Annotated in this window: 45 protein-coding genes; 31 read left to right on the top strand and 14 right to left on the bottom strand. The window is 65.2% G+C overall.

The genetic code is table 11. The features are described from left to right. Positions 1–1170 precede the first annotated feature (1170 nt). Positions 1171–1752, bottom strand: a complete 582-nt coding sequence (locus tag ACFUN8_RS18500) for a hypothetical protein (protein ID WP_383638266.1) — start codon at positions 1750–1752, stop codon at positions 1171–1173. A 784-nt stretch (positions 1753–2536) separates the two neighbouring features. Between ACFUN8_RS18500 and ACFUN8_RS18505 the strand changes: the two genes are divergently transcribed. The 15 genes from ACFUN8_RS18505 to ACFUN8_RS18575 all read left to right on the top strand — a co-directional run bounded on the left by ACFUN8_RS18505 (position 2537) and on the right by ACFUN8_RS18575 (position 19471). Further along, positions 2537–3046: a hypothetical protein gene (locus ACFUN8_RS18505; protein WP_383638269.1), complete on the top strand. Its 510-nt coding sequence runs from the start codon at positions 2537–2539 to the stop codon at positions 3044–3046. Between the two features lie 324 nt (positions 3047–3370). Next, positions 3371–3706 (top strand): hypothetical protein, encoded by a 336-nt coding sequence (locus ACFUN8_RS18510; protein WP_383638272.1) that lies wholly within the window; start codon positions 3371–3373, stop codon positions 3704–3706. 194 nt (positions 3707–3900) lie between these two features. After that, positions 3901–5445, top strand: a complete 1545-nt coding sequence (locus ACFUN8_RS18515; protein WP_383638275.1) for a hypothetical protein — start codon at positions 3901–3903, stop codon at positions 5443–5445. A gap of 286 nt (positions 5446–5731) precedes the next feature. After that, the gene (locus ACFUN8_RS18520; protein ID WP_383638278.1) at positions 5732–7150 is read left to right on the top strand and encodes a hypothetical protein; all 1419 of its coding nucleotides are present in this window, start codon (positions 5732–5734) and stop codon (positions 7148–7150) included. Next, positions 7147–7713: a phage scaffolding protein gene (locus tag ACFUN8_RS18525; protein ID WP_383638281.1), complete on the top strand. Its 567-nt coding sequence runs from the start codon at positions 7147–7149 to the stop codon at positions 7711–7713. The genes ACFUN8_RS18520 and ACFUN8_RS18525 overlap by 4 nt, the downstream gene beginning before the upstream one ends. Positions 7714–7799: 86 nt before the next feature. Continuing rightward, on the top strand, positions 7800–8717 hold the full coding sequence (locus tag ACFUN8_RS18530; protein ID WP_383638284.1) for a phage major capsid protein: 918 nt from the start codon (positions 7800–7802) through the stop codon (positions 8715–8717). A gap of 80 nt (positions 8718–8797) precedes the next feature. After that, a complete protein-coding gene (locus tag ACFUN8_RS18535; RefSeq protein ID WP_383638287.1) occupies positions 8798–9211 on the top strand; it encodes a hypothetical protein in 414 nt (137 codons plus the stop codon). Positions 9212–10012: 801 nt separating this feature from the next. Further along, on the top strand, positions 10013–10480 hold the full coding sequence (locus ACFUN8_RS18540; protein ID WP_383638290.1) for a hypothetical protein: 468 nt from the start codon (positions 10013–10015) through the stop codon (positions 10478–10480). 17 nt (positions 10481–10497) lie between these two features. Continuing rightward, positions 10498–11070, top strand: a complete 573-nt coding sequence (locus ACFUN8_RS18545) for a hypothetical protein (RefSeq protein WP_383638293.1) — start codon at positions 10498–10500, stop codon at positions 11068–11070. A 27-nt stretch (positions 11071–11097) separates the two neighbouring features. After that, complete coding sequence (locus ACFUN8_RS18550) at positions 11098–11436, top strand: hypothetical protein (protein WP_383638296.1); 339 nt, start codon at positions 11098–11100, stop codon at positions 11434–11436. Positions 11437–11768: 332 nt separating this feature from the next. After that, the gene (locus ACFUN8_RS18555; RefSeq protein ID WP_383638299.1) at positions 11769–13853 is read left to right on the top strand and encodes a hypothetical protein; all 2085 of its coding nucleotides are present in this window, start codon (positions 11769–11771) and stop codon (positions 13851–13853) included. 2 nt (positions 13854–13855) lie between these two features. After that, on the top strand, positions 13856–15058 hold the full coding sequence (locus tag ACFUN8_RS18560) for a hypothetical protein (protein ID WP_383638302.1): 1203 nt from the start codon (positions 13856–13858) through the stop codon (positions 15056–15058). A gap of 27 nt (positions 15059–15085) precedes the next feature. After that, positions 15086–17974 (top strand): hypothetical protein, encoded by a 2889-nt coding sequence (locus ACFUN8_RS18565; RefSeq protein WP_383638305.1) that lies wholly within the window; start codon positions 15086–15088, stop codon positions 17972–17974. 22 nt (positions 17975–17996) lie between these two features. After that, on the top strand, positions 17997–18539 hold the full coding sequence (locus ACFUN8_RS18570; protein ID WP_383638308.1) for a hypothetical protein: 543 nt from the start codon (positions 17997–17999) through the stop codon (positions 18537–18539). Then, positions 18536–19471 (top strand): hypothetical protein, encoded by a 936-nt coding sequence (locus tag ACFUN8_RS18575; RefSeq protein ID WP_383638311.1) that lies wholly within the window; start codon positions 18536–18538, stop codon positions 19469–19471. Before ACFUN8_RS18570 ends, ACFUN8_RS18575 begins: the two co-directional genes overlap by 4 nt. 52 nt (positions 19472–19523) lie before the next feature. Here the strand turns inward: ACFUN8_RS18575 and ACFUN8_RS18580 are convergent, their stop codons facing one another. From ACFUN8_RS18580 to ACFUN8_RS18600, 5 genes are all read right to left on the bottom strand, one after another. Next, the gene (locus ACFUN8_RS18580; RefSeq protein WP_383638313.1) at positions 19524–19679 is read right to left on the bottom strand and encodes a DUF4094 domain-containing protein; all 156 of its coding nucleotides are present in this window, start codon (positions 19677–19679) and stop codon (positions 19524–19526) included. Positions 19680–19837: 158 nt separating this feature from the next. Continuing rightward, on the bottom strand, positions 19838–21148 hold the full coding sequence (locus ACFUN8_RS18585) for a DNA cytosine methyltransferase (RefSeq protein WP_383638316.1): 1311 nt from the start codon (positions 21146–21148) through the stop codon (positions 19838–19840). Then, positions 21145–21528 carry a hypothetical protein gene (locus ACFUN8_RS18590; RefSeq protein WP_383638319.1) on the bottom strand — a complete coding sequence of 128 codons (384 nt, stop codon included), beginning with the start codon at positions 21526–21528 and terminating at the stop codon, positions 21145–21147. Before ACFUN8_RS18590 ends, ACFUN8_RS18585 begins: the two co-directional genes overlap by 4 nt. A 232-nt stretch (positions 21529–21760) precedes the next feature. Next, positions 21761–21958, bottom strand: a complete 198-nt coding sequence (locus tag ACFUN8_RS18595) for a hypothetical protein (protein ID WP_383638322.1) — start codon at positions 21956–21958, stop codon at positions 21761–21763. A 416-nt stretch (positions 21959–22374) separates the two neighbouring features. Then, complete coding sequence (locus ACFUN8_RS18600; RefSeq protein ID WP_383638325.1) at positions 22375–22584, bottom strand: helix-turn-helix domain-containing protein; 210 nt, start codon at positions 22582–22584, stop codon at positions 22375–22377. A gap of 297 nt (positions 22585–22881) precedes the next feature. Between ACFUN8_RS18600 and ACFUN8_RS18605 the strand changes: the two genes are divergently transcribed. Next, complete coding sequence (locus ACFUN8_RS18605; protein WP_383638328.1) at positions 22882–24171, top strand: tyrosine-type recombinase/integrase; 1290 nt, start codon at positions 22882–22884, stop codon at positions 24169–24171. Positions 24172–24340: 169 nt separating this feature from the next. Here the strand turns inward: ACFUN8_RS18605 and ACFUN8_RS18610 are convergent, their stop codons facing one another. Further along, on the bottom strand, positions 24341–25246 hold the full coding sequence (locus ACFUN8_RS18610; RefSeq protein ID WP_383638381.1) for a 5'-3' exonuclease H3TH domain-containing protein: 906 nt from the start codon (positions 25244–25246) through the stop codon (positions 24341–24343). 348 nt (positions 25247–25594) lie between these two features. Here ACFUN8_RS18610 and ACFUN8_RS18615 point away from each other — a divergent pair, with 348 nt between their 5' ends. The 4 genes from ACFUN8_RS18615 to ACFUN8_RS18630 all read left to right on the top strand — a co-directional run bounded on the left by ACFUN8_RS18615 (position 25595) and on the right by ACFUN8_RS18630 (position 30848). Further along, a complete protein-coding gene (locus ACFUN8_RS18615; RefSeq protein WP_383638331.1) occupies positions 25595–26692 on the top strand; it encodes a glycine betaine/L-proline ABC transporter ATP-binding protein in 1098 nt (365 codons plus the stop codon). Continuing rightward, positions 26685–29306 carry an ABC transporter permease/substrate binding protein gene (locus tag ACFUN8_RS18620; RefSeq protein ID WP_383638334.1) on the top strand — a complete coding sequence of 874 codons (2622 nt, stop codon included), beginning with the start codon at positions 26685–26687 and terminating at the stop codon, positions 29304–29306. Before ACFUN8_RS18615 ends, ACFUN8_RS18620 begins: the two co-directional genes overlap by 8 nt. Positions 29307–29564: 258 nt before the next feature. Further along, the gene (locus tag ACFUN8_RS18625) at positions 29565–30116 is read left to right on the top strand and encodes a helix-turn-helix domain-containing protein (RefSeq protein WP_383638337.1); all 552 of its coding nucleotides are present in this window, start codon (positions 29565–29567) and stop codon (positions 30114–30116) included. A gap of 15 nt (positions 30117–30131) precedes the next feature. Continuing rightward, a complete protein-coding gene (locus tag ACFUN8_RS18630) occupies positions 30132–30848 on the top strand; it encodes a helical backbone metal receptor (RefSeq protein WP_383638340.1) in 717 nt (238 codons plus the stop codon). Here ACFUN8_RS18630 and ACFUN8_RS18635 read toward each other — a convergent pair. Continuing rightward, positions 30787–32016, bottom strand: a complete 1230-nt coding sequence (locus tag ACFUN8_RS18635) for a TDT family transporter (RefSeq protein ID WP_383638343.1) — start codon at positions 32014–32016, stop codon at positions 30787–30789. The two genes, ACFUN8_RS18630 and ACFUN8_RS18635, sit on opposite strands and share 62 nt — an antisense overlap. Positions 32017–32086: 70 nt before the next feature. On the opposite strand from ACFUN8_RS18635, the gene ACFUN8_RS18640 reads away from it, so the two are divergent. After that, positions 32087–33025, top strand: a complete 939-nt coding sequence (locus tag ACFUN8_RS18640; RefSeq protein WP_383638346.1) for a LysR family transcriptional regulator — start codon at positions 32087–32089, stop codon at positions 33023–33025. 623 nt (positions 33026–33648) lie between these two features. Here ACFUN8_RS18640 and ACFUN8_RS18645 read toward each other — a convergent pair. From ACFUN8_RS18645 to ACFUN8_RS18655, 3 genes are all read right to left on the bottom strand, one after another. After that, on the bottom strand, positions 33649–34356 hold the full coding sequence (locus tag ACFUN8_RS18645; protein WP_383638349.1) for a gamma-glutamyl-gamma-aminobutyrate hydrolase family protein: 708 nt from the start codon (positions 34354–34356) through the stop codon (positions 33649–33651). A gap of 92 nt (positions 34357–34448) precedes the next feature. Then, a complete protein-coding gene (gene eat, locus ACFUN8_RS18650; RefSeq protein ID WP_383638352.1) occupies positions 34449–35912 on the bottom strand; it encodes an ethanolamine permease in 1464 nt (487 codons plus the stop codon). Between the two features lie 222 nt (positions 35913–36134). Beyond that, entirely contained in the window at positions 36135–36872 is a 738-nt protein-coding gene (locus ACFUN8_RS18655; protein ID WP_383638384.1) for a FadR/GntR family transcriptional regulator, read from the bottom strand. A gap of 93 nt (positions 36873–36965) precedes the next feature. On the opposite strand from ACFUN8_RS18655, the gene ACFUN8_RS18660 reads away from it, so the two are divergent. Genes ACFUN8_RS18660 through ACFUN8_RS18675 form a run of 4 tightly spaced genes read left to right on the top strand, consistent with a single transcriptional unit; the run spans position 36966 to position 41487 of the window. After that, positions 36966–38336 carry a glutamine synthetase family protein gene (locus ACFUN8_RS18660; protein WP_383638355.1) on the top strand — a complete coding sequence of 457 codons (1371 nt, stop codon included), beginning with the start codon at positions 36966–36968 and terminating at the stop codon, positions 38334–38336. An 11-nt stretch (positions 38337–38347) separates the two neighbouring features. Further along, the gene (locus ACFUN8_RS18665) at positions 38348–39721 is read left to right on the top strand and encodes an aldehyde dehydrogenase family protein (RefSeq protein ID WP_383638358.1); all 1374 of its coding nucleotides are present in this window, start codon (positions 38348–38350) and stop codon (positions 39719–39721) included. 3 nt (positions 39722–39724) lie between these two features. Continuing rightward, the gene (locus ACFUN8_RS18670; RefSeq protein ID WP_383638361.1) at positions 39725–40528 is read left to right on the top strand and encodes a 3-oxoacyl-ACP reductase; all 804 of its coding nucleotides are present in this window, start codon (positions 39725–39727) and stop codon (positions 40526–40528) included. 29 nt (positions 40529–40557) lie between these two features. Further along, complete coding sequence (locus tag ACFUN8_RS18675; protein WP_383638365.1) at positions 40558–41487, top strand: DUF2510 domain-containing protein; 930 nt, start codon at positions 40558–40560, stop codon at positions 41485–41487. A 26-nt stretch (positions 41488–41513) separates the two neighbouring features. Here the strand turns inward: ACFUN8_RS18675 and ACFUN8_RS18680 are convergent, their stop codons facing one another. Further along, a complete protein-coding gene (locus ACFUN8_RS18680; RefSeq protein ID WP_383638368.1) occupies positions 41514–42716 on the bottom strand; it encodes an amino acid deaminase/aldolase in 1203 nt (400 codons plus the stop codon). Between the two features lie 880 nt (positions 42717–43596). Here ACFUN8_RS18680 and ACFUN8_RS18685 point away from each other — a divergent pair. Continuing rightward, on the top strand, positions 43597–44397 hold the full coding sequence (locus ACFUN8_RS18685; RefSeq protein WP_383638387.1) for a hypothetical protein: 801 nt from the start codon (positions 43597–43599) through the stop codon (positions 44395–44397). Next, positions 44394–45674 (top strand): type VII secretion-associated serine protease mycosin, encoded by a 1281-nt coding sequence (mycP, locus tag ACFUN8_RS18690; RefSeq protein WP_383638371.1) that lies wholly within the window; start codon positions 44394–44396, stop codon positions 45672–45674. Before ACFUN8_RS18685 ends, mycP begins: the two co-directional genes overlap by 4 nt. Here the strand turns inward: mycP and ACFUN8_RS18695 are convergent. Further along, entirely contained in the window at positions 45649–46359 is a 711-nt protein-coding gene (locus ACFUN8_RS18695; protein ID WP_383638374.1) for a serine hydrolase, read from the bottom strand. The genes mycP and ACFUN8_RS18695 overlap by 26 nt on opposite strands. A gap of 77 nt (positions 46360–46436) precedes the next feature. Between ACFUN8_RS18695 and ACFUN8_RS18700 the strand changes: the two genes are divergently transcribed. After that, positions 46437–47189, top strand: coding sequence for an SseB family protein (locus ACFUN8_RS18700; RefSeq protein ID WP_383638377.1), 753 nt, complete (start codon positions 46437–46439; stop codon positions 47187–47189). Positions 47190–47205: 16 nt separating this feature from the next. Here ACFUN8_RS18700 and ACFUN8_RS18705 read toward each other — a convergent pair whose 3' ends face one another. Then, a complete protein-coding gene (locus ACFUN8_RS18705) occupies positions 47206–47571 on the bottom strand; it encodes a DUF1844 domain-containing protein (protein WP_381931531.1) in 366 nt (121 codons plus the stop codon). A 405-nt stretch (positions 47572–47976) separates the two neighbouring features. On the opposite strand from ACFUN8_RS18705, the gene infC reads away from it, so the two are divergent. From infC to rplT, 3 genes are all read left to right on the top strand, one after another. Continuing rightward, a complete protein-coding gene (gene infC / locus ACFUN8_RS18710; protein ID WP_383638390.1) occupies positions 47977–48678 on the top strand; it encodes a translation initiation factor IF-3 in 702 nt (233 codons plus the stop codon). A 121-nt stretch (positions 48679–48799) separates the two neighbouring features. Further along, complete coding sequence (rpmI, locus tag ACFUN8_RS18715; RefSeq protein WP_354604684.1) at positions 48800–48994, top strand: 50S ribosomal protein L35; 195 nt, start codon at positions 48800–48802, stop codon at positions 48992–48994. 117 nt (positions 48995–49111) lie between these two features. Then, complete coding sequence (gene rplT, locus ACFUN8_RS18720; RefSeq protein ID WP_023542860.1) at positions 49112–49498, top strand: 50S ribosomal protein L20; 387 nt, start codon at positions 49112–49114, stop codon at positions 49496–49498. The last annotated feature ends 90 nt before the right edge of the window (positions 49499–49588 follow it).

Genomic DNA, 49588 nt, shown 5'->3' on the forward strand with positions numbered 1-49588 from the left:
TATATCACCCCCCCTCGGGGCGTGGGCAGCTACAGATTTTTATAAGAGACCGCGAAAAGGCGATACCTTGGTCGGGCGGCGAGCTGGTAGCACAGCTCGCCGCACGGATCGCGCGTCTGTCGCCTGATAGCTACTGGATCAGGTACACGACGGGCGCGATGATCACGAGAAGGATCAGGATGAATCTGACGGTCCGGTCTCCGTCGTCAATGGCTGACCGGACCGTCTTCCAGAATTCCTTCATGGGCTACTCCTCCTCTCTCTCGGGGCAGTGAGACATGTCTACCGCATCTCCATGACACCGCGATGCGCCCGACTGCGGTCGACTTGCGAGGACGACGCGGCGGTCAACCCCCTTGCTAGCCAACCGACTTGTGCCTGATTACCCGCCAAAGTGGCTGTGGCCTAGGCCCATGGCGCCGTAAAAGATCTTGAAAGATTCCCGTTCTCAACTGTCATGCCCATGTCTTATTCCACCGAGCTTGGAATAGCTCGGTGGAGCCCTGACGTGGCGGTTCACCTGCGTCGAACCTGCTGCTCAGCGTGGCCGAACGGCTCGGGTCCTGCGTGTCCTCGGGCTGCCGAACTTTCCGCCCGCGTGCAGCTTGGTCATGACGACCTCGCACGGATGCAACGACACCATGTGCACGTGAGCGACGTTGTAGGGATGCCGTCACCGCCCCATCGAACGTGCTTGTGAGTGAGGATCAGTCGTGCCCCTGCCCTTCCTGACGGCCGACCGTGCCCCTGACGTGCTGTGTCGCCCTCGATCTCGAAGCGGACACCCCTGGATGAGCTTGCGCAGGATGAGGGGGACGAAGAACTTGATCTGGCCGGTCTGCTCGGTGACGCAAGGCCAACGGCGCGGTGCCGCAGGAACTCGCGTCAGTCGTACGTCGGGCCGCTGATGGAGAAGGTCATCGAGTTGTGCTCGAAGGGCAGGTTGCCCGCGTGCATCTCCTGGTACGTGACAGCCGTCATCGACCACTACTGGTACGCATGCAGCGACCCGGTTCGGCAGCTCGGTGACCCTCTCGTCCAGCTAGTCATCCAGCGGGGGGCGCGGACCAGTCTGTCCGGAACGTCCTTGACGGTCAGTGGCTCGGGCGCCCGGACATGACGAAGCCCCACCTGTACCCCTTGAGGCGCGGTGGGGCTGATGGTGAGCTGTTAGCCGGCCGACGTGCTCTGCGCTCTCTTCCTCAGCCTGTCCAACTGCCTCTGGACCTTCTCCAGGTACTTCTCGATGTCGTTGATGTCCTCGGGCTGAGGGTCCTTCATCTTGAACACGAGATCCAGGTAGCTCCTGGCCCCGTTGATCGCCATGGGGACCCCGCGCAACGGCTCACAGGTCCCACGCTTCTCCGGTTGGTCGACGGGCGGGGCTTTGGGCTTGTACGTCTTCCCGTCCGCTCCCTGGATCTCAGGTGTGGTTCCGGACCACACCTGTAGGTCGAGCTGGACCGTGCGCGTGCTGCTGCCCGTGGCCGAGGCGATGGCGCGGACGCTCAGGCCCGACTCCCTGAGGCTGGCCACGACGTCCTGACGCTCATCTCGGGGGAGTCGTGGGCGCAAGCTCCCGAACTCGGTCCCGCAGTAGGCGTCCCAGGATTCGTAACCGAGGGCGAGCCACGCTCGGGACGTGTAAGCCTCCTGGATCATCGCCCAGAGGTCTTCGACGGCTGTTTTGATTCGCTCGGTGAGTTCCCGTGCCTCCTCTTCGGTGAAGACCGCTGTCTCTGCTGTGGTCACGTCGTTTCTCTTCTCGATAGGCGAAGTAAGCGCGCCAAGGGTCGGGGGCGGGACCGTGTAAGTCAAGAGCTTTCCGAGGGGAATGTAATAGGGGTGGGGGCAACAGATTCCGGGCTCAGGAGGTATCAGAAGGGTTTCTGAACCCCCTTGGGTCGAGATACCCCCGAAAAGCGGTGTTTCCGCAGGTCAGAGGGGTTATTGAACCCTAGCCTTCGCAAACCCCTTCACAAACCCTTGCGAAACCCTGCCTTCGCAAACCTCTTTTCGCAGGTCAGAGGGGTTTCGCGAGGGTTTCTAAACCGGGTTTGCGAAGGGTCTGGGGGACTATGAAATAGGCCCACCCTTACAAACCTCTTCTTAAGCTTGAGATACCTCGGTGAGTCGTTGTGCTCTGACTGCTGATGACTTCTTTCCGGGTGATGCCTGGATCCTTTACGGGGCGGACCTTGTAAAGCAGATGACGCAAGTCGGAAGCTCGGTCGATGAGACAATGATCTTCAAGGTCAGACAGGGCCGAAATACACCAAGCCCCGCGCGTGTAGGTCTGTCAAGCCCAATTTCAAATCTTTTTCAAGATTCTTTTCGGCCACTATTTCCGAAACGCCACTGGTCCGTCGTTTTTCCTCAAGATCATTTGCAGGTCCGGGGCGTTCCGAAGTACCAACAAGGTGCGTGCTACACGCATCCGGTTTGCTAATTCCGAACCGCTCCTAGTCCGCCGTTTAGCGTCCGTGGATTCCATGGCCAGCGGCCTATTACTCCTTTTATCTGGAAGGGAATTATTATGCCTCGAATCAAGAATGCGGAATTGCGAAAGGAAATGCAATTGCGCGCGTACACCATGAATCTCCGGGGTGCCACTCAGCGTGACATCGGTGCGGAACTCGGTGTGTCCGCTCCTACCGCCAAGGTTCTGATCAACGAGTACATCGACAACCTGTATGTGCCCGAGGCCGACAAGGCACGAGCGGCTGAACTGGACCGACTAGCCGGCCTGGATGCGATTGCCTACCTGATCCTCGATGAGAAGCACATCCAGGTGCAGCACGGGCACGCGGTCATGCTGGACGGACACACCCTCAAGGAAACTGGACCGGTCTTCAAAGCGCTTGACAGCATCCGTAAGAACTCGGAAGCCAGGCGCAAGCTCCTCGGGCTCGACAAGCCAAGTGAGAGCGTCCACACCGTGCGCACTGAGAACGCCTTTGATGAGACCTACCGTGGACTCGTTGAGGAGGTGGAGGCTCGCAACCGTGAGGAAGCTGCCCGACTCAGTGACGGAATCCTGGACTAGGTAAGCGGTCTTATCCCTCACGCACCGCTATCCCTTTACCGCAGCGAACAGACGGCCGTGGATATCCCACCCTCTGTACTCGGCGGACACGCGGCGTGATGGCGCATCCACTTTGCAGGGACTAAGTGTTGCCACCTACCGTGGGTAACTTCGCAGGTCAGAGGGGGTGCCTCGCTGCATCTCACGTGATTCTCACATGCCGGGCATCGGGCCTGGTCAGCCGGTACGGGCGGGTACCGGCTTTCTACTGAATAGAGCCATTCAGAGATATGCAATTCACCCGCCCCTTTCGATGGGGCCGACCTCCCCAGGAAGGGACAGCACATGGACCCCGTAGCAATCATGACCACAGCCGGCGTGATCGGCGCACTCATTGTCATTTGGAACTTTGTCAAGGCCGCGTACCGAGGTATCCGAAAGCTTGACGACATGCACGGAGAGGTGATGGAGCTACCCGCATTCAAGAAGGAGATGCGGGAGTTCAAGGCCGAGACTGATCACACGCTCGCCACCCTTCGCCCAAACGGAGGTGGCTCCATTCACGACAAGATCAACAAGACCACGACCTCGGTGACGGAAGTCAAGGCGATGTTGGAAGCGCACCTAGATGCAAAGCATTTACATAACCCCGTGCACAACGAACATGATGACAATGCGTGACCTGTAATTCGAAGGTGCATATTGGTATCGCGGATCGTATTGACAAATGGTTGTCAAGTAAAAACCGCGCTGAGTTTCATGATTTTTAACGGGGTATAGGCGTTTTGTATCCGCCAAAAATTTTTGAATCCCGAACTTCCACAGGAGGACTGCTGTGTTCAGCACACCCTTATTAGCCGGAAAGGCATAACCGCATGGCCAAGAACCCGATCTTGGAGGCGATCGAAAGCAGCATTGACCCTGACGCACTCCTCAACAGTCCCGAGTACAGGCGCGAACTCTGCCGCATGTCGCCCCTGCACTTCGCGTACGTCTACCTGCCACACCACATCTCGGACGCCAAGAGCGGAGTCATCTCGTTCTCTGAGGTCCACGCGGAGTGGGCAGAACTCGCGAAGCTCTGGGCTAAGGCGGGATCACGTGCGCCGGCTGAGGACCGACACGCGTTCATCGCACCGAGGAAGCTCGGGAAGAGCACATGGTGGTACCTGATCCTGCCTGTCTGGTGGGCCGCCTACGGCTACAGCAAGTTCACCGTGGCTTTCGCCAACGGGGCACAGCAGGCGGAGTTACACCTCAAGACGTTCCGCAACGAGCTGGACACCAACGAGCGTCTACGTGAGGACTTCCCCGAGCTGTGCCGTAAGAAGTACAACCCGCGCGGTACGTCCGAGGGCGACTCGCACGACATGCGTCACTGCGGGAATGGATTTGTCTTCATCGCTAAGGGGATTGACGCGGGCAGCCTCGGTATGAAGGTGGGCGCTCTCAGGCCGGACACGATCCTTCTGGACGACATCGAGCCCGACGAAGCCAACTACTCGCCCTACATGAAGGATCAGCGGCTCAAGACCGTGCAAGACGCTGTGCTGCCGCTGGACGACCGCGCACGCGTCGTGCTGTCCGGCACCACCACCATGTACGGCTCGATCGTCCACGACCTTGTGAGGCACGCTCAGGGGTTCGCTCAGGACTGGGTGACCGAAGAGAAGTTCAAAGTCCACCATCACAAGCCGTTCGTCCTGGACGCCGAGGGCAACGAGCGCTCGATCTGGCAGGACAACCCAAGCTTTGCGTGGGACGTCATGGACGCGAAGCGAGATCAGCGCGCGTTCAAGAAGAACTTTGAGAATGACCCTGCAACTGTGGATTCGGAGTATTGGAAGCCGTCCGACTTCACGCGTGGCGAATTCGCAGTTGGACGTACGGTCCTGTCCATCGACGGAGCGGTGACCGTGGGCAAGCGCTCCGACTACACGGGCGTTGCGATCGTGGGTTGTGCTGATGCCACCTTCCACGAAGACGGTTCGCCGGCTCACCCTCGCCGCTGTCTCGTGAAGTTCGCGCACCAGGTCAAGAAGCAGGGTGCCGAGCTACGTCAGTACGTGCTCGACCTGATCATGTTGTACCCGGAGATCACTCACGTTCTGGTGGAGACGAACCAGGGTGGCGACATGTGGAAGACAACGCTTCACGACCTCCCGCCACACATCAAGTTCGTGACCATTCACAACTCGGTGAAGAAGGAAGTCCGTGCGAGCGATCTCCTGAATCTCTACCAGGAGAAGCCGACCAGAGTCGTGCACACCGAACCGCACCACCTTCTTGAAACTCAGATGATCCAGTTCCCTGCCGCACCTCATGACGACATGTTGGACGCGACAGGAAACGCGGTACTCGCGTGGCTCAAGCCAACGAAGAGGATCAGGGCCGGAATTCAGGTTCAGTACCCCACCTGAGATGGCGCAAGTCGGAAAGCGTCGCGGCCTTATACTGATCATGTGTGTTAAGGAATGCTGTGAAACTTCCTCACCCGCAGTAGAACAGAATTGACCGGGCCATTCGGCCAATCTCTCAGCGCTCACCTCCTGGTGCGCTTGAGCTGCCCTCACGGTCAAGGCGTCCTGCGGGTGAGGAATCACCAGCCACACACCTCTCCAGGCATCCAAGGCAGTACCGCACCAAGCATGTCCAGTCGGACGAAATCGAAGGAGGTAACAAGCATCTGAGTAATAGGAGCAGTAAATGAGTGATGACTTACGGGACTTGAACTTTGCCTATGAGGCACTTGTCCAGGCGCGTCCGGGCTACAAGCTCGCAGAGGACTTCTACAACGGCATCGTTAAAGAGGTATATAGCTCACCTCAAGTAGCGGCTCTGCTTGAGAAGTTTGGCCTTTCGGACCTACCGCCGTTCAACCTTTCCCACATCCCCGTTGATGTTGTCGCAGACAAGCTGCGTATTAGTCAGGTCACCTCCGACGAGGTTGGTGTTGACCCTCTCCTTGACGAACTGTCCAAGTCGAACGAACTCAAGGAAGAACTCCCCAGTCTGCTACGCGACGCGTGCAAGTACGGGGACGCATACATGATGGTGTGGCCTCAGACCGACGAGGACGAGGCTATTACCGGGGTCACGATGCGCGCTCAGAGCCCGCTGACAACTCGCGTGTTCTACAGCGCCAAAGACCCGCTCATCAAGGCGTTCGCCATTCAGAGTTGGCAGGAGGGTCCCAAGGGGGCCGCTGTCATCCGTGCCGATCTCCACTACGCGGACCGCATCGTTCGGTACAGCCAGCCAGTCAAGACCACAGCAGGGTCCAAGGCCGCCAAGTGGACTCCGTTCACTGCGGACGGACAGCCGGCTGAGCTGACCAACCCGTTCGGCGAGGTGCCGTTCTTCCACTACAGGACCGGTCGCACGTACGGCATCCCGGAGCACATCAACGCGTACGGGCCACAGAGCGCGATCAACAAGCTGATCACCAGTCACTTGGCAACGGTCGACTTCCAGAGCTTCCCTCAGCGCTATGCGCTCCTGGATCCCAAGGCGGATCAGAGCGGTTCCGAGCGTGGGCCCCTGGACGACGATGACACCGAGGACGGCCCTGGTGCTGGCAGTGCTTCACAGAGCCAGCTAGCCGCTTCCCCTGCTGCTGTCTGGCAGCTCCGAGGAATGTCGTCCGTTGGCGAGTTCTCTGCGGCCGATGCTTCGAACTTCCTTGAGCCCATCGACCGCTACACCAAGCTGATGGCTCAGGCGACCGGTGTTCCGATGCACGCCTTTGATTCCACGGGTGACGCGATCTCGGGCACCAGTCGACGCGAGGCTGACGAACCTCTGTATGCGCGAGTTGAAGCGCTACAGGAGATGTTCGGTGCCACACACGAGCGAGCTATGGAGTTCGCCCTATCTGTTCTCGATGTAGAGGCCGAGGTCTCTGTTCACTGGGCGCCAATTCGAAAGCCCCGTGATCTGTCCCTTGAAGACTGGGCCGTCATCGAGAAGAAGCATCAGTTGGGATTCTCAATGGAATACCTGCTGACTGAGGCGGGATACACCCTCGCTCAGATCAAGAAGCTGATGCGTACGAACCAAGTAGGTGCAGATGCACCGACCATCACAGAATCCGCAGATGCGGAAACAGAAGGAGACACAGCATGACCACACCATTAGAGACCATTACTGAAGACGTCACACCAGAGACCCCAGAGCTTGCGGACACCTGGACAGCTCCCACAAAAGAAGAATGGGAACTGGTCCAGAGCAGGCTTACTGCGGCTAACGGTGAGGCAGCCTCGCGTAAGCGCTGGCTTCGTGATCTGGGTTATGACCCCAAGACAGGGGTGAAGCTGACAGGCACCGAGGCCGACGAGACCGCAGAGGTACAGCCGGCGCATGTCGACGCTGACGCTCTCGTGAAGTCTGCCGAGGCCAAGACAGCCGCTATCTACATCGCTCTCGCAGAGGCAGGCGTAGGCCCTAAGAGCCTCGCACGCGTCAGCAAGATGATTGACAAGGGTTCTCTCTCCATCGGAGAAAGCGGCATCGAGGGGCTTACCTCTCAGGTTGACGCTCTCAAGGAAGAGCTACCCGAGCTGTTCAAGAAGTCTCGCGTTACCCACGTACCGAACGCGAATGCCGTAGGTGCTGGCGATAAGCAGGCACCCGCAGAAGCCCCTAAGGACTGGCGCCAGAAGGCGACAGATCAAATCCTCGGGCGCTGACCCCAGAGCTTCACAACGAACGTAACAAGCATGCCGAGTCCAGGCGAGGAGGTTCTTTTCCATAACCTAGAAAGCGAGTAATAATCGTGGCTGCTAACGACCTATCTGCATGGATCCCAATTGAATGGGACTCCGACGTAATCCAGCGTGTACTCAAGGCATCTGCCGTTGAGGCCAACGCATCCCGTGTTTCTATGGGCACCTCTACTAAGCGTGTTCTCCGTGCCGGAGATTTCGACATCAATGTTGGAACCACTTACGTAGACGATGATTCCGACCTTGATTACGTAACCCTGACCGCTCGTCGTTTCATGGGTAAGACCGTGCTCGAAGAGGACGACCTACACGACGCTGAAAGCATCGTTGATGTTATCGGTCAGCGTGCTATGGACTACGCGGTTTCTTACGCATCCTTCCTGGACAATGCTTGCCTAGCCGTTACCGCTGCGGAGAACGGAACCACTGTTCCATTCACTTCCGCCTACCGTGCTGTACGTAGCAACGGCGCCGATGGCACTTCCACTTACGTAGCTGACGCTAACTACGTGAACTACAACGGTGCGGCTTCTGCTGCATATGACGACTTCTCCGATCTCCTGTCTCTTGTTGAAGGTGGAGAGTACTGGGATGAGACCAGCGCATACCTGATTGCTCACCCCAACTTCCGTGACGTAATGCGTCGTACCAAGGACACCAACGGAACTCCCGTATTCGTCCAGGGTATTGCCGGAACTCCGGACACTCTGTTCAACGTTCCGATCTTCTGGAGCCGTGGGGCTAGGACTTCTGCTGCAAACAGCAAGAACCCTGCCGGTAACCCGATCATGGTGTTCGTCGGCAGCGCCTCTGTTCTCAAGCTCGGTGTCCGTTCTGGTCCCGAGTCTCAGGTAACCCCCTCTGACGCTCAGAGCAATGGTGACCAGACAGCGCTCAAGCTTCGTAGCCGTCGTGGCTTCGCAGTGGGCAATGTCTTCGGTGTCAGCGTTCTGGAGAAGAGCGCGTAACCCCACCTTTCTCCTGGCCTCGGTGGCGGTGTCTCCCTGCCGAGGTCAGGACCCTCCCTCTTAACGAAAGGTGGTTAGCCATGGCTTGGACCACAGTTTCAGCAATCGCCACCTTGACCGGTAAGGACGTTTCCGAATTCGACCTGAGCTGCGCTCAGTTGATCGTGGAACTCTTCTCCGACGTGACCGAGGACGAGGCCGAGGCCAACTCGGTGTCCGCGAAGAACATGCGATACCTGTCTCAGGCGGTCATGTATCAAGCGATCTGGCTTTCCGAGAACGACGACGCACTAACCAATCACGACATCGACACGATGACTCAGGACGGTCTCCAGTTCGCCAACAATCACGCGAACGCTGGTGTTCTCGCCCCTCTCGCAAAGCGATGCATTGACCGACTCAAGTGGAACCGCAATCGCAACATCGTCGTGAGGCCGGCTAGCGGGATCCTCGGTGACGTTGTCGATGACGCGGGGGATTGGCAGGCGCTCTGATGATCTCTCGCGCCACAACCACCGTGACCGTTTACCGAGTTGTCTCGGAAGACGAATGGGCCGACCCCAGCGACAACACCACCCCCGTTGCAAGTGGGGTCCCCATCTCCATCATCGAGATTCAGCAGCAGTCCTACGGCGAGGAGACCACGTACCCACGGGTCATCCGCAATGCAGTAGGCCGCGTGCGTCGAGGTACTGACATCACCGATGACTGCATTCTCTGGGACGAACGAACCGGAGAGAGCTGGTCGGTGCTGAGCGCTACTCAGCTCGGTAACCCTGTCCGATCTCAGGATCGGAAGCTCGAACTAAGGCGAGCAAGCTAAACAACTTCACACTTCAACAAATGGCATAAGGACTTCAAGCCCCGCAAACGGGTTGTCCCTAGGTCTTTCCTAACTCGCAAAGAGAGGAGCGCCGATGAGCGGTGTACGCGTACGAATGGCCCCTGGCTGGCAAGCCAGGGTCGACGTAGTGGCCCATGACTTTCTCATGGACATTGCGGAGGACGTATACCGGGACATGAGGAAACTCGTTCCTATCGATTCAGGCGCTCTTCTCAATGATTTGACTTGGGAAGTCCGTGGGAAACACGCAAGCATCGGAGCGAAGACAGTTCCTTATGCCGTTTTCGTTGAAGAGGGAACTCGCCCTCACGTGATCGAGCCCAATAGCAAGGCGGCTCTTTCTTGGCCCGGTGGCCAGCACCCGACCAACTCAGTCAACCACCCCGGTACCGCAGCCTCGCATTTTATGCGTCGTGCGTTATACGTACAACGTTCCAAGTAAGGAGTCTCCATGCCCCTTGAATACGCGAACTCCGAGCTTGTGGCGCGTGCCTACGTGAAGAGCCTCGGAATCACCGGATGCAATACGACCCTCCCTCAGAACCCCGCGAACTGGGGTGGCGACACGTTCGTAGTCCTGTCCGTGACAGGGGCCAACATTCACCCGGAGTTCCGCCTACGAATGCCAGTCATCACAGCGGAATGCTTCGCTACGAAGCTCGCTAATCCGAAGCCTGATGGAGTCACTACCCAGTCTCCCGATTGGGCCAAGGCTTGTGATCTCGCAGAGAAGATCGTCATGGGTTGCTATGACGACTTCGTTCCTGTCGACATCGCATTAGGGGTTACCGGCGCCCCGGCAGCTCGGATCTACAACGTCGGCCTTATCGGAGAACCACGAAGGGTGCCTGATGACCAGTCCGGTTACGCCAAGTACACGGTGGATTTCCAAATCAAATGGGCTCAGCTCACCAACTAAACCGAAGGGTTACCGAAATGCCTACAGAGTACACAGCAGAGAACTTAGTGATGGGGCCAGCGAAGATTTACATTGCCCCGTTCGGAACGACAGAGCCGGCTGACGCTTCCGTCAACAGTGCCCCACTGGCTTCCGCTGGTTGGGTCTACCTCGGTGGAACCAACGACGGAGTTGAAAAGACTCTGGAGCAGACATACGAGAACTTCCAGGTTGATCAGAGTGTCATGTCTCCCGGAGCGCGTCTCACCGAGGTCTCTTTCAAGGTGAAGACCAACCTTGCAGAGCCTACTCTTCAGAATCTTGTCTACGTCCTGAATGACGGATCGACTGCTAGCGGTGTCGGATACGAGACCTATGAGCCTGAGTTCGGATCCAGCGCAACTCAGTCCACGTACCGTGCGCTAATCATCGACGGTTACGCCCCTGGTGGCAATGACCTCAAGCGTCGCGTGATTATCCGCAAGGTTCTTTCTACTGACAATGTCGAGTTCGCATACAAGAGCGATACGCAGACCGTGTTCTCGGTCCAGTGGGAAGCGTTCGATCCCGGTAACGGAGCACCTTACAAGTTCATTGATGAAGTCGCGTAATAGCTAACCCTCATAAGGAGACACGAAATGACCGCACGAAAGAGCACACCTAAGAGCCTCGGTCCCATCGCACTCGGTGGTGGGACACAGGCGCCCGTCGAAATGGAAGCACTCTTCACCTTGGATGGTGTCGATTACCCCATGTATAAGAAGGTCGATCCTCGCGCCGGACTGGACTACGCAGAGAGCTTAGCCAACGGAGTTGATCCCAACGTCGCTCAGGTGGCACTCCTAAAGGAGATGCTGCCTGCCGAGACTTACGCAATTCTGCGTGACCGCACAAAGGTTACTGCTGACGAGTTCGAGGCTGTTATGGATCTCATCGGCAAGCGCGCTCTCGGAGCATCGCAGTCCACAAAAAACTAATCGCGCGGGTCGAGGAGATCGCCTGGATCCTCAACTATCTGGACGATCTCGAATCGGACTTCTCGGCGATCCACAGGATTGACGACATGTACGAACTCGACGCCCCGCGCTTCTTCAAACTGGCAGAGCGAATGTTTGCTTACAAGAGCGTAATGCGCGCTCGGGCTGAGGCGGAAGCAGAAAAGAAGAACCCGCAACGTTCTAGCGGTACGGGCGAAAGGCGCCCACCACAGACACCTGAAGATGAACGAGCGGCCCAATATGCCGCACAAATCCGGTCCCTATCAGGAGGGCGAAAGTAGACGAATTGACCTTAGAAGGCGGTACCTCGAATGGCAGGATTCTTAATTGCGACGGCCCATGTAGACGTTGAAGCGAATACCGCTGCGGCCGTGCGCGGGATTCTGACCTTGGCTACCAAGCTGACCACGCTTGGGCCAATTGCCATTGCTGCGGGTGCTGTTGGTGCAGCCGCGTTAGGTGGCATTACCGCAGGAGCGGTAGCCGCTGGTGCGGCTGTTGGTGCGTTCGGGCTCGCTGCTAAGCCTCAGCTCGCCGAGGTCGCCAACGCGGCCAAGCTCGGTGAGGCCGCACAGAAGGCGATGGCAGCCGGCGCGGAAGATGCGGCCGAGAAGCAGAAGCTCTACAAGGATGCGTTGGCGGAAATGCCACCCGCTACCCGAGCTACTGCGGTTGCTTTCGTCGGCCTTAAGGGCGACTTCGACAAGTGGTCAGATAGCCTGGCCGGAACCACAATGCCCGTGTTCACCAAGGGTATTGGGATCCTCCGCAGCATGCTTCCCGCGTTGACACCTCTGGTGAAGACAGCAGCGGGCGCCTTTACCGACATGCTCGATGGGCTGGACAAGGGTGTCACCAGTGGTGGTTTCAAGAAGTTCATGGACGAGCTGAACACCACAGCGAAGCAGACGCTCCCTCATTTCATCGGCATTATCAAGAACGTCTTTATGGGGTTCGGCGGAATCATCCGCGCGTTCCTGCCCGAGGCCGCGAACATGACCGGTGGTCTTGAGGACATGACCGCTAAGTTCCGTGAGTGGTCGGAGGGGCTTGGGCAGTCGCAGGGATTCAAAACCTTCATGGATTACGTGAAGGAGAACGGTCCTCTTATTGGTGGAACTCTCAAGGATGTAGCAGTCACCCTTGGGAACCTCATTATCGCTCTCGCGCCACTTGCGGGAGTAACGCTCCCGATCCTGGCATTCATTGCGGAGCAGATCGCTAAGATCCCGCCTCCTATCTTGACCGGGATCGCTGTTGCGATTACCGCTATCAAGATTGCCATGATGGCTTGGAGTGCGTATCTCTGGCTGACCAGTTCCGCACTGTGGCCACTGATCACTGCGACTTGGGCATGGACAGCCGCTCTCCTAGCTAACCCTGTTACCTGGATTGTCATCGGTGTTCTAGCTCTCGTTGCTGCCATTGTTCTGATCGCCACAAAGACAACTTGGTTCCAGACAGCTTGGAATTGGGCTTGGTCTGGGATCAAGGCTGGAGTCTCTGCGGCGATCAACGGCATTGTGGCATTCCTGGAAATGCTCGGTCGCTTCTTCACCGAGACCATCCCGCGTTGGGCAACTACCGCCAAGGACAAGGTGGTCGGAGCTTGGAACTCCATCTTCGCCAAGACCAAGGAGATCTACAGCGGCATCAAGACAGCCATTATCAACTTCCTGATTGGCATCGTTTCTGGAATCGCTTCTAGGGTCTCGGACGCCAAGAGCAAGGTGACTGGTGCTTGGAACTCCATCAAGTCGACTTCGTCCGCTGTCTGGTCTTCGATCAAGAGCACCATCACTTCTATGGTCACAGGTGCGGTGAACTCCGTACGCACAAAGATCTCTGACGCGGTCAACATCGTGAAGGGAATCAAGGGCAAGGTAACGAGCGCTCTGTCCGGCGCCGGATCATTCCTCAAGGATGCCGGACGCAGGATCATCCAGGGACTCATCGACGGAGTTCAGGGAATGATCGGCTCGCTTAAGAACAAGTTCTCTTCCATCACCAACATGATTCCCGACTGGAAGGGTCCCATGGACGTCGACCTCAAGCTGTTAGCTCCGTCCGGACAGGCTCTTATGTCCGGTCTCATGGACGGAATCGGTTCGAGCACCCCTCTGTTGAAGCGTCAGCTCGGAGACATCACGTCGTCTATCCCGACAACGATGAACATGGGGATCAACTCAAGCGGTCTTTCCAAGTCCGCACCTACTGGCTTCCTCGGACTGGGTCCTGCACCCGCAGCGTCCGGGGGAGTTCACATTGAGAACCTGGAAATCCGCATTGACGGAACATTCGACATCAGCACCCCTGCTGAGCGTAAGCAACTGGCCGAGGCCGTTGTGGTCGAGTTCAGCGACACCCTACGAAAGCACGATAAGGAGAGGTACTGATCATGGCTCTTAATTGGGGAACAATCACCATCGGCCGTATCTCTCTGCGCGAGACGATCAACATCGCAGAGACAGGTGGAGCGGTCCCGACCCTTGCTGTTGAGGGTCGGGAAGAGTCTCACTACCTCACCCGTGCTGGTCTCTATCAGGTCCACGAGAACATCCTGGCTCTGACCGAGGGTCAGTATTACGCGGTGACGTTCGAGGACAAGCCAGAGCGGAACGGCTACTACGTGCTCGCCACCGTGTCCGCCAACCTCACCGACTATCAGGGCGAGTTCTCCGCTACGGCCTGGAAGCTCGGTCTTGAGCGCGTTGGTGCCGAGGGCGAGCTGGACATCCAGTCACGTCTTACCGGGACCGTGAGGGCGAACGCGTTCACCAGCTCGGGTACGTCGTGGCACGCGCCGGCTATCGGCCACTACTCGTACTACACGGGTGCCAGCGTCCCCTCGATCCTTCTCCGTGAGGGTGAGGACGCAGACGTCACCGTGTACCGCAACGTCCCTGAGGGGGCGCCTCGTTGGGGTGCTGCTGCGGACGACTACTACGGCGGTTGTGTGCGTGTGACCTCAACCAACATCGTTCCCACAGGAGCGGTGCTGGAGGGGACCAACCACACCATGACCGCGTCGGCCTGGTCGATGGACAACGGCCTGGTGAACGTCAACGCGTCGGGTGGGGCTCTGAGTGTCGGCTCGTACTCCGATGGCGCCTACCAGGAGAAGACATGGCTTGTGACCCTCGGTGGGGTCGCTCCTGAGTGGCGTTCGGTCTCGCTCATCCGCAACGACCCTGAGCAGACCATCGTCCGACTCACGTCGTCCCTTGCTCCTGGCCGTGTCTCGCTCGACCTCACCCTGAGGCGCGGGTCCCGCTTCGTGGAGCTGTACCTACAGACAGGGTCCAGCGCGACCCTGAGCGTCCACCTCCAGGCGGCCGAGGCCAACGACAACCACGCCGCTTCCGGCTACGTGGTGGCCACGTCGAACGATCCGGCGGGGGACAAGTTCACGTGCGGGTCGGCCCGTGCCTTCACCGCTCACGCGGACGGAGGGCTCACCAAGACGTCGGCCGTGTTCCTTGACTGCTACCTCGGTGTTGTCCGTGGCGGAACTGCCGCTGAACCGGGTGACGAAGCAGCAGAGCTGTTTGAGCAGTACATCGGCGCACTCGCCGAATCTACATACATCGTCCGTCGATGACGGACCACACCAAAGGAAGGATAGGCAATGGCCGTAACTGAGGTCTTACACAAGCTCGGTAGTTTCGACATCAAGCTGAACAGCACCACTCCGGTAGATGTGCTGGACAGCCTTGATTACTTCGGTCACATCGCCATTGTTCCGGGGCGCGTCGACATCACACAGGTTGGAGACAACCTGTTGGACGTGGCGCGTTACGTCGGTGTGGTCCGTTCTCGCCGTAGGTCTGATGACGGACGCAGCAGCAAGCCGGGCGACGATATCGCCGTTGGCGGAGTAGGTATGAACTTCTGGCTCGGTGACGACGACTCGGACAAGGGCAAGGGCGCCATCATCGAGACCCCTCTCACCTTTGCCAGCGAGACATACGCGAACACCATTCGCGCGCTGCTGCCGGACGCCGTGACCGAGGGCACCCTCTACGCGGTAGCCGGCGCGTACAACGGACGTCACGCGTACAAGACTCCTCGCTCTGCGGTGCAGTACGTCAACGACACCATGGGCACCACCAACACCCCTCTCTCGTTCCGCGTGAACGGCAACGCGACGTTGGACGCCGGACCTGAATCCGACCTGTACGTGACGGATCCTCAGTGCGTCGTGGTCCGTGCTGGTGCGGGTGAGGACATGCACCTTCGTGCGCTCACCGGAAGCACAGATGTTGATCAGGACATGGAGGACTTCACCACCCGCGTTCTCCTCCTGGCCGAAGGAGAGGGCGAGAGCATCGTCACCGCGAACGCGGACATCCAGGGTGGGCTCAACCCGTACAAGGACATCCACGGTAACGACCTCAAGCTGACCCGCATTGTCAGCGAGTCCGACACCTCTACCGAGAACGCGCAGGCGCGTGCTCAGCTTCAGCTCAATCGCTTCACTGGCAAGCGCAATGCAATGACGCTGTCCACCGATGACTACTACTTCAGCGGCTCGTACGCGGTCGGGGATTACCTCTACGTCTACAACCCTGACGCGGGACTGGTCGACACCAACAACGAGATCACATTCCGTGGGTCTCGTCTCAACCCCATCCGTCTACAGGTCCATGAACTCAACTGGCCAATCACACGCGGCTACTCCGTGGGCTATCGCGCGGGTGACGGAACCTGGACTGACCTCACCGACTACGTGTCGTTCGAGGCTCAGGCAGCACAGAAGGTTGTCGTTGGCGACTTCAACCGTGCACTCTCTACCGCTGGTTCACAGCCGGTAGGTACTCGTCCGGACGTCGACACTTCCATCCCCGACGCTCCGACATGGGTTGAGCCGTTCTTCAACAGCAACGACCAGGACGACCTTGGTACGTCTCGCGCCATCGTGCTACTCGCATGGGACGCACCACTGAACATCGACGGGTCGACCGTCCTCGATGGTGACCACTACGAAATCCAGTTCCGTCCCGACACAGACGCGATCTACCCGCAGAGTTGGGCCTCGGTCAGCAGTGCGTCGTGGGCTGCCCTGCACACATGGGAACAGCCCTTCACCCCACCTGTGGCGAGCTGGGAAACCCGCTACGTCGCGTGGGGTCAGTCGAGCTACGAACTCAACGCGCTAGCAACAGGCGTCGGGTACGACGTCCGTATCCGTGCGGTCGACAAGGCAGGCAACGCGGGGGAGTACGCGGACACCACGTTCATCACGACTCAGGACAACATTGCACCGAGCACACCAGCGGCCCCCGAGGTCGCCGGCTCACGCATCGCTGTCATGGTCGTGCACGAGCTGGGCAGGGCAACGGGCGGAACCTTCAACCTGGAAGCCGACCTCAGCCACCTTGAGGTCCACGTGGACTATGAGCCCAACTTCACGTGCTCCGTGGCGACCCTCAGGGGCACCGTGACGGCCTCCCAGGGAATGATTCAGGCGGAGATCCCTGCCGTCGTTTCTGTGCCCGTAGAAGAGCTGTCAGAGCGTTACGTCCGAGTGGTCGCTGTGGACAAGGCGGGGAACAAGTCGCTGCCCTCTGTGGCCGCTTCCGCTACCGCGCTCCTGATTGACGATGCCCACATCTCGGACCTCACCGTGTCGAAGGTGACAGCGGGAACGATCTCTGCGGACTTCATCCTTGGTGCCCGCATCAAGACCAGCGATGACGGGGCGCGCGTCGAGCTGAACTCGGACGGCATCCAGGCGTTCAACTCGGGCGGTATTCAGACAGTGGACATCGATGCTGAGACAGGAGATGCGTTCTTCGCGGGAACCTTTTCTACCAGAGCCGAGGATAATAATGCGGCAATCAGAATCACTCAGTCCAACGAGACGGGTGCTATTCGCTTCTACTCGGGGGACGGTTCGACCTTTGCTCGTATCTATTCTCAGGACCAGCCAAGCGCGGGAGTTGACGCGTCCGTGTCTCTTGTGTCCAGTCCGGACGGAGACGGTTTCTATACTCTCGGCAGCCATCAGGTAACCCAGTGGTTTGCCGGACGTGTAGAAGTCCTGGACGATTTCTACCGTCCCTCTGGGGGTGGGGTGCTGGCTACTAACGACAGCGTCAGCATGTTCTACACTCCGGATCCGGCCGTATTCAGTACGGATAGCGGAGTCGTCGTAAGTGATTTCAGTACGGACATCTTTCACAAGCGAGGCGAGGCCGAAGAGAACGGCTTCCTTATGTTGGATAGCAGGACCGCTCACTACGGGTCGTGGGGCAACTACATCTCCGCTTCTCCGACAACAGGTATTTGGACTGCTTCTATCGCGACCGGGGCCGGAAGCTTCACCAGCATGAGCGGATCGTTCGGGGCAACCATGGCTTCCGCCATGATTTGCCAGATCACTCCTCAGGCTACGAACTACGGAACCGGTACCCCAACAACCCACGGTCTGAGTCAGTTGGACACCTCCGGCTTCACGTACTCGTGGAACAACGGACAGCAGATGCGACTCAACGTCACTTGCCACCGTGCCTAACCGAACCGAGAAGGAGACAGACATGAGCAGTGAATACAAGGTGATCGCTGTCACCGATTACCCGAACTCCTCCGAACCCAAGTGGGCGGTGGACATGGAAAAGCCAGATGGGAATCTGCATCGTCACGTACTGCCGAAAGCAACTCTTGAGTGGCGAGCGGCAGAGTACGGAATCGATGACGTCGAGGAGCTAATGGACATCGTCCTGCATGAGCCTTTCCAGATTCCCGCCACAGAAGAGGAGCTGAGTTGGGATGCTGCCGCACAAGAGGCAGACACCAAGCTTCATCGCCTGCCCAGTCTGATTGAGGCGGAGTCGACAACCGAGGCCGCTGAAAGTCTGCGTGTGCGCATCGCTCGCACAAAGGCAGAGAAGGTCCACGTCGTCTCGACTCCGAAGAAGGGGCAGCCGGACCCGCTGGACAAGATCCGGAATGAACACGGTATCGACCCCGAGCGTAAGCGCGAGAAGCGCGAACTCGTGGACACCATGCGGTGGATGACACGGCATGGCGGATTACCCATCACCACGACACCATCCGGAAAGGAAGGAGTACGGCTATGAGCGACACAACTACCCGCTTAGCCCTGTACAAGCCAGAGCCAAGCGAAGACGTCAACGTGGAGACCGACCTCAACGCGAACCTCGATGCACTGGACCTCAACATGGGGTTCCGAATCTGCACTAGCAGTACCCGTCCCTCGGTCAAGTGGGACGGTATGGCCATCCGTGAGACCGACACGGGCAAGTGCTACGTCTGGTTCGCGTCGAGCACCACCTGGACCGAGGTGCTTCTCGGCGGTGGCTCCATCGACCTGCCAGCCGGCGAACAGTTCAACGTCGGGGGCACCACCTCTACGGCGAGCTTCGCGGCCATCAACACCGCAGCAGCCACCGACCTGTTGACCGGACGCGTCACTGGCGACACACAGAACCGCTTCCTCGTGGAGACCGATGGCGGCCTCTTCTGGGGAGCTGGTGGCGGAAGCGCTCCGGACGTCACCCTGTACCGCTCCGCAGCGAACACCCTTCGCACAGCAGACAGCTTCGTCGTGGACCTGGACGTCACCGTGTCCGGTGACCTCACCGTGGCGGGGATCGGTAAGGACATCTTCGTGACCAAGTCCGCTCTCACATCGAGGGCGAGCAACGTGACTCCTGCCAACGACACACACCTGTTGGCGTCCGTGGCTGCCAACGCCACCTATCTCGTAACTGTGATTCTGGCGTGGACCAACGGCGGTGGAGGAATGCGATGCGACTTCGCAGGACCCGCAAGCGCAACGATGGTGTGGAACGACAACGACGGAGTTGGGGTGGGTGCCATCGGTACGGACGTGATTTTCTCCGCCACTACTGGGACCACTTTGAACGGAACTCTCGTGACCTCGGGCACAGCCGGAACGCTGAACTTCCGATGGGCTCAGAACACAACCAACGTCGCCAACACAACGCTATTAGCGGGATGCTCGATGTATCTCCGTCGCGTGGCCTAAGAGCGCAAAGAAGAGGCGAGACCCCAACGGGTCTCGCCTCTTTGTTATGTGGTTAGCCCTGCCGTGCTGTGGCTAATTCTGCTTCTAACTCCGCAACCTTCTTCTCTAAGAGCTTGATGGCCGCGCGCTGTGCCAGAAGGTTCTCAGTGAGCGTGATCACTTGACTCTGATACTCGGGGAAAACTTCCTCGATGGTTACCTGCTTCACTCGGTGTCTCCTTCTTGGGCCTTGATAGCGGCGTACATCTCGACTGTCCAGGATGGGCTATCAAGTTCGCCGCTATCGTCGGTCAAGCTGATCCAATATTCAGTCTCGGTATCGTTGTCCACCTCTGCGTGAATGTCCGTCACTTCGTTCTCCGTGTGTCAGTGAATAGTCTCGACAGCGCAACCGACTAGGTCGCGTGCCATGTTGGGCGGTACTGCATTACCAGCAAGGCGAACGCGGAGACGCTTAGAGAGCGTGTCCTCGTTCCACTGGTAGTCATCTGGGAATGCCATTGCTGCGGCGTACTCCTTGGGTGACAGCATTCGGAAGAGGCAATCTTCCGCTGATGCCTGAGCCCGGACCAATGCCGCTGTGTCGATAGTGGTAACGGTCCTCAGCGGCTCTGTGGTTGGCCGTGCAACTCCGGTCGAGTAGTAAGGAATCACTAGACCGTGATGGTTACCGGACGCTGTGACAGTGGCCAGAGGATCCGACACGGGACGAGTAGTGGAACCTCCACCCCTCAACTCAGCGATGAACGGCGGCACGAGAAGACCGGTCTCGTTGCGCGTGGTGCACGTACGCATGGGGCGGTCAATGCCGAACGGCTGCTTCGCGTCGCGACCTTCAACCGGGATCAGCGCGTGACCGTACTTCTCAAGACCGAGCTTGATGCGGTGCATGGTCTTGTCGGCGAGTGGTCGCTTGCGGTCGCCGATGCGGTTACCGAGGTCGGACCAATCGATGATCTCCGAGGCGGGCCGTGTCAGGGGCTCTGCCACGGACGAGCATGCGCGACAGCGGTAGACGTACTGCTGTCGGTATTTGCCGGCTCGCTTCTCGGGGTTCTTCCATGCCTGGAAGGTCTCGCCTACCGCTTCGCAGTTGGAGCACCAGGCCGTTGGAGAAGTCCACCGTTCGGTGTCCGGGCACGGCGTCCCCTTGGGGTGTGCGAGGCAGAACCATCGGTCTCGCCACTGCGCTGCTGCGGGGCCGAGCTGACCCGCGAACGCTGCGTTGAGGAAGACCTCATGCAGGCAGTAGCCCGTGTCTTCCATCGAGACCTTCCAGCCCCGGAACCCTGCCCACTTGCGTACTTCGACCACGTTCTCAACGAACACGAATCGGTACTGGTGGTACTCGGTGAATCGCTGGATGTCCCACATGGTGGCTCTGCTTCGCTCTGCGTCGACATCCTGTGAGGACTCGGCACGGGCTTTACCCTGCGCGACGCTGTGCTTTGTGCATGAGGGCGAGCCCCATAAGAGGTCGGTCTTCGGGTAACGGCGCGGGTCGACCTGAGATAAGTCCGCGCAATCGTGGTCGGCGTCGGAATGATTCAACTGGTGCACGTCGATTGCGACGGGCCAGTGGTTCGCTGCCATCTTGACGGTTACCCCCGGAACGAGGGAGGCCCCGTGAGAAGAGCCTCCCCCGCCACAGAAGAGATCAGTAAGCGTGAGGCTCATAAACGATCCTCGAACTCACTTGGAACGAGGTACTTGTTGGTGAACTCGGTTACTGCCTCATCCACTGCATCGCTGACAACTTCGGTCTTCGCACGGTACTGACGGATGGTGCGGCTACCCGCTTCGCCTGTGCGGACGTTGATGACAAGCGGACGTTCTACCTTGACCTCGATACCGTCGTGTCCTTCTACCGCTTCCCAATCGTAGGTTGCCTTTGCTGCGTCCAGGTCTGCCCTTCGCTCCCGAGAGTTCTTAATGCTTCGGTACATCTCTTCATCCACCACGGGTGTCAAGGTGGACGCTTCCGCACTCAGTTCATACTCAACGGCTGCTAGTCGGTTGGACAATTCGTTCTTCTTCTTGCGGAACGGATTCTTCACTGTGTGTCTCCTTCTTGTGTGTTAGTTCTCTCGGTATTCGTTAGCTAGTTGGGTCAGTGCTCTTGCTACATCTCTTCGCGAGTAGAGACCTTTGTCTACCTCGGGGAGGTCCCAGATTCGTCGGGCCACCTCACGTAAGATGTCCCCCTCGGATTCCCACTGCCCCGATTGGCAGTCTTCGCACTGGTCTCGTTCTGTGCAGAACTCCCAATCGCAGGTGTTCGCCATTCGTCTACTCTCGTGCTTTCTGCCATACGGCCTTTAGGTCGTCATCGGCTTCCGGGTAAATATCGGTGATCTGCTCCCATGTGAGAGAGCGGAGTAACTTCTCTACGTGCTGCCATGCCTCGGTAATCTCTGCGATCATCTCGGCGATATGCTCACGCATAAGGCCGAGGTCTAGCTGGATATTTAGTTCGGCTTCTGCCATGAGGCTTAGTCCTTGTCGGTGGCGTATGTGGTGTTGGCGTACTTGGCCTTAGCTTCCATTGCTGCTGTGTGTGCGGGGGTGATCTTTCCGTCGACCCAACGAGCTAGCAGGATGAGAGGGATTCCGACGATGAGGATTGCGGCGAAGATGCTCAATAGGGCTACGGTCATTTCAGTCCATCCATTCGGTTGGTAGGTCATGCAGTTTGAAGAGATCGCTTAGGGCCCGACGTACAACCGTGGCCCGGTTGGTTCCTGTCTTGCGCACTAGTTTTTGTATGTTGGCGTCTTCCTGAGGGGTTAGTGGAACCCCGACGAATTCGGTGAATCGCTTTCCACTGGTTGGCATTCGGTCTCCTTTCTTTAACTCTTATTAAACATAATACGGCATGAATGGATTCCCATAAGTCGGAACTCTCAGTGACCAATATCGAGCAATTCAACAATGGAAGAAGTGATTACTCGGCAGCTTCCGCCTAGCTTCATGACGCGCACGGGACAGGTGTCCGTGCGGATGAGTTCGTACATGTGTGAGCGGCTGATGCCGAGGGCTCTTGCTCCGTCTTCGACGGAGACGACAGCGGCCCAAGATCTGATCTCGTCCAGGGTGGGTGTGCGGGTGCTCATGCGGTGTCCTTAGGTCGTGGCACCGCACAGGGTCCGGGGGTGAGGGGGTGTTCGCCAAACACTTTTGCGTAACGGTGTGATGCGGGTACTCGCACTAGCCGGCCCACTGGCACGATGTCCAGCATGTGAGACCAGAGGGGAGGCTGCACATTGCATATCACGTGTGTACTTGCAGGTCAGAGCATGTGTGATGTGTGATGTCATTAGTGGGGACTTACGGATGTGTGAGATGCATGTGTACCTTGGCCTCTGTACCCGCAACCACGTAAGCGGGTGAGTGTGTGAGAGGGAGGGTTCATGTCGGACGGCATCAAGCGCGTGAGTCAGTGCTCGGTCTGTGATCGGCTCACGACGGAGACCGTGTCGGGCGGGTTGGTTAGCCACCCGTCACGTGGTCCGAAGTGTGCGGGGAAGGAACCCAAGAAGAACGGCACGACCAAGTACCGATTCACGACCGAGGGCGGTCTCGACCCGCAGACCGGAAAGCGGAAGCAGATCACGGAGACGCACGACAAGCTGAATGACGCCAAGCACGCGTTGAATGAGATCCGGACGGCTCACGGAAACAGCGTCCTGGTGCCCCCGCACAAGATGACGCTTAACCAGTGGCTGGACGAGTGGATGGAGCAGCGCAAGGCGGAACTAGAGGTGTCGTCCTACAACACCTACCGGCATCTGCTGAAGCCGGTCCGGGAGTATCTGGGTCACATGCGCATGCAACTCGTGACCGAGGATCACGTCCGGTCTCTGCGTGACTGGCTTCTCGTGGGCGCGCGCCGAAGGGGCGGGAAGGTGGGTACCGGTCTGCGGCCGGTGACCGTGCGGGAAATCCTCGGTCGTCTGAAGACGGCTCTGGAGGCTGCGCATATCCGGAAGTTCGTACGCGCCAACGTCGCTCAGTTTGTCAAGGTGCCGTCGAAAGCGTTTCGGGAGGATGCGCGCAACAACAAGCGGGCCACACCGTGGGGAATCCTGGAAGTCCAAGAGTTCCTGGTGGGCATCAAGGGCGACCCGCTGTTCCTCGCGCACCTGCTGTCCCTCATGGGTCTGCGTGCGTCCGAGGTATGCGGGCAGCGCTGGACGGACATCGATTGGGAGAAGGGAACAACAACCGTCGCTAACGCCCGTGTGCTGACGGACGGCGAAGTGGTCGAGAAGTACACCAAGTCCGAGAGCGGAGAGAGGACTCTGCCCTACCCGGACATCGTCGGGAAGGGCTACCGGGCTCTGCGGGTGATGCAGGATGCGGAGTTGGCCGCTCTCGGCATGACGCGGTCGGATCGTCCGGGGTCGGACTACATCTTCATGAACGTCTATGGGGACGTCATGACGACCCAGGAACTCCGGGGAGCGGCGTACGCGCACATGGCCCGTCTCGGACTCCGCCGGGTCCAGCTCCGGGACGCGCGCCGTGCCTGCCTGACGTACCTCTCGATGAATGGAGTTCCCCGGAAGATCCTCGCTGCATGGGCGGGTCACACGAACGCGGACTTCACGGAGCGGGTCTACGTCTCGGCGGACATCGACTCACTGAGGCTGGCGACCGGTCACCTTGAGACGCTGTTCGGGTTCTCCGAGGCCGCATGAGTGGGCCGGCTAGGGCTCACGGGCCGGGGCTGTGAGAATCCGTGAGAATCGATCATGGTTCTGAGGGGGTGTAACACCCTCTGACCTGCACATACTTGGTGATCACTGCTTAGGTTTACCTAAGTTAACACTCCGCCGCCGTACGGGGCGTGATCGGCGGAACCCGTCGTCACTTCCCGAGCGTGACCAACAGCCGGTGCAGCGCGTTGTTCAGACCCCAGCGCGCCGCCAGCGCGTCCAGCGTCTCGGGATCGAGCGGCTCGGCCGGCAGTGCCGGGTCGAAGTCCGGCAGCGGAACGTCACCGGCGACCCGCACCACTGTCGGCGCGACCGCCACATAGGCCCTGGCCTCGTCCAGCCGCTTGCGCTGCGAGGGCGTGAGGCCGGACCGCGGATCGTCGACCGCCGCCATGATCCCGGCCAGATTCCCGTACGCGTCGAGCAGCTTGGCCGCCGTCTTCTCGCCGATCCCGGGCACACCCGGCAGCCCGTCGCTCGGATCGCCGCGCAGCAGCGCCAGATCCACATAGCCGGATCCGTCGACCCCGTACTTCTCGCGCAGCCACGCCTCGTCCGTCACCTGGAGCGAGCCGACCCCCTTGAGCGGGTACAGCACCCGCACCTGGCGGGCGTCGTCCACCAGCTGGTAGAGGTCGCGGTCGCCCGTGATGATGTCCACCGGGCCGGACGCGGCGCCGGTGAGGGTGCCGATCACGTCGTCCGCCTCGTATCCCGCGACGCCGACCCGGGCGATTCCCAGCGCGTCCAGCACGGCCTCGATGATCGGCACCTGCGGCGCGAGCGTGTCCGGCGTCTCCTCCTCGTCCGGCCCCTCCGGCGTCTCCACCGCCACGCGATGCGCCTTGTACGACGGGATCAGATCCACCCGCCACTGCGGCCGCCAGTCGGCGTCCCAGCAGGCCACGAGATCGTCCGGGTGATGGTCCTGGACGAGCCGGGTGATGAAGTCGAGCAGGCCCCGGACCGCGTTGACGGGCGTGCCGTCGGGGGCGCGCACCGAGTCGGGGACCCCGAAATAGGCCCGGAAGTAGAGGGAAGCGGTATCGAGGAGCATCAGGCGTCGCGTCACACCCCGATGATGCCGTATCCCACTGACAGCGGCCGGACGGTGACTCCCCGACACCGTCCGATCCCGTCTGACCTGCGCGGCAGTGGTATCGAGTGGTGTGGACCACATAAGCGTTTGGTTCCGGCGGGCCAGGGCAGACGCGCAGGCGGAGCGAACCCGGGCGCGGACTCCCACAGGGACCGTCGACCGGCCACGCGGGCCGACCCCGTACCGCTCCACGGCCCGCCGGCGGGGGTGGCGGGCCGTTTCTCATTTCGACGGCGTGAGGTATATGTGTCCAGGCTGCAGGCGGAACACCTGTACAAGGTATTCGGCGCACGACCCGAAGAAGCGGTGAGGAAGCTCGAAAGCGGCACGGACCGCGACGAGTTGCGCGCCGACGGTACGACCGCAGCGGTGATCGACGCCTCGTTCTCCGTCGATCCCGGTCAGATATTCGTCGTGATGGGACTCTCCGGATCCGGCAAGTCCACGTTGCTGCGCATGCTCAACGGACTGCTGGAGCCGACGTCCGGGCGGGTGCTCTTCGACGGCCAGGATCTGACCGCCCTGAGCGCGGCCGAGCTGCGCACCGTGCGCTCGACCAAGATCAGCATGGTCTTCCAGCACTTCGCGCTCTTCCCGCACCGCAGTGTGCTGGAGAACGCGGGATACGGCCTGGAGGTCCAGGGCGTTCCTCGCGCCGAGCGGAACAGACGCGCCACCCAGGCGCTCGAACTCGCGGGCCTGGCCGGCTGGGAGAAGGCCTGGCCCGACGAGCTGTCCGGCGGTATGCAGCAGCGTGTGGGCCTGGCCCGCGCGCTCGCCACCGACGCGGACCTGCTGCTCATGGACGAGTCGTTCAGCGCGCTCGACCCGCTGATCCGCCGTGACATGCAGGACCAGCTCCTGGAACTCCAGAAGCGGCTGAAGAAGACCATCGTCTTCATCACCCACGACCTCAACGAGGCCATGCGGCTGGGCGACCGGATCGCCGTGATGCGTGACGGCGAGATCGTCCAGCTCGGCACCGCCGAGGACATCCTCGTCACCCCGGCCAACGAGTACGTCGCCTCCTTCACCCAGGACGTCGACCGCTCACGTGTCCTGACCGCCGGCGCGATCATGGCGGACGCCGACACCGCCCATGGCAGCCGTACGGACGACGGCAAGGAACTGCGTACCGACAAGGACGTGCTCGCGGCGGCGCCCGCCACCGTCACCGCGAGCACCCCGATCATCGAGCTGTTCACCCCCTGCTCGACCAGCTCGGTCCCCGTCGCCGTCGTCGACGAGGAGGGGCGGCTCGTCGGAGTCGTACCGCGCGCCAGGCTGCTCGCCGTACTCGGCGAGCCGATGACGCCCGCCGAAGCGCCCGCGAGCGCCTCGGTGCCCGTGGCCGACGGCGGCCCGGAAACGCTGTCCGTCGGCAAGGAGGCGGCCAGTGCCTAGGCTCCCGCTCGGTGAGTGGGTCGACAGCGCGGTCGACTTCCTCCAGCGACATCTCTCCTGGCTGTTCGACGCGATCAGCTCACTCGTCACCGGTATGTACGACGCCGTCGACGCGGTGCTCAACGGTCCCGAACCGCTTCTTCTCGCCGGCATCCTGGCCGTGCTCGCCTGGTGGCTGCGCGGACTGCTCGCGGCCGTGCTCGCCTTCGTCGGGTTCGCGCTCATCGACTCGATCGAGCTGTGGGAACTCGCGATGTCGACGCTCTCGCTGGTGCTCGTCGCGACGATCGTCATCCTGGTCATCGCGGTGCCGCTCGGCGTCTGGGCGTCACGCTCGGCGACCGTCAGCGCCGTCATCCGGCCGGTGCTCGACTTCATGCAGACGATGCCCGCGATGGTCTATCTGATCCCCGGCATCATCTTCTTCGGCGTCGGCGTGGTCCCCGGCATCATCGCCACGATCATCTTCGCCCTGCCGCCCGGCGTCCGTATGACGGAGCTGGGCATCCGGCAGGTCGACGCCGAACTGGTCGAGGCCGCCGAGGCGTTCGGCACCAGCCCGCGCAACACCCTGCTGCGCGTCCAGCTCCCGCTCGCGCTCCCGACGATCATGGCCGGCATCAACCAGGTGATCATGCTGGGCCTGTCCATGGTCGTCATCGCGGGCATGGTCGGCGGCGGCGGCCTCGGTGGCGCCGTCTACCGGGCCATCGGCAATGTCGACATCGGCCTCGGCTTCGAGGCGGGCGTCTCCATCGTCATCCTGGCGATGTACCTGGACCGGCTGACCGGCGCGCTGGGCCGGCAGGTCTCGCCGCTGGGCCGCCGCGCGCTGGCCAAGGCGCAGGCGATGCGCGGTTCGTTGAAGATCTCGGACCACCGGCCGCGCCCCTCGGTCGCGGTGGTCGGTGTGGTCGTCCTCGCGCTCGTCGCGGGCGGCATGAGCATCTTCGGCGGCGACAAGTCCGCCACGGTCGCCGCCGACGGCGACGTCGGCCAGGGCAAGAAGATCAGCATGGGCTACATCCCCTGGGACGAGGGCATCGCCTCCACCTTCCTCTGGAAGGAGCTGCTGGAGCAGCGCGGTTACGAGGTCGAGGCCACCCAGTACGAGGCGGGGGCGCTCTACACCGGCCAGGCGAACGGCCAGATCGACATCCAGACGGACTCCTGGCTGCCGACCACCCACGCCACCTACTGGGACAAGTACCAGGACAAGCTGGAGGACATGGGCTCCTGGTACGGCGAGACGTCCCTGGAGCTGTCCGTGCCCAGTTACGTCAAGGGCGTCGACTCGCTGGCGGATCTCAAGGGCAAGGCCGGCCAGTTCAAGGGCCGGATCATCGGCATCGAGCCCAGCGCGGGCGAGATGGGCATTCTCAAGGACAAGGTCCTCAAGGAGTACGGCCTCGAAGGCGAGTACAAGGTCGTCGACGGCTCCACGCCCGGCATGCTGGCCGAGCTGAAGCGCGCGTACGAGAAGAAGGAACCGGTCGTCGTCACGCTCTGGTCCCCGCACTGGGCGTACAACACCTACGACCTGAAGAAGCTCAAGGACCCCAAGGGCACCTGGGGCGAGGGCGACGGCGTGCACACGCTCGCCCGCAAGGGCTTCTCCGCAGAGAACCCGACCGTCGCCAAGTGGCTCAAGAACTTCAAGATGACCGAGGAACAGCTCACCAGTCTTGAGGCGGAGATCCAGGGCGCCGGCAAGGGCAAGGAGCAGGAGGCCGTACGCGCCTGGCTGAAGGACAACCCGGGAGTGGCCGACAAGTGGGCCCCGGTCGGGGGCGTCAGCAAGGGCGCGAACGGCAAGGACGAGCGTGAACGGCCCATCGAGGTCGCCTGGTTCCCCTGGGAGGAGGACATCGCCGCCACCTATCTGTGGAAGGCGGTGCTGGAGGACCGGGGCTACAAGATGAACCTCAAGCAGTTCGAGGTCGGTCCGATGTACACGGCGATGTCCCGGGGGCAGATCGACGTCCAGTTCGACGGCTGGCTGCCCAACACACAGAAGAAGTACTGGGACAAGTACGGCGACAAACTCTCCGACCTCGGCTCCTGGTACGGGCCGACGTCCCTGGAGATCGCCGTGCCCTCCTATGTGAAGGGCGTCGACTCGCTGGCGGATCTGAAGGGCCGGGAGGACGAGTTCAAGGGCCGGATCGTCGGCATCGAACCCGGCACCGAGACCATGAACATCCTCAAGAACAAGGTCCTGCCGGGCTACGGCCTGGACGGCGCCTACAAGGTCGTCGACAGTTCGACGCCCGGCATGCTGGCCGAGCTTGAGCGGGCGTACGCCAAGAAGCAGCCCATCGCGGTCATGCTGTGGACCCCGCACTGGGCCTACAACGAGTACAAGCTCACCAAGCTGAAGGACCCGCAGAAGGCGTTCGGCGAGGGCGACCAGATCCGCACGGTCGGCAACAAGGACTTCCCCAAGAACTATCCGCAGCTGACCGAGTGGTTCAAGGACTTCAAGTTGAGCGAGCAACAGCTCGCCGGCCTGGAGAACGAGATCCAGAAGCGCGGCACGGGACATGAGGAAGAGGCCGTGAAGGCGTGGATGGAGAAGAATCCGGGCATCGCCGACCAGATCGCTCCACAGTGAGCAGTGCCGTGAGCAGTGCGGTGAGCGGTACGCGGTAGGCGGCGACGGAAGGCGAGAGGCGGGCACCGCGAGCGGCGGTGCCCGCCTTTCCCGCACCCGTGGACCCCGCTCACGTCGGACCCCGCTCGCGTAGATTGGAATCTGTGGCCCTACGGGCCGGTAACCGGATCGGGACGGATCGGCCGCGGGTGGTGCGGACCGCCCGTGCGCGGCCGTCAACTCTGAGAAGATGACGATCCGGCCGGAGGGAGCCCAGACATGGACGACAAGGAAGCGCTCAGGGTGGGCGCCGCCGTCCGCAGGCGGCGCAGGTCCCTCGGGCTGACGCTGGCGGCCGTCGCCGACCGCAGCGGACTGTCCGTACCCTTCCTCAGCCAGATCGAGAACGAACGTGCCCGGCCGAGCCCCCGCTCGCTGGAGCGGGTGGCCGACGCCCTGGACACCACGATCGCCGCGCTGCACGCGGCGGCCGACTCCGCACGCACGGTCGACGTCGTACGGGCCGACGACAGCGGCGGTACGGGTGTACGCAGGGTGGCCCGCGGCGGACACCAGCTGCACGCCAAGGAGTACACCGGCGAACTGGACACCGGGCGCGAGTACCAGCACCGCAACGACGAGGTGATGTACATCGCCGACGGATCGGTGGAGGTCGAGGCCGAAGGCCGCGCGTACCGCCTGGAGCGCGGCGACACGCTGTATCTCTCCGGGGGAGTCAGGCACCGCTGGCGCGCCACCGACCCCGGTACCCGCATCCTCGTCGTCGCCGTCGCGGAACACATCGACGCGACGTTCGACACCCGGCGCTGAGCGGCGGGCCGCGCCGTGCGGATCGTCTCGCTCGTTCCCTCGCTCACCGAGGCCGTCGCGGTCACCGCGCCCGGCCTGCTGGTGGGCGCCACCGACTGGTGCAGCCACCCCGCCGGCCTCGACGTCGTACGCGTGGGCGGCACCAAGAATCCCGACATCGCCGCGATCACCGCGCTGCGCCCCGACCTCGTCGTCGCCAACGAGGAGGAGAACCGCGAGCCCGATCTGGCCGCGCTGCGCGCGGCGGGCATCGACGTGCTGGTCACCGAGGTACGCGACCTCGACCAGGCGTTCTCCGAACTGGAACGGATGCTCGTGACGGGCTGCGGGCTCGCGGTGCCGCGCTGGCTCGACGAGGCACGCGGCGCCTGGGCGGCGGTGCCCGCTCCGCCTCCGTACGGAGGCGGGCGCCGGGCGGTCGTACCGATCTGGCGCAGGCCGTGGATGGTGCTCGGCCGGGACACCTTCGCCGGCGATCTGCTCGCCAGGCTCGGCGTGCACAACGTCTACGGCGACCGCGCGGAGCGCTACCCGCGCGTCCCGCTCGACGAGCTGCGGGCCTCGGGCGCCGACCTGGTCGTCCTGCCCGACGAGCCGTACCGCTTCACCGCCGACGACGGCCCGGAAGCCTTTCCCGGACTGCCGGCCGCGCTGGTCGACGGGCGCCTGCTCACCTGGTACGGGCCGTCACTCGCCGAGGCCCCGGCGGCGCTGCGGGCAGCGCTCCGCTGACCAGGCCGTGGACGGTACGGGTCCAGGAGACCGCCCAGGCGGCTGTCAGCAGGGCGAACAGACCGAACGCCAGCCATGAGAAGGCGACGAGGCCCGTGGCGCGGGCCAGCCCGGCGGAGCCCGTCACGCAGGTGCCGACGGGGAACGTGAAGGCCCACCACGTCATCGAGAACGGCATTCCGCGCCGTATCGCGCGCACCACCATCGCGACCGCGAGGGCCAGCCACAGGAGGGCGAAGCCCAGCACCGGGACGCCGTACAGGACGGCGAACGTGTCCAGGCCGGAGAGGCCGGAGAGGCCGGAGGGGGCGGAGAGGCTGGTGGGCGCCGCCTCTGCGAAGTGGCCGACGGCCGTCGTGGACTGGCCGAGCGGGCCGAGTACGAGGAAGAGCACGGGCGTCAGGGCGACGGGCAGCGGACCGAACAGCACCAGCCTGCCGAAGACCAGCGGCAGCAGGGTGAGGGTGGCGAGCAGGCTCAGCCCGAACAGGGCGATGCAGGCGAACAGCAGCGCCCCGCGCCACTGACCGGCGGGCAGATACGGGATCAGCGCCGGGCCGAGGGCCGCCGACACCATGGGCGCCACGACCGGCAGCAGCCACACCGGGGACGCGTCGGCGGCCCGCACCCGGTGCCGTACCACCATCAGATACGGGATGCCCACGGCCGTGGCCAGGCCGACGAGCGTGCCGACGGTGAAGAGTACGGCGTCCACGGCCACGGCCGCGCTCTCGCCGATCACCCGCCGGCCCACGGTGAGGGCGGCTCCGCCGACCGCGAGCAGCGCCATCGCCAGACATCCGTAGAAGGGCGCCACGGCGGGGTCGAGCAGTTGGGCGCGCGCCTGGTCGCGGTGGTGGACCCAGTGCCCGGCGCGAGCGACCAGCAGGATCAGGAGCATCACCGCCGACAGTGCCCATACGGCGACGGAGAAGGCGCGCGCTACGGGTCCGAGCGCCGGGCCCCAGGGGAGTGCGGCGCCCGCGCTCGCGACGATCGCGGTGCCCATCACGCTCGCGTACCAGTTGGGCCCGATGTGGCGCAGGGCCGGGAAGCGCCTGGGGCGGGTCGGCGCGAGCGTCTTCGTCGGGAACGGCGGGGACGTCGGGGCTTCCGGGATTTCTGGGATTTCCGGGGCTTTCGAGGCGGCCTGGGCGAGGGTGGGCATGTTCGCACCCTCCTCGCTCCGCGGGCTGCCCACCAGGCCCCTTGGTGCTATGAGGCCATAACCTGCATGTATGACTGATGAGCCTCCTGTGACTCTTGCCCACCGGGTGCCCGAGCTGGGCGCGCTGGAGCTCCTCATCGCCGTCGCCCGACACGGCAGCATGGGCGGGGCCGCCCGTGAGCTGGGCATCAGCCAGCCGGCGGCGAGCAGCCGCATACGGTCCGTGGAACGGCAGCTCGGCGTGAGCCTCTTCGACCGGTCGCCGAGCGGCTCCCGGCTCACCGAGGCGGGCGCGCTCGTCACCGACTGGGCCCGGCGGATCATGGAGTCGGCGGAGGCGTTCGACGCGGGCGCTCAGGCGCTGCGCGACCGGCGCGATTCGCGGCTGCGGGTCGCCGCGAGCATGACCATCGCGGAGTATCTGCTGCCCGGCTGGCTCATCGCGCTGCGCACGGCCCGCCCGGACACGGCCGTCTCGCTCCTGGCCGGCAACTCGGGCGCCGTGGCCGCGCGGCTCCTCGGCGGCGAGGCGGACCTCGGGTTCGTGGAGGGCCTGGCCGTGCCCGGCGGGCTGGACGGCACGGTGATCGGCCGCGACCGACTGGTGGTCGTGGTGGCGCCGGCCCACGATTGGAGCGGACGGCGTACGGCGCTGACGCCCGCCGAACTGGCGGCCACCCCGCTGATCCTCCGTGAGGAGGGCTCGGGCACCCGCCAGGTGCTCGACGCGGCACTCGCCTCCTACGGAGGTCTCGCCGAACCGCTGCTCGAACTGTCCTCCACGACGGCGGTCAAGGCGGCGGTGGTGAGCGGCGCGGGCCCTTCGGTGCTCAGCGAACTGGCCGTGGGGGAGGAGCTGGCGGCACGCCGCCTGCTGGAGGTGGAAGTACCCGGAATCGAACTGCGCCGCGAACTCCGCGCGGTCTGGCCGACGGGCCACCGCCCGACCGGCCCGGCCCGCGACCTGCTGTCCCTGACCCGCACCTCCGGCACTGTGGACCCGGCCTAGGGCCTGTCTTCAAGGTCCCGCCTGGCCTGCGACGCCTGGCACGGCACCTCGCCCCCGTAGGCCCTAGGGGGCCACGGGAGGTGCCCCCTGCGTTGTCGGAATCGGCCAAGTACGGCCGGGCCATCCACAACGCCGATCCTCCGCCTTGCGATGCACCGCACCGACGAGACATCAGCCGCTCCGCGGCGGGCGCAGGCCCCGCCCTACGGGCGGACGGCGCTACTTTGAAGACAGGGCCTAGGGGGTGTCTTTCGGATCCTGCCGGGCTCGCGGTCCCTGGTGCCGCGCCTCTCCCGTAGCCCCGAGAGGGGCACGGGAGTGCCCCGCCGTTGTCGTCGGTCGGCATGGCTCCGCCGTGCCTCCCTCCTCCGCCTTGCGATCCACGGCACCAACGTGACATCAGCCGCTGCCCGCGACGCCTGGCCCGGCAGCTCTCCCGCGTAGGCCCCGAGGGGGCCACGGAGGTGCCCCCTGCGGTCTCGGAGTCGGCCACGTACGGCCGGGAACTCCACAACGCCGGTCCTCCGCCTTGCGATGCACCACGCCAACGAGACACTGGCCGCTCCGGGCCCGGGCCCGGCTGATCCCCGAAGATCCGCCGGACAGGACCTGGAGCCCGTCGATCAGGCCGGGCCCGCGTCCGAGCACACCCGGGACGCCTCCCGCACCAGCGCGGCCATCACCCGCACGTCCTGCCCCATCTCCGGGTGCCACTGCACCCCCAGCGCCCACCGGTCGTCCACCAGCTCCACCGCCTCCACCGTTCCGTCGGTCGCGTACGCCGAGGCGATCAGGCCCTCGCCCAGTCGGTCCACCGCCTGGTGGTGGGAGGACGGGACGTCCGACTCCTCAGGGACGACCGTTCCGTACCGTGTGCCCGGCACCGGCTTCACCGGATGCTCGCCGAAGACGCCGAGAGTCGCGGCCGTGTGGCCCTCCAGATGCTGGACGAGCGTGCCCCCGAGGGCGATGTTCAGCAGCTGCATGCCCCGGCAGATCGCCAGCAGCGGCGTTCCGGACGCCAACGCCGCCTCGATCAGGGCCAGTTCCCAGTCGTCCCGCTCCCTGGCGGGTGGTCCGGTACGGGGGTCGGGCTCGGCCCCGTACCGTACGGGCTCCACATCCGGACCACCGGCGATCACCAGCCCGTCGAGCCGGGCGACCACCGAGGCGGCCGTGGCCGACTCGTCCGGCGGGAGCATGACGGCGACGCCGCCCGCGCGCTGGACGAGCCGGGGATAGCCCATGGGCAGCAGAGCGGCGGGCAGATCCCAGACGCCCCACTTGGCCGACGTCTCCAGATACGTGCTGACGCCGATGAGCGGCTTCACTGAACGTTCCTCCGTTGGTGCCGTGCTTGTGCTGTGCGGTCGTGCGGTCGTGCGGTGGTGCGGGTCGTGCGGCGGTGCGGTCGGGCGGGGTCTCAGTCCCGTTGCAGGTCGGCCTCGGCCGCCGCGAGCGCGGCGAACTCCTCCTCGGGCGCGGCGGCCACCAGCCGGTGCCGACTGTAGAAGGCGAAGTAGGCGAGAGCCACGACATAGACGCCGAGCGCGATGAACGCGGCGTCCTTGTCCACCAGGAACGTCGCCACCAGCGCCGACAGGGCCAGCACGAACGCCACACCGGAGGTGAGCATGCCGCCCGGGGTCCGGTACGGGCGGTGCAGGCCGGGCTCGCGGCGCCGCAGCACCAGGTGCGAGAGGGCCATCAGCGCGTAGGAGATGGTGGCGCCGAAGACCGCGACGTTCAGCATCCGGCTGCCGTTGCCGCTGCCCGCGGCGAGGGCGAAGCCGATCGCGCCGGGTATCAGCAGACCGAGGTACGGGGCCTTGCGGCTGCTGGTCAGCGAGAGGAAGCGCGGCAGATAACCGGCGCGGGAGAGCGCGAACAGCTGCCGGGAACCGGCGTAGATGAGGGAGAAGAAGGACGCGACCAGACCGGCGAGCCCCGCGTAGTTGACGAACCGGCTGAGCGCCGTGGGCTCGCCGTCCCCCTGGAGCGCGACGACCAGCGGATTCCCGGCGTCCATGACGGCGGCGGAGCCGCGCGCGCCGGTCGCGGCGAAGAACGTGATCAGCGCCAGCAGGGCGAGGATGCCCATGGAGATCGACAGGGCCCGCGGCATCGAACGCACCGGGTCCTTCGCCTCCTCGGCCGCCAGCGGCACCCCCTCGACGCCGAGGAAGAACCACATGCCGAACGGGAACGCGGCCCAGATGCCCAACAGACCGTACGGCAGCCAGGAGTTGGACCCGAACGCGTCCTCCTGGACAGGGATGTCGTTCAGACCGCTGCTGTCGAACTCGGTGAACGCGCCCACCGCGAAGATCAGCAGCGCGGCGACGGCGATGGCCGTCACGACCAGGCTGAAGCGCAGCGCCTCGCCGACGCCCCACAGGTGGATGCCGATGAAGATGGCGAAGCAGGCGAGATAGACCGGCCAGCCCGCGTCCAGTCCGAAGAGGTTCAGCGACTCGACGTAGTCACCGATGAAGATGGAGATCGCGGCCGGCGCCAGGATGTACTCGATGAGGATGGCCGTGCCGGTCAGGAAGCCGCCCCAGGTGCCGAGCGCGCGGCGGGCGAAGCCGTAACCGCCGCCCGCCGTGGGCAGGATCGCGGACAGTTCGGCGAGCGAGAAGACGAGACAGGCGTACATCGCGCCCATCAGGAGGGTCGCGATGGCGAGCCCGCCGAAGCCGCCCTCGGCGAGCCCGAAGTTCCAGCCGGAGAAGTCCCCCGAGACGACGTACGCGACGCCGAGGCCGGTCAGCAGCAGCCAGCCGGCGCTGCCGCGCTTGAGCGTACGGCGCTTGAGATAGGCCGCGTCGTCGGCGGAGCCCGACGGGCCGGCTGGTGGAATACGGGAGTCCGTGCCTTCGGCCATGAGCCGCTCCTGCCTCGGTTTCCTGCCACGGGTAAAGGTGTGAGGCCACACCATTGCGGCCGGAATCGCTCGCGCGCAAGCCCTGTGCGTTAAGCGACTGTTACGGACCTCGGGGCCGGGAGGGCCAGGACGGCCGGGGCTCACGTAACCCGGCACGTAGGTCCCGCACGTCACCCGTCACGTCACCCGGCACCTGGCCCCACCACCCCCGCTACCCCGCTCTCAGGCCAGAAATCCCCGCAACAGCGCCGCCGTCCCGCCGCAGTGCTCGCGCATCGCCTCGCGCGCCGCGTCCGCGTCGCCCGCCAGGACCGCCTCCACCAACGCCGTGTGCTGCTGCTGGGAGTGCTCCAAGTTCCGTACGAGCAGCGGGATGCAGTCCAGCAGATCGTTCACCGTCGCGCGCACCGACGCGTAACTCTCGGTCAGCCGCGCCGAGCCCGACAGCTCCGCCAGCGTCAGATGCAGCAGCGTGTCGAGGCGGCGGTAATCGCCCAGTGGGGCGTCGTGCGTGGCCGCCAGCGCCGTACGCAGGCGGGCCGCCCCGTCCCCGGTCAGTCCGTGCGTCGCGCACAGGCCCGCCGCGCCGACCTCCAGCACCTCGCGGAAGCGCAGCACGTCCTCGATGTCGACCCCGGCGACCCGGCGCCGCAGCTCCTCCTCGACCCCCTGCGGCGGGGTGTCGGGCCGGGGCCGTACGAACGTGCCGCCGTAGCGCCCGCGCCGGCTTTCCACCAGCCCCTGGTCGGTGAGGACCTTCAGCACCTCGCGCAGCGTGACCCGGCTGATCCGCAGCCGCTCCGCCAACTCACGCTCCGCGGGCAGCCGTTCACCGCCCGCCACCAGACCGAGGCGCAGCACCTGCATGATCTGCTCCAGCGCCTCCTCGAAGCCGTTGCCCGCCCGCACGGGGCGCAGGACGGGCGTCAGCCGGTCGGCGGGCTCGCTCTTCTTCGTCACATCCTTCTTCGCCACGTCGCCGTTTCCCCTTCCCAAGCAATGGTCTCCCGGAATACCTTAAGGTCCCCGGCTGGCCGATGGAGGAGTTGTCCCGTGGCAGACCGCACCCCCCCGCTCTCCGTCGAGGAGCTGCGCGCCCTGGTGGCGAGCGGCGAGATCGACACCGTGGTCCTGGCCTTCCCCGACATGCAGGGCAGACTCCAGGGCAAGCGCTTCGCCGCACAGTTCTTCCTGGAGGACGTACTCGAACACGGCACCGAGGGCTGCAACTACCTCCTCGCCGTCGATGTCGAGCTGAACACCGTCGACGGCTACGCGATGTCCTCCTGGGACCGCGGCTACGGCGACTTCGCCATGCACCCCGACTTCTCGACCCTGCGCCGTGTCCCCTGGAACGAGGGGACGGCGATGCTCATCGCCGACCTCGCCTGGAACGACGGCTCACCGGTCGTCGCCGCGCCCCGCCAGATCCTGCGCCGCCAACTGGAGCGCCTGGCCGAGCACGGCTACACCGCGCACGTCGGCACGGAACTCGAATTCATCGTCTTCAAGGACACCTTCGAACAGGCGTGGGACAGCGGCTACCGCGGCCTCACCCCCGCCAACCAGTACAACATCGACTACTCCATCCTCGGCACCGGCCGTATCGAGCCCCTGCTGCGCCGGATCCGCAACGACATGACCGCCGCCGGTCTGACCGTCGAGTCCGCGAAGGGCGAGTGCAATCCGGGCCAGCACGAGATCGTCTTCCGTTACGACGAGGCGCTGCTCACCTGCGACCAGCACGCCATCTACAAGACCGGCGCCAAGGAGATCGCCTCCCAAGAAGGCGTCTCGCTCACCTTCATGGCGAAGTACAACGAGCGCGAGGGCAACTCCTGCCACATCCATCTCTCGCTCCAGTCCGCCGACGAGCCCGGTAGGAACGTCATGGCGGGCGACGACGCCGACGGCATGTCGCCCGTGATGCGGCACTTCCTGGCCGGCCAGCTCGCCGCGCTGCGCGACTTCTCCGTGCTGTACGCGCCGAACATCAACTCGTACAAGCGCTTCGCGCCCGGCTCCTTCGCCCCCACCGCCGTCGCGTGGGGCAACGACAACCGCACCTGTTCCCTGCGGGTCGTCGGCCACGGCCGCTCCATGCGCTTCGAGAACCGGCTGCCCGGCGGCGACGTCAACCCCCATCTGGCCGTCGCGGGCCTGGTCGCGGCGGGCCTGTACGGCATCGAGCACCAGCTCGAACTCCCCGAAGCCTGCACCGGGAACGCCTACACCTCCGAGTACGAGCAGGTCCCCAGCACCCTCCGCGAGGCCGCCGAGCTGTGGGAGCACAGCCCCATCGCCAAGGCCGCCTTCGGGGACGAGGTCGTCGCCCACTACCTCAATCTGGCGCGTGTCGAACTGGCCGCCTTCGACGCCGCCGTGACCGACTGGGAGCTGCGCCGCTCCTTCGAACGCATGTGAGGAAGAAAGACGTGCCCGACCAGCCCCACGCCCATCAGATCCTCAACCCGGCGACCGAGGAGGTCGTCGCCACCGTCCCGGCGACCGGCGCCGCCGAGGTCGACACGGCGGTCGTACGGGCCGCCGCCGCCCAGCGCCGGTGGGCGGCCGCCGCCCCCGCCGACCGCGCGCGCCTGCTGCGCCGCTTCGCCGCCGTGGTCGACGACCACCTGGAAGAACTCGCCCGGCTGGAGGTCGAGGAGGCGGGCCACACCCTCGGGAACGCCCGCTGGGAGGCCGGCAACGTCCGCGACCTCCTCGACTACGCCGCCGGGGGAGTGGAGCGCCTGACGGGCCGTCAGATTCCGGTCGCCGGTGGGCTCGACATCACCCTCCTCGAACCGCTCGGCGTCGTCGGCGTCATCGCCCCGTGGAACTTCCCCATGCCCATCGCCGCCTGGGGCACCGCGCCGGCGCTGGCGGCAGGCAACGCCGTACTCCTCAAGCCCGCCGAGACCACCCCGCTGACCGCGCTGCGCCTGGCCGAACTCGCCCTGGAAGCGGGCCTTCCCGAGCATCTGTTCCAAGTCCTGCCGGGCGCCGGGGACATCGCCGGTCAGGCGCTGGTCGAGCACCCGGGCGTCGCGAAGATCGTCTTCACCGGCTCGACCCGCGTCGGCAAGGAGATCATGGCGAGGAGCGCGCGGCTCCTGAAGCGCGTGACCCTCGAACTCGGCGGCAAGAGCCCCAACATCGTCTTCGCCGACGCCGACATCGAACGCGCGGCGGCCGAGGCCCCGATGGCCTTCCTCGACAACGCCGGACAGGACTGCTGCGCCCGTACCCGCATCCTCGTCCAGCGCACCGCGTACGACCGGTTCCTCGAACTCCTCGTCCCCGCCGTCCGGTCGGTGGTCGTCGGCGACCCGTCGGACGAGAAGACCCAGATGGGTCCGCTGATCTCGCGGGCCCAACTGGAGCGCGTACGCGGGTACGTCCCCGAGGACCGGCCGGCCGTACGGGGCAGCGCCCCCGACGGACCGGGCTTCTGGTTCCCGCCGACCGTCCTCACCGACCTCGCCGCCGACGATCCCGCCGTGACCGAGGAGATCTTCGGCCCGGTGGCCGTCGTGATCCCGTTCGACGACGAACAGGACGCGATCCGCCTCGCCAACGACACCGAGTACGGGCTCTCCGGCTCCCTCTGGACCCGCGACCTCGGCCGCGCGCTGCGCGTCTCGCGCGCCGTCGCCGCCGGCAACCTGTCCGTCAACTCCCACAGCAGCGTGCGCCACTCGACCCCGTTCGGCGGTTACAAGCAGTCCGGCATCGGGCGTGAACTGGGCCCCGACGCACTCACCGCGTTCACCGAGACCAAGAACATCTTCATCAGTACGGAGGCCTGACCCATGCCCGACGAGATCAACCAGAACGCCGAGACCCCCGTCTGCCGCCGGCTGGTCGGCCGCACCGCCGTCATCACCGGCGCGGGCAGCGGCATCGGTCTCGCCACCGCGCGCCGCCTCGCCTCCGAAGGCGCGCACGTCGTCTGCGGCGACATCGACGAGACGTCGGGCAAGGCGGTGGCCGACGAGGTGGGCGGCATCTTCGTACGGGTCGACGTCACCGACGCGGAACAGGTCGACGCCCTCTTCAAGAAGGCGTTCGACACCTACGGCAGCGTCGACATCGCGTTCAACAACGCGGGCATCTCGCCGCCGGACGACGACTCGATCCTCACCACCGGCCTCGACGCGTGGCGCCGGGTCCAGGAGGTCAACCTCACCTCCGTGTACCTCTGTTGCAAGGCCGTCATCCCCTACATGCGGCAGCAGCGGCGCGGCTCGATCATCAACACGGCGTCGTTCGTCGCGACGATGGGCGCGGCCACCAGCCAGATCTCGTACACCGCCTCCAAAGGAGGCGTGCTCGCCATGTCACGCGAGCTGGGTGTGCAGTTCGCGCGCGAAGGCATCCGCGTCAACGCCCTCTGCCCGGGCCCGGTCAACACCCCCCTGCTGCGCGAACTGTTCGCGAGCGACCCCGAGCGGGCCGCGCGGCGACTCGTCCACATCCCGGGCGGACGGTTCGCCGAGGCGGCGGAGATCGCGGCGGCGGTCGCCTTCCTCGCCAGCGACGACGCGTCGTTCGTCAACGCGACGGACTTCATGGTCGACGGCGGCATCGGCGGCGCGTACGTGACGCCGCTGTAGGGCCGTGTCCCGGCCCTTAGGGTGGTGGGATGAGCATGTCGACCCCGCCCGGCTGGTACGCGGACCACGGCGTCCCCGGCACCGAGCGCTGGTGGGACGGGAACGCCTGGACCCCGCACACCCGGCCGCTCGGCGGGGGCGTCCCGCCCGGCCCGTACCAGCAGGGGTACCAACAGCCGTACCGGCAAACGCAGTCGGCGCCCGGCGGGCCGAGTGGACGTCGTGGTCGGGGTGTCGTCGTCGCTGTCGCCGGGGCCGTTCTCGTCGGGGCGATCGTCGGTGGCGTCACGCTGCTCCGTGACGACGGGACGACGACCGTGCCCCGGTCCGCCCCGACCGTCAGCGAGCCCGCTCCCGGTCCTTCGGACGACAGTGCCGAGCCGAGCGCCGACCCCACCGTGCTGGTCGACCAGCTCAACGGCATCACCCTGCCGATCCCGGACGGCTGGGAGAAGTCGGACAGCGTCGTCGACCGGTCGATCACCATGACGACGGTGGAGGACTACGAGTGCCCCGGCCACTCCGGCCGGTACTGCCACCCGGGCCGGGTCATGTCGTTCACCGCCACCCAGACCGACGCGGCGACCCCCGAAGCCCTCGCCGAGGAGGACATACAGGACGCGTCCGACGCCCTGTACGACCAGGACTCCATCGGCACCAACCTCTACGGAGGCGTCACCTCCCACACCGTCGTCAAATCCGCGGCCGTCACCGTGGCCGGACGCACCGGATACCTGGTGCGCTGGAAGGTCACGACCGGCTCCGGGCCCGGCGGTTACGTCCAGTCGCTGGCCTTCCCCTCGACCATCGGCGCCGAATCACTGATCGTCGTACGCTTCGGGTTCGACGCTGGGCCCAAGGGCCCGCCCCTCAGCGGCATGGACACGATCACCCAAGGCATCCGCAGAATCGGCGACACGACGGGCGGCGGCGTCGGAAGCTCCATCGGCCCCTCCTGAGGCCGCCCTGGCCCGCAGAGGGCGCCTCAGAGGTACGTACGGCCCTCGCCCCGGTACGTCGGCACCGTCGCCGTCACCCGGTCGCCCTCGATCAGCCGCAACTCGTCGAAGCGCTCGCACAGCTCCCCGGCCTTCGCGTGCCGGAACCACACCCGGTCGCCGATCAGCAGATCGTCGGCGGCGGAGCCCAGCAGCGGCGTCTGCACCTCGCCCGCGCCCTCCTGGGCGTCGTACCGCAGCCCCTCCGGCAGATACGGCTCCGGCAGCCGGTCCCACCCCGCCGCACCCGACGCCGGATAGCCGCCGCCGAGCACGGTCACCACGCCGACACCCGGCCTGCGCACCACCGGCTGCGCGAACAGCGCGGCCGGACGGCCCGTGAACGACGTGTAGTTGTCGAACAGGCGCGGCACATACAGCCCCGAACCGGCCGCGATCTCCGTCACCGAGTCCTCGGCCGCCGTGTGCTGCACACTGCCCGTGCCGCCGCCGTTGACGAACTCCAGCTCCGGCGCCACCAACCGCACCGCGCGCACCACGGCCCTGCGCCGCTCCACCAGCTCCTTGCGCGCGGCGGACTGCATCAGCCGTACCGCGCGCGAGCGCAGCGGCCGGCCCACGACCGAGTCGCCGACACCGGCGACATGCCCCTCGTACGCCATCAGCCCCACCAGCCGGAAACCGGGCCGGCGGGCGATCGACCTGGCCAGCTCGGCCAGTTGGGCCGGCTCACGCAGCGGCGAGCGCCGGGCCCCGATCCGCACCCGCCCGCCGAACAGCTGGAACGCCGTGTCCAGCTCCAGACAGACCCGGATCTCCTCCGTGCCGCCCGCCCGCGCGAGATCGACGAGATCCAGCTGCGCCGGATCGTCGACCATCACCGTCACGGCCGCCGCCAGCTTCGGATCGGCGGCGAGTTCGGCGAACGCGCCCCGGTCCACCGACGGATAGGCGAGCAGCACGTCGTCGAAACCGGCACGCGCCAGCCACAGCGACTCGGCCAGCGTGAACGACATGATGCCCGCGAAGCCGTCGCGCGCCAGGACCCGCTCCAACAGCGCGCGGCAGCGCACCGATTTGCTGGCGACCCTGATCGGTTTGCCCGCCGCCCGGCGGACGAGATCGTCCGCGTTGGCGTCGAAGGCGTCGAGATCGACCACGGCGAGGGGGGCGTCCAGATGAGCGGTGGCCCGGTCGTAACGGGCCCTGTCGGCGGCGCGGGGAGTCATCGTCCGAGCTTGCCAGACGGGCTTACCCGACGGTAGGGGGATGTTCTGGTCAGATCCGCCCGGACCTGCGGAGCTGTCCCCGCGGGGTGCTCTCCAGCCCGTAGAGTGACGCCCACGCGGCGACGAACGGGCCTGCCCCGGGCGGCGATCCGCCGTGGACAAGGCTGTGATCACAGGGGGGCGGATGAGTACCGAAGCGCGGCGCGCGCCCGTACCGCCCCGCCCCGCCGGCCCACCGCCACCGCCGGGCCCCCCGCTCGCCCGGCCCGCCGCCGGTCCCGCCGACCCCGGCGAAGCGCCCCGGCCCGAACCCGCCGCCGACGGCCCGCGAAAGCCGGGCCCGGCGTCGAACGAAACCACCGCCGGAACCGCTGGTACCGCCGGTACGCACGCGGGCCGGCCCCCGGCCCCGCAGCCGGGCGCGGCGCCCACCGGGATATCGGGCCGGACCTCGGGCGGAAAGCCCGGCATACCTCCCCGCCCCGCCGGACCGCCGCCCCAGCGACCGCCCGCCCAGCGCGCGCCCGCCGCCCGGCGAACGGCCCCGCGATCCACCGTGCCCCCCGACGAGGACACGGCCCGTCTGCGCCCCGTACCCCCGGCCCCGCCCGCCGGCGCGGTCCCGCCCCGGCCCACCCGGCCCCCCGCGACACCGCCACCGCCGTCGGCGCCCGCCTTCGCCTCCACGGGCACCTCCACCCCGCTCCCGCCGCCGCCCCCCGCCTACAAGGTCGCGCGCGAGACCCCACACCACCTCCCGGACGAGCCGCCCGCCAGGACCCAGCGCAGGCCGGTCGGCTCCGTCGACCTCACCCGCCCCCCGGCCGGCGGCCGGCCGACCCTCCCGCCGCCGCCCTACCGCTGGCCGGTCGAACCGCCCCTGACCCCCGCCGAGACGACCACCCGGCTACGTCCCGTACCCGCCCGCCACCCCGGCAGGACGGCCGCCGCGCTCGGCTGCGTGGTCCTCGGCCTCGGCCTGATCGGCGGCGCCGTCACCGGCAGCTGGCTGACCGGCGACTCGGCCGCCGACCCGGCCTCGGGCGCGGGCTACGCACCGCTCCGTACGCTCTGGCACAGCACCCCCGTCGACACCTTCTTCCCGCCCACCCTCAAGGGCGACGACGCGGGACCCGGCGGCGCCGACCGGACCTGGACCAGGGTCGCCGTGGCCCCCGACAGCGGCTGCGCCGGAGCCCTCGATCCGCTCCTCCTCAAGACGCTGCGCACGGTCGGCTGCGAACGGGTCCTGCGGGCGACCTACACGGATGTCACCAACACCAGCGTCATCACCGTCGGCATGGTCTTCACGGAGGCCGAACCGGCGGCCATGAAGGCGCTGGGCGCGCGCTTCACCGACGAGAAGCTCACGGAACGCACCGACCTGATGCCCCGCACCTTCCCGGTGAAGGGCACCGTCGCGGCCGGCTTCGGCGACGGGCAGCGCGCGAGCTGGACGGTGAACGTCCTCACCGAGGCGCCTGTCGTCGTCTACGCCGTCTCCGGCTTCGCCGACGGACGCCGGGTCCCCGACCCCCAGCCGGTCGACAAGGCCACCGCCGACGGCGCGAAGACGGCCGCCGCCCAGTCCGGGCTCGGCCATGACGCCAAGGGCATCGCCGACCAGGTCGAGCGCGGCCTGCGCACAGCGGTCAGTACGGCAACGGAGCCCCCCGGATGACCACATCCCCGACACCCGCACCGGCAGCACGATCGACTCCGGCAGGGCGATCGACGCGACTGTTCCAGTCCTGTCGCCACCCTTTCGCCGCCACGCTCGCCGCCGCCTCCTTCCTGCTCGCCGTCCCCGCGACGCCCGCCCACGCGGATGTCATCCGCGCCCAGCAGTGGGCCCTGGAAGCGATGCACACCGACGACGCCTGGCGCACCACCAAGGGCGACGGCATCACCGTCGCCGTGCTCGACACCGGCGTCGACCCCACGCACCCCGACCTCGCCGGACAGGTCCTCACCGGCAAGGACCTCATCGGCTTCGGCGCCAGGAGCGGCGACCGGGCCTGGGCCCGCCACGGCACCGCCATGGCGGGCATCATCGCGGGCCGGGGGCACGGCCCCGGCCGTGAGGACGGTGTCCTCGGGATCGCCCCCGAGGCGAAGATCCTGCCGGTCCGCGTGATCCTCGAAGGCACCGACCCGGACCGGTCCAAGGCCCGTAAATCGCGCGGTGGTTCACTCGCCGACGGCATCCGCTGGGCCGCCGACAACGGCGCCGACGTCATCAACCTCTCCCTCGGTGACGACAGCGAGTCGGCCCACCCGGAGCCCGGCGAGGACGCCGCCGTCCAGTACGCGCTGGCCAAGGGCGCCTCCGTCGTCGCCTCGGCCGGCAACGGCGGTGAGAAGGGTGACCGCATCTCGTATCCGGCCGCGTACCCCGGCGTGATCGCCGTGACGGCCGTCGACCGCTACGGCACCCACGCCGCGTTCTCCACCCGCCGCTGGTACGCCACCGTCAGCGCGCCCGGTGTCGACGTCGTCATAGCGGACCCCGACCGCCGCTACTACGAAGGCTGGGGCACCAGCGCCGCCGCCGCCTTCGTCTCCGGCGCCGTCGCCCTCGTACGTGCCGCTCACCCCGACCTCGACCCGGTCCAGATCAAGAAGCTGCTGGCCGACACCACCCGCGACGCCCCGGACAGCGGCCGCGACGACTCCACCGGCTACGGCATCGTCGATCCGGCCGCCGCGATCGAGGCGGGCGGAAAGCTGGGTCCCGCCACCGCCGACCCGGAGAACGCCGACCCGAAGGACAAGAAGAACAAGGCGACCGGCTACACGAAGCAGTACTTCGGCCGCGGCCCCGACGACGCCTCGGGGGAGTCCGAGCCCGCCGCCTGGATCGCCCCGCTCGCGGGCGGCCTCGGCGCGCTGCTGCTGGCCGGTGCGGTGGTGCTCTGGCGCGGCGGACCGCTCAGCGGACGCGGCCGGCGGCGCTGACGGCGGCCCGCGCCGCCGCCTCGACCAGGGCGATGCCCGCGTCCTTCGTAGGATGCCCGCCCGAGAGGACGGCCACGAGGTGGTCGCGGTCTCCCGAGGTGACGCGGCCGACCGAGTTGACGACCCACAGCCCCGTGGCGCTCAACGGCATCCAGCCGTTCTTGAGCGCGGGCGCGCTCCCCGCCGCCGAGACGCCCCACGCCTGGTCCGGCACCACATGCGTCATCAGGTCCACCACGAAGGCGCGTGACCGCGCGCCGAGAGGCGTCTCACCACGGCTGAACACGGCTTCCAGCAGGGTCAGTTGATCGGTCGCCGTGGTACGTGTGAGGCCCCAGCTCTCCGCCGCCGCCGACTCGCGCAGACCGAGCCGCCGATGGGCCGCGTCCAGTTCGCCCGGGCCGCCGATCGCCTTCAACAGCGCGGTGGCGGCGTCGTTGTCACTGCGCTCGATCATCTCGGCGGCCGACACCCGCTCCTCGGAGGTCGGCTCGCGGCCGGCGTCCTGCGCGCGCAGCAGCAGCGCGGCGAGGATGCCGAGCTTGACGACGCTCGCGGTGGGGTGGGTGAGGTCCGGTCCATGGCGGTACGCCCTGGTGCGGCCGGTGATCGTGTCACGTACGGCGACGTCGTACGTGACGGTCTCGTCGACCGTCCCGACGAGCGCCTCATCAGGAGCGCGCATGGTGTGTCCCCCCTCGGTCCGCCGCCGATTCTGCCCTCCGTCGCCGGGCTGCGACACCACGCGACTACGCTCGACCCGTGGCTCTCAAGAACATCCCCGATTCCGGTTTCTCCACCGACGACGGCACCGCCGACCCCGTCCTCAGGGAGGCCCTCGCCGCCTGGTCCGGCGACCGGACCGCCGAGCCGCGCGTTCTCGCCGCCCTCAAGGGCGCCCGGCTGCTGGTCCCCGTCGTCGCCGTCCTCGGCGAGACCGAGGAGGACGAGCGCGGACTGCGGCGCGAGAAGAACAGCGACATGGCCGTCCCCACGCTCCAGGCCGGCGGCCGGCGCGCCCTGCCCGCCTTCACCTCGACCGCCTCGCTGGCCCGCTGGGACCCGGCCGCCCGGCCCGTCGCCGTACCGCTGCACCAGGCGCTGAGCGCGGCGGCGCACGAGAAGGCGGACACGGTGGTCATCGACCTGGCGGGGCCGGTGCCGTACGAACTCGCCGGCCCGGCCCTGTTCGCGCTCGCCGAGGGCCGCACCAGCACCGACCCCCTCGACGACCCCGCCGTCGTCGCGGCGGTGAAAGAGGTGGTCGCCGCCGAGACCTCCGTACTGAGGGCGCATCTCGGCCCGGGAGACGCCGACGGCATCCTCGCGCTCGTGCTGCGACCCGACGCCGCCCCGGCGGACGCGGTCCGGCGGATCGCGGGCGCGCTGGCGGCGGACGACGTGCTGAGGGCCCGCCTGGTGCGCGGTCTCGACCTGGCACTGCTGCCGGCCGGTGCCTCACCTCCGGGCGAGCCCCTGTTCGTACGCGACCGGCCCCCGCACGGCCGGCCGTAGACCGGCCCGTGCGCGATCAGCCGTAGACCGGACCCGTGTATTTCTCGCCGGGGCCCTGGCCCGGCTCGTCCGGGACCAGCGACGCCTCGCGGAAGGCCAGCTGGAGCGACTTCAGCCCGTCACGCAGCGGCGCCGCGTGGAACGAGCTGATCTCCGTCGCGCTCGCGTCCATCAGCCCGGCCAGCGCGTGCACGAGCTTGCGGGCCTCGTCCAGATCCTTGTGCGCGTCGCCGTCCTCCGTGAGACCGAGCTTCACCGCGGCGGCGCTCATCAGGTTCACGGCGACCGTCACGATCACCTCGACGGCCGGGACCTCCGCGATGTCGCGGGTCATGGCGTCGAAGTCGGGAGAAGAGTCCTGGGGGGAGGGCGTGTCGCTCATGCCGCACACGATAGGCCCCGGGGTACGGGGCGCCGCCGCCGCGGTCACCGCCGAGTGCCGGGCCCCCGGGGCGTGTATCCGCCGGGCAACCGGTGGGTGCCCGGCGGTTAGCACCATGCCCGCCGTGCTGCTAACCTTGTGTTACGACCGGTCGGACACGTGTGTGGCCGACCCACAAGTGGAGGCTCCGTTCTCCCACCTGGCTGCCCCTCGGGGCGGCGGGTCACCGGTCAGGTGGCGCCCATCGTTCCGTACGGACGATGGAGCCGCCCGATGCGCGCCCCGCGGTTCGACGCGGCGGTGTTCCGGTATTTATGGAGCTCCCGCCTGTGTCCCGTTCGGGGCTTTTTCTTTCCCCGCGGTTGGTCCGAAAACAGACGTTACGCGGCTGTCTGCCAGACAGTCGTGTGGTGCTACCGAGGAGGATCCATCAGCGCTGAGCCCCGCATTAACGACCGGATTCGTGTTCCCGAGGTCCGCCTTGTCGGCCCCAGCGGCGAGCAGGTCGGCATCGTGCCGCTTGCGAAGGCCCTGGAGCTCGCGCAGGAGTACGACCTGGACCTGGTCGAGGTCGCGGCGACCGCCCGTCCGCCCGTGTGCAAGCTCATGGATTACGGGAAGTTCAAGTACGAGTCGGCCATGAAGGCCCGTGAGGCGCGCAAGAACCAGGCGCACACGGTCATCAAGGAGATGAAGCTCCGGCCGAAGATCGACCCGCATGACTACGACACCAAAAAGGGTCACGTCGTCCGGTTCCTCAAGCAGGGTGACAAGGTCAAGATCACGATCATGTTCCGTGGTCGTGAGCAGTCCCGCCCGGAACTGGGCTTCAGGCTGCTCCAGCGTCTCGCTTCGGACGTCGAGGAGCTCGGCTTCATCGAGTCGAACCCGAAGCAGGACGGCCGGAACATGATCATGGTTCTGGGCCCGCACAAGAAGAAGACAGAAGCCATGGCCGAGGCCCGCGAGGCCCAGGCGGCCCGCAAGGCGGAGCGCCAGGGTTACGCGCCCGACGACCACGTGGACGAGTCCCCGGACGCCACGCAGGCTCGTGCGAACGCCGAAGCCGAAGCCGAGGCTCCGGCCGAATCGTCCTCCGACGCGTGACCCACGGGGTGGCCATCCAGGCTCCCCCGGGTTCCGCCCGGAAAGTCCAGATAGAGAACTGACGCTCCCAGCGGCCGGTCCGGCCGGCCGGGAGCGCCACTGACGAGGAGAGAACGGCGCTATGCCGAAGAACAAGACGCACAGCGGTGCCAGCAAGCGCTTCAAGATCACCGGCTCCGGCAAGGTGATGCGTGAGCGTGCCGGCAAGCGCCACCTGCTCGAGCACAAGTCGTCGCGAGTGACCCGACGCCTGTCCGGCGTCGTCGAGCTGGCCCCGGGCGACGCCAAGAAGATCAAGAAGCTTCTCGGCAAGTGACGTCGCGGCCCCCGGTGACGGGGGCGCGACGCCAGGACCGGGACCCAATTCGTTTCCGGGCCGGGTGAGCGGTGACTTACTCCCGCTGAACCCAGCCCCGCTACAAGGAGTTAACAAGTGGCACGCGTCAAGCGGGCAGTCAATGCCCACAAGAAGCGCCGGGCGATTCTCGAGCAGGCCAAGGGTTACCGCGGCCAGCGTTCACGCCTGTACCGCAAGGCCAAGGAGCAGGTCACTCACTCCCTGGTCTACAACTACAACGACCGCAAGAAGCGCAAGGGCGACTTCCGTCGGCTGTGGATCCAGCGGATCAACGCCGCCGCCCGCCAGAACGGCATGACGTACAACCGCCTCATCCAGGGTCTCAACGCCGCCAACATCGAGGTGGACCGCAAGATCCTGGCCGAGCTCGCGGTCAACGACGCCAACGCGTTCGCCGCGCTGGTCGAGGTCGCCCAGAAGGCGCTCCCGAGCGACGTCAACGCCCCGAAGGCCGCTGCCTGATCCGCTGCCGGATCACGGTCCCGGATCACCGGTCGTCGATCGCCGATCCCGGACCGCAGCACTTCCCGCCGGACCCGCAGGCCCTTCGCC

Origin of the sequence: Streptomyces sp. NPDC057307 (assembly GCF_042667665.1) — a bacterium.
Lineage (GTDB): Bacteria > Actinomycetota > Actinomycetes > Streptomycetales > Streptomycetaceae > Streptomyces.

Bases quoted from the DNA above. Each gene is read 5' to 3' on its own strand.
- ACFUN8_RS18565 (WP_383638305.1), top strand. From the start codon at position 15,086: ATGGCCGTAACTGAGGTCTTACACAAGCTCGGTAGTTTCGACATCAAG.
- ACFUN8_RS18585 (WP_383638316.1), bottom strand. From the start codon at position 21,148: ATGAGCCTCACGCTTACTGATCTCTTCTGTGGCGGGGGAGGCTCTTCT.
- ACFUN8_RS18525 (WP_383638281.1), top strand. From the start codon at position 7,147: ATGACCACACCATTAGAGACCATTACTGAAGACGTCACACCAGAGACC.
- ACFUN8_RS18510 (WP_383638272.1), top strand. From the start codon at position 3,371: ATGGACCCCGTAGCAATCATGACCACAGCCGGCGTGATCGGCGCACTC.
- mycP (WP_383638371.1), top strand. From the start codon at position 44,394: ATGACCACATCCCCGACACCCGCACCGGCAGCACGATCGACTCCGGCA.
- ACFUN8_RS18570 (WP_383638308.1), top strand. From the start codon at position 17,997: ATGAGCAGTGAATACAAGGTGATCGCTGTCACCGATTACCCGAACTCC.
- ACFUN8_RS18550 (WP_383638296.1), top strand. From the start codon at position 11,098: ATGACCGCACGAAAGAGCACACCTAAGAGCCTCGGTCCCATCGCACTC.
- ACFUN8_RS18505 (WP_383638269.1), top strand. From the start codon at position 2,537: ATGCCTCGAATCAAGAATGCGGAATTGCGAAAGGAAATGCAATTGCGC.
- rpmI (WP_354604684.1), top strand. From the start codon at position 48,800: ATGCCGAAGAACAAGACGCACAGCGGTGCCAGCAAGCGCTTCAAGATC.
- ACFUN8_RS18545 (WP_383638293.1), top strand. From the start codon at position 10,498: ATGCCTACAGAGTACACAGCAGAGAACTTAGTGATGGGGCCAGCGAAG.
- ACFUN8_RS18705 (WP_381931531.1), bottom strand. From the start codon at position 47,571: ATGAGCGACACGCCCTCCCCCCAGGACTCTTCTCCCGACTTCGACGCC.
- ACFUN8_RS18535 (WP_383638287.1), top strand. From the start codon at position 8,798: ATGGCTTGGACCACAGTTTCAGCAATCGCCACCTTGACCGGTAAGGAC.
- ACFUN8_RS18675 (WP_383638365.1), top strand. From the start codon at position 40,558: ATGAGCATGTCGACCCCGCCCGGCTGGTACGCGGACCACGGCGTCCCC.
- ACFUN8_RS18695 (WP_383638374.1), bottom strand. From the start codon at position 46,359: ATGCGCGCTCCTGATGAGGCGCTCGTCGGGACGGTCGACGAGACCGTC.
- ACFUN8_RS18540 (WP_383638290.1), top strand. From the start codon at position 10,013: ATGCCCCTTGAATACGCGAACTCCGAGCTTGTGGCGCGTGCCTACGTG.
- ACFUN8_RS18635 (WP_383638343.1), bottom strand. From the start codon at position 32,016: ATGCCCACCCTCGCCCAGGCCGCCTCGAAAGCCCCGGAAATCCCAGAA.
- eat (WP_383638352.1), bottom strand. From the start codon at position 35,912: ATGGCCGAAGGCACGGACTCCCGTATTCCACCAGCCGGCCCGTCGGGC.
- ACFUN8_RS18680 (WP_383638368.1), bottom strand. From the start codon at position 42,716: ATGACTCCCCGCGCCGCCGACAGGGCCCGTTACGACCGGGCCACCGCT.
- ACFUN8_RS18560 (WP_383638302.1), top strand. From the start codon at position 13,856: ATGGCTCTTAATTGGGGAACAATCACCATCGGCCGTATCTCTCTGCGC.
- ACFUN8_RS18520 (WP_383638278.1), top strand. From the start codon at position 5,732: ATGAGTGATGACTTACGGGACTTGAACTTTGCCTATGAGGCACTTGTC.
- ACFUN8_RS18670 (WP_383638361.1), top strand. From the start codon at position 39,725: ATGCCCGACGAGATCAACCAGAACGCCGAGACCCCCGTCTGCCGCCGG.
- ACFUN8_RS18575 (WP_383638311.1), top strand. From the start codon at position 18,536: ATGAGCGACACAACTACCCGCTTAGCCCTGTACAAGCCAGAGCCAAGC.
- ACFUN8_RS18595 (WP_383638322.1), bottom strand. From the start codon at position 21,958: ATGGCAGAAGCCGAACTAAATATCCAGCTAGACCTCGGCCTTATGCGT.
- ACFUN8_RS18600 (WP_383638325.1), bottom strand. From the start codon at position 22,584: ATGAGCACCCGCACACCCACCCTGGACGAGATCAGATCTTGGGCCGCT.
- ACFUN8_RS18605 (WP_383638328.1), top strand. From the start codon at position 22,882: ATGTCGGACGGCATCAAGCGCGTGAGTCAGTGCTCGGTCTGTGATCGG.
- ACFUN8_RS18640 (WP_383638346.1), top strand. From the start codon at position 32,087: ATGACTGATGAGCCTCCTGTGACTCTTGCCCACCGGGTGCCCGAGCTG.
- ACFUN8_RS18610 (WP_383638381.1), bottom strand. From the start codon at position 25,246: ATGCTCCTCGATACCGCTTCCCTCTACTTCCGGGCCTATTTCGGGGTC.
- ACFUN8_RS18515 (WP_383638275.1), top strand. From the start codon at position 3,901: ATGGCCAAGAACCCGATCTTGGAGGCGATCGAAAGCAGCATTGACCCT.
- ACFUN8_RS18555 (WP_383638299.1), top strand. From the start codon at position 11,769: ATGGCAGGATTCTTAATTGCGACGGCCCATGTAGACGTTGAAGCGAAT.
- ACFUN8_RS18625 (WP_383638337.1), top strand. From the start codon at position 29,565: ATGGACGACAAGGAAGCGCTCAGGGTGGGCGCCGCCGTCCGCAGGCGG.